This window comes from Desulfuromonas sp. KJ2020, from assembly GCF_024197615.1.
Classification (GTDB): Bacteria; Desulfobacterota; Desulfuromonadia; order Desulfuromonadales; family SZUA-540; genus SZUA-540.
Window position 1 is genome coordinate 399,763 of record NZ_JAKUKE010000003.1, and the last position, 57,671, is coordinate 457,433.

49 protein-coding genes (2 of these 49 only partly in view) are annotated in these 57,671 nt (G+C 54.9%); 36 read left to right on the forward strand and 13 right to left on the reverse strand.

Translation table 11 applies throughout. The annotated features are described in order from the left end of the window. Positions 1-1,036: the 5' portion of a translational GTPase TypA gene (typA, locus tag MJO47_RS10185; RefSeq protein WP_253961017.1), read on the reverse strand. It extends 776 nt beyond the left edge of the window; the window shows 1,036 of its 1,812 coding nt (coding positions 1-1,036); its start codon is at positions 1,034-1,036; its stop codon lies off the left edge, out of view. A gap of 228 nt (positions 1,037-1,264) precedes the next feature. On the opposite strand from typA, the gene MJO47_RS10190 reads away from it, so the two are divergent. The 30 genes from MJO47_RS10190 (at position 1,265) to MJO47_RS10335 (ending at position 36,901) form a co-directional block, all read left to right on the forward strand. Beyond that, the gene (locus tag MJO47_RS10190) at positions 1,265-2,578 is read left to right on the forward strand and encodes a M48 family metallopeptidase (RefSeq protein ID WP_253961018.1); all 1,314 of its coding nucleotides are present in this window, start codon (positions 1,265-1,267) and stop codon (positions 2,576-2,578) included. Between the two features lie 562 nt (positions 2,579-3,140). After that, positions 3,141-4,472, forward strand: a complete 1,332-nt coding sequence (gene miaB / locus MJO47_RS10195; protein WP_253961019.1) for a tRNA (N6-isopentenyl adenosine(37)-C2)-methylthiotransferase MiaB — start codon at positions 3,141-3,143, stop codon at positions 4,470-4,472. A 93-nt stretch (positions 4,473-4,565) separates the two neighbouring features. Beyond that, on the forward strand, positions 4,566-6,446 hold the full coding sequence (locus MJO47_RS10200) for a response regulator (RefSeq protein ID WP_253961020.1): 1,881 nt from the start codon (positions 4,566-4,568) through the stop codon (positions 6,444-6,446). Positions 6,447-6,453: 7 nt separating this feature from the next. Continuing rightward, positions 6,454-7,908, forward strand: a complete 1,455-nt coding sequence (locus tag MJO47_RS10205; protein ID WP_253961021.1) for a DUF4388 domain-containing protein — start codon at positions 6,454-6,456, stop codon at positions 7,906-7,908. Further along, the gene (locus MJO47_RS10210; RefSeq protein ID WP_253961022.1) at positions 7,905-8,579 is read left to right on the forward strand and encodes a histidinol phosphate phosphatase domain-containing protein; all 675 of its coding nucleotides are present in this window, start codon (positions 7,905-7,907) and stop codon (positions 8,577-8,579) included. The genes MJO47_RS10205 and MJO47_RS10210 overlap by 4 nt, the downstream gene beginning before the upstream one ends. Before the next feature lie 28 nt (positions 8,580-8,607). After that, complete coding sequence (locus tag MJO47_RS10215; RefSeq protein ID WP_253961023.1) at positions 8,608-9,678, forward strand: M42 family metallopeptidase; 1,071 nt, start codon at positions 8,608-8,610, stop codon at positions 9,676-9,678. A gap of 90 nt (positions 9,679-9,768) precedes the next feature. Beyond that, complete coding sequence (guaB, locus tag MJO47_RS10220; RefSeq protein WP_253961024.1) at positions 9,769-11,241, forward strand: IMP dehydrogenase; 1,473 nt, start codon at positions 9,769-9,771, stop codon at positions 11,239-11,241. Between the two features lie 12 nt (positions 11,242-11,253). After that, the gene (gene guaA / locus MJO47_RS10225) at positions 11,254-12,813 is read left to right on the forward strand and encodes a glutamine-hydrolyzing GMP synthase (protein ID WP_253961025.1); all 1,560 of its coding nucleotides are present in this window, start codon (positions 11,254-11,256) and stop codon (positions 12,811-12,813) included. Positions 12,814-12,839: 26 nt separating this feature from the next. Then, a complete protein-coding gene (locus MJO47_RS10230) occupies positions 12,840-13,499 on the forward strand; it encodes a response regulator transcription factor (RefSeq protein WP_253961026.1) in 660 nt (219 codons plus the stop codon). 47 nt (positions 13,500-13,546) lie between these two features. Then, entirely contained in the window at positions 13,547-13,963 is a 417-nt protein-coding gene (locus MJO47_RS10235) for a nucleotidyltransferase substrate binding protein (RefSeq protein WP_253961027.1), read from the forward strand. Next, positions 13,960-14,277 carry a nucleotidyltransferase family protein gene (locus tag MJO47_RS10240; RefSeq protein WP_253961028.1) on the forward strand — a complete coding sequence of 106 codons (318 nt, stop codon included), beginning with the start codon at positions 13,960-13,962 and terminating at the stop codon, positions 14,275-14,277. Before MJO47_RS10235 ends, MJO47_RS10240 begins: the two co-directional genes overlap by 4 nt. A gap of 364 nt (positions 14,278-14,641) precedes the next feature. Continuing rightward, the gene (locus tag MJO47_RS10245; protein ID WP_253961029.1) at positions 14,642-16,195 is read left to right on the forward strand and encodes a capsule assembly Wzi family protein; all 1,554 of its coding nucleotides are present in this window, start codon (positions 14,642-14,644) and stop codon (positions 16,193-16,195) included. A gap of 32 nt (positions 16,196-16,227) precedes the next feature. Beyond that, complete coding sequence (locus tag MJO47_RS10250) at positions 16,228-17,274, forward strand: polysaccharide biosynthesis/export family protein (protein WP_253961030.1); 1,047 nt, start codon at positions 16,228-16,230, stop codon at positions 17,272-17,274. A gap of 45 nt (positions 17,275-17,319) precedes the next feature. Continuing rightward, positions 17,320-19,665, forward strand: coding sequence for a polysaccharide biosynthesis tyrosine autokinase (locus tag MJO47_RS10255; RefSeq protein ID WP_253961031.1), 2,346 nt, complete (start codon positions 17,320-17,322; stop codon positions 19,663-19,665). A 239-nt stretch (positions 19,666-19,904) separates the two neighbouring features. Next, on the forward strand, positions 19,905-20,669 hold the full coding sequence (locus MJO47_RS10260) for a tyrosine-protein phosphatase (protein WP_253961032.1): 765 nt from the start codon (positions 19,905-19,907) through the stop codon (positions 20,667-20,669). Between the two features lie 34 nt (positions 20,670-20,703). Next, positions 20,704-20,886: a hypothetical protein gene (locus tag MJO47_RS10265; protein ID WP_253961033.1), complete on the forward strand. Its 183-nt coding sequence runs from the start codon at positions 20,704-20,706 to the stop codon at positions 20,884-20,886. A gap of 24 nt (positions 20,887-20,910) precedes the next feature. Continuing rightward, positions 20,911-22,227: a nucleotide sugar dehydrogenase gene (locus tag MJO47_RS10270; protein WP_253961034.1), complete on the forward strand. Its 1,317-nt coding sequence runs from the start codon at positions 20,911-20,913 to the stop codon at positions 22,225-22,227. Between the two features lie 114 nt (positions 22,228-22,341). Beyond that, a complete protein-coding gene (locus MJO47_RS10275; protein ID WP_371926665.1) occupies positions 22,342-23,370 on the forward strand; it encodes an SDR family oxidoreductase in 1,029 nt (342 codons plus the stop codon). Between the two features lie 121 nt (positions 23,371-23,491). Next, positions 23,492-24,658: a glycosyltransferase family 4 protein gene (locus MJO47_RS10280; RefSeq protein ID WP_253961036.1), complete on the forward strand. Its 1,167-nt coding sequence runs from the start codon at positions 23,492-23,494 to the stop codon at positions 24,656-24,658. Next, complete coding sequence (locus tag MJO47_RS10285) at positions 24,655-25,791, forward strand: glycosyltransferase family 4 protein (protein WP_253961037.1); 1,137 nt, start codon at positions 24,655-24,657, stop codon at positions 25,789-25,791. The genes MJO47_RS10280 and MJO47_RS10285 overlap by 4 nt, the downstream gene beginning before the upstream one ends. A gap of 44 nt (positions 25,792-25,835) precedes the next feature. Beyond that, the gene (locus MJO47_RS10290) at positions 25,836-26,858 is read left to right on the forward strand and encodes a glycosyltransferase family 4 protein (protein WP_253961038.1); all 1,023 of its coding nucleotides are present in this window, start codon (positions 25,836-25,838) and stop codon (positions 26,856-26,858) included. Beyond that, positions 26,836-27,930 (forward strand): glycosyltransferase, encoded by a 1,095-nt coding sequence (locus MJO47_RS10295; protein WP_253961039.1) that lies wholly within the window; start codon positions 26,836-26,838, stop codon positions 27,928-27,930. Before MJO47_RS10290 ends, MJO47_RS10295 begins: the two co-directional genes overlap by 23 nt. Beyond that, positions 27,927-29,186, forward strand: coding sequence for an O-antigen ligase (locus tag MJO47_RS10300; protein ID WP_253961040.1), 1,260 nt, complete (start codon positions 27,927-27,929; stop codon positions 29,184-29,186). Before MJO47_RS10295 ends, MJO47_RS10300 begins: the two co-directional genes overlap by 4 nt. After that, positions 29,186-30,334, forward strand: coding sequence for a glycosyltransferase (locus tag MJO47_RS10305; RefSeq protein ID WP_253961041.1), 1,149 nt, complete (start codon positions 29,186-29,188; stop codon positions 30,332-30,334). The genes MJO47_RS10300 and MJO47_RS10305 overlap by 1 nt, the downstream gene beginning before the upstream one ends. Positions 30,335-30,362: 28 nt before the next feature. Further along, positions 30,363-31,334 carry an SDR family oxidoreductase gene (locus tag MJO47_RS10310; RefSeq protein ID WP_253961042.1) on the forward strand — a complete coding sequence of 324 codons (972 nt, stop codon included), beginning with the start codon at positions 30,363-30,365 and terminating at the stop codon, positions 31,332-31,334. Between the two features lie 49 nt (positions 31,335-31,383). After that, the gene (locus MJO47_RS10315) at positions 31,384-31,950 is read left to right on the forward strand and encodes a sugar transferase (protein WP_253961043.1); all 567 of its coding nucleotides are present in this window, start codon (positions 31,384-31,386) and stop codon (positions 31,948-31,950) included. Between the two features lie 103 nt (positions 31,951-32,053). Next, positions 32,054-33,892 (forward strand): SDR family NAD(P)-dependent oxidoreductase, encoded by a 1,839-nt coding sequence (locus MJO47_RS10320; protein ID WP_253961044.1) that lies wholly within the window; start codon positions 32,054-32,056, stop codon positions 33,890-33,892. Positions 33,893-33,997: 105 nt separating this feature from the next. Then, positions 33,998-34,864 (forward strand): hypothetical protein, encoded by an 867-nt coding sequence (locus tag MJO47_RS10325; protein ID WP_253961045.1) that lies wholly within the window; start codon positions 33,998-34,000, stop codon positions 34,862-34,864. A 105-nt stretch (positions 34,865-34,969) separates the two neighbouring features. Then, positions 34,970-36,100: a hypothetical protein gene (locus MJO47_RS10330; RefSeq protein ID WP_253961046.1), complete on the forward strand. Its 1,131-nt coding sequence runs from the start codon at positions 34,970-34,972 to the stop codon at positions 36,098-36,100. Between the two features lie 144 nt (positions 36,101-36,244). Continuing rightward, positions 36,245-36,901: a bifunctional 2-polyprenyl-6-hydroxyphenol methylase/3-demethylubiquinol 3-O-methyltransferase UbiG gene (locus tag MJO47_RS10335; protein WP_253961047.1), complete on the forward strand. Its 657-nt coding sequence runs from the start codon at positions 36,245-36,247 to the stop codon at positions 36,899-36,901. A gap of 214 nt (positions 36,902-37,115) precedes the next feature. On the opposite strand, the gene MJO47_RS10340 is transcribed toward MJO47_RS10335, so the two are convergent. From MJO47_RS10340 to MJO47_RS10395, 12 genes are all read right to left on the reverse strand, one after another. Next, positions 37,116-41,738, reverse strand: coding sequence for a multicopper oxidase domain-containing protein (locus tag MJO47_RS10340; protein ID WP_253961048.1), 4,623 nt, complete (start codon positions 41,736-41,738; stop codon positions 37,116-37,118). Positions 41,739-41,789: 51 nt separating this feature from the next. Further along, complete coding sequence (locus MJO47_RS10345) at positions 41,790-42,071, reverse strand: hypothetical protein (protein WP_253961049.1); 282 nt, start codon at positions 42,069-42,071, stop codon at positions 41,790-41,792. Positions 42,072-42,177: 106 nt separating this feature from the next. Continuing rightward, a complete protein-coding gene (locus tag MJO47_RS10350) occupies positions 42,178-42,591 on the reverse strand; it encodes a hypothetical protein (protein ID WP_253961050.1) in 414 nt (137 codons plus the stop codon). Between the two features lie 20 nt (positions 42,592-42,611). Then, positions 42,612-44,303, reverse strand: coding sequence for an ABC transporter substrate-binding protein (locus tag MJO47_RS10355; RefSeq protein ID WP_253961051.1), 1,692 nt, complete (start codon positions 44,301-44,303; stop codon positions 42,612-42,614). Between the two features lie 39 nt (positions 44,304-44,342). Then, the gene (locus MJO47_RS10360) at positions 44,343-44,897 is read right to left on the reverse strand and encodes an SCO family protein (protein ID WP_253961052.1); all 555 of its coding nucleotides are present in this window, start codon (positions 44,895-44,897) and stop codon (positions 44,343-44,345) included. A 384-nt stretch (positions 44,898-45,281) separates the two neighbouring features. Continuing rightward, on the reverse strand, positions 45,282-45,953 hold the full coding sequence (locus MJO47_RS10365; RefSeq protein ID WP_253961053.1) for a response regulator transcription factor: 672 nt from the start codon (positions 45,951-45,953) through the stop codon (positions 45,282-45,284). Then, positions 45,950-46,897, reverse strand: a complete 948-nt coding sequence (locus MJO47_RS10370; RefSeq protein ID WP_253961054.1) for a sensor histidine kinase — start codon at positions 46,895-46,897, stop codon at positions 45,950-45,952. Before MJO47_RS10370 ends, MJO47_RS10365 begins: the two co-directional genes overlap by 4 nt. 181 nt (positions 46,898-47,078) lie before the next feature. After that, the gene (locus tag MJO47_RS10375; protein WP_253961055.1) at positions 47,079-48,101 is read right to left on the reverse strand and encodes a hypothetical protein; all 1,023 of its coding nucleotides are present in this window, start codon (positions 48,099-48,101) and stop codon (positions 47,079-47,081) included. Next, the gene (locus MJO47_RS10380) at positions 48,098-48,790 is read right to left on the reverse strand and encodes an ATP-binding cassette domain-containing protein (protein ID WP_253961056.1); all 693 of its coding nucleotides are present in this window, start codon (positions 48,788-48,790) and stop codon (positions 48,098-48,100) included. The genes MJO47_RS10375 and MJO47_RS10380 overlap by 4 nt, the downstream gene beginning before the upstream one ends. Before the next feature lie 5 nt (positions 48,791-48,795). After that, positions 48,796-49,953 (reverse strand): ABC transporter permease, encoded by a 1,158-nt coding sequence (locus MJO47_RS10385; protein ID WP_253961057.1) that lies wholly within the window; start codon positions 49,951-49,953, stop codon positions 48,796-48,798. Beyond that, on the reverse strand, positions 49,950-50,267 hold the full coding sequence (locus MJO47_RS10390) for a hypothetical protein (protein ID WP_253961058.1): 318 nt from the start codon (positions 50,265-50,267) through the stop codon (positions 49,950-49,952). The genes MJO47_RS10385 and MJO47_RS10390 overlap by 4 nt, the downstream gene beginning before the upstream one ends. Continuing rightward, complete coding sequence (locus MJO47_RS10395; RefSeq protein WP_253961059.1) at positions 50,264-50,737, reverse strand: nitrous oxide reductase accessory protein NosL; 474 nt, start codon at positions 50,735-50,737, stop codon at positions 50,264-50,266. The genes MJO47_RS10390 and MJO47_RS10395 overlap by 4 nt, the downstream gene beginning before the upstream one ends. Positions 50,738-50,930: 193 nt before the next feature. Here MJO47_RS10395 and galE point away from each other — a divergent pair, with 193 nt between their 5' ends. The 6 genes from galE to dnaE all read left to right on the forward strand — a co-directional run. After that, complete coding sequence (gene galE, locus MJO47_RS10400; protein WP_253961060.1) at positions 50,931-51,917, forward strand: UDP-glucose 4-epimerase GalE; 987 nt, start codon at positions 50,931-50,933, stop codon at positions 51,915-51,917. A 40-nt stretch (positions 51,918-51,957) separates the two neighbouring features. Continuing rightward, positions 51,958-52,332 carry a nucleotide pyrophosphohydrolase gene (locus MJO47_RS10405; RefSeq protein WP_253961061.1) on the forward strand — a complete coding sequence of 125 codons (375 nt, stop codon included), beginning with the start codon at positions 51,958-51,960 and terminating at the stop codon, positions 52,330-52,332. Between the two features lie 3 nt (positions 52,333-52,335). Next, a complete protein-coding gene (locus MJO47_RS10410; RefSeq protein ID WP_253961062.1) occupies positions 52,336-53,328 on the forward strand; it encodes a WYL domain-containing protein in 993 nt (330 codons plus the stop codon). A 98-nt stretch (positions 53,329-53,426) separates the two neighbouring features. Then, positions 53,427-53,816 carry a hypothetical protein gene (locus tag MJO47_RS10415; RefSeq protein WP_253961063.1) on the forward strand — a complete coding sequence of 130 codons (390 nt, stop codon included), beginning with the start codon at positions 53,427-53,429 and terminating at the stop codon, positions 53,814-53,816. An 88-nt stretch (positions 53,817-53,904) separates the two neighbouring features. Next, the gene (locus tag MJO47_RS10420) at positions 53,905-54,486 is read left to right on the forward strand and encodes a nucleoside triphosphate pyrophosphatase (RefSeq protein WP_253961064.1); all 582 of its coding nucleotides are present in this window, start codon (positions 53,905-53,907) and stop codon (positions 54,484-54,486) included. A gap of 51 nt (positions 54,487-54,537) precedes the next feature. Then, positions 54,538-57,671 carry the 5' portion of a DNA polymerase III subunit alpha gene (gene dnaE / locus MJO47_RS10425; protein ID WP_253961065.1) on the forward strand. 340 nt of this gene lie beyond the right edge of the window, so the window shows 3,134 of its 3,474 coding nt (coding positions 1-3,134); it begins with the start codon at positions 54,538-54,540; the stop codon falls past the right edge of the window.

The window sequence follows — 57,671 nt, forward strand, 5'->3', positions numbered from 1 at the left end:
GCAGAGAGACGTTCGTGCGCAGTTCGCGCATGAGGCGCTCGCGAATATTGCGGGAGGTGACGAATTTGCCTTCCAGACCCGCGAAGGGGGAATCGTTGACGATGAAATTCATCGACAGGGTCGGCTCGTCGATGGCCACATAGGGCAGGGCGATGGGGTTGGCGGCATCGGCGAACGTTTCGCCGATACCAACGTCGTCGAAACCGGCGATGGTGACGATGTCTCCGGCGAAAGCCTCTTCCAGTTCAATCTGCTTGAGCCCTTCGTAGCCCAGCAGTTTACTGACGCGGCCGCGGGTGATCTTGCCTTCGCGGTTGATGGCGGCGACGGTGCTGCCGGCCTTGATGCGGCCGTTGAAGATTTTGCCGGTGGCGATGCGCCCGATATAGTCGTTATAGTCGATATTGGTCACCAGCATCTGGAAGGGCGCGTCGGGGTTGACCTCCGGCGCCGAAACGCGCTCAGCGATCATCTGGAACAAGGGCTCCAGATCCTTGGACTCGTCTTCGAGTTCGCGCATGGCGTAGCCGTTTTTGGCGCTGGCGTAGACAATGGGGAAGTCGAGCTGCTTGTCGTCAGCGTTCAATTCGCAGAAGAGATCGAAGACCATATTGACCACCTCGACCGGGCGGGCGCCGGGGCGGTCGATCTTGTTGATGACCACGATGGGCTTGAGCCCGAGGTCGAGGGATTTTTTCAGGACAAAGCGGGTCTGGGGCATGGGGCCGTCGAAGGCATCAACCAGCAGCAGCACCGAGTCGACCATCTTGAGGACGCGTTCCACTTCGCCGCCGAAATCGGCATGGCCGGGGGTGTCGACGATATTGATTTTCAGGCCGCCGTGGTGGATGGACAGGTTTTTGGAGAGAATGGTGATTCCCCGTTCTTTTTCCAGGTCATTGCTGTCCATGACCCTTTCGGTAATGACCTGGTTCTCACGAAACACCCCGGATTGCTTGAGCATGGCATCCACCAGGGTTGTCTTGCCATGGTCAACGTGGGCGATAATAGCGATATTGCGAATTTTTTCCGGCATACGATTCTCTGTGACTCCTCTTTTGAGTTCTGCGACTCTCTTTGATTGCGGCTGACGGGAAAACCCTCCAATGATAGGAGATGTTCTCAGTTAAATCCAGAAAAAAATGTGGGGTTGCGGTGGCTGTTTCCGGAAAGAGATCCTTTTGATTGAAGGGTTGCATGACTGGACTATCCGCACTAATATCTAATTTTCCACGGATATCTTGCGACAAGGAGGTCTTCTGCCATGAAGCCGCTGATCCACGTTGTTTTTATTCTCACCTTTCTATTATCCCTTTTTCTGGGTGGCTGTGCCGTCAATCCCGTCACCGGCAAAAAAGAGCTGGCCCTTTTCCAGGTTTCCACTGAAGAGGAAATCGCCATCGGTCAAAAAAGCTATCCCCAGGTCATCCAGCAGATGAAGGGGGAGTATCCCGATCCGGCTCTGGGCCGCTATGTTCAGGAGGTCGGCGCCAAGCTGGGCCGCTATAGCGAGCGACCCGAACTGCCCTACCAGTTCAAGGTGGTGAACGATTCCTCTCCCAACGCTTTCGCTTTGCCCGGAGGGTATATCGCCATCTCCCGCGGCCTGCTGGTGGAATTGGAGAACGAGGCCCAGTTGGCCGCCGTGCTGGGGCATGAGATCGGGCATGTGACGGCCCGTCACTCCGTGTCGGGGATGCAGCGCGGCGCCTTGCTGGGCGTGGGGATGGCCGTGCTCTCCGGCGTGACAGGGCAGTCCGCCTACGGACCTGCGGCCCAGCAGGCGGGCCAGATCGCCGCCCAACTGCTGGACAGCTCCTACAGCCGAGAGCAGGAGCGCGAATCCGACCGCCTGGGCATCGATTACATGGTCAGGGCCGGCTATAACCCCCTGGGCAGCGTGCAGCTGCAGGAATTCTTCTATCGCCAAATTGAGGGGAGTGCCGAACCCATGTGGCTCAGCGGCCTCTTCCGCACCCACCCCTTTTCCAAGGAGCGCATGCTCGCCAACCAGGATTATGTGCGGTCCCAATATGCCTTTACCTTGCAGGCCAGTGATTTTTCCTTCCAGGAAGATCCCTTTCTGAAGGCCACGGCCGGCATTCGCGCCAAGAAAAAAGCCTACGAACTCTATGACGCCGCCCAGCAGCTCGAAGCCCAGAACAATATGACCGCTGCCATCGAGACCTATCTGCAGGCCCTGGACGCGGCGCCGGGAGAAGCTCTCATCTACACCGGCCTGGGGTTGGCCTCGCTGCGCCTGGGCGATCTGGCCCCGGCCCGGCGTTACCTGCAGGAAGCCATCCGGCTCGATGGCAACTACTATGAATCGCGTATGGGGCTGGGCTACGTCTATCTCCAGCGCAATGAAAATCAGGCCGCCGTTGCGGAGCTGGAAAAGGCCATGGAGCTGATGCCCGGTCTGCAGGGAGCCTATCTGCTGGCGGAGGCTTACGAGAAAACGGGACAGACCACCAAGGCTCTTGAGCTCTATCAGGCGGTCGCCAAGGCCGATCCTCAGGGCAAGCTCGGCCAGGCGGCGGCCGGACGGATACAGGCCCTGGGTGGGAGGCAGTGAGCTGGCAACCCCCGTTGTGCGAGGGCGAGCAGATTCTCTGGCGAGGCCGTCCGGCTCCTCGCTGTTATACCTTTCGGCACTGGCGCCTGAACTGGGTGGGTGTGCTGCCCCTTAGTCTCGGCCTGGCCGGATGGCCTTTTGGACCCGTTTGGTTGAGCCTGTTGCTGCTGATCGCGGGCCTGCTGCTGACTGTCGGGCTGCCGGTATTTAACCGGTGCCTTTGGGGGCGCGTCGACTACATCCTGACGGATCGCCGTCTGCACTGGCGGGGCGGCCTCCTCCGTGACCGCAGGACGTTCAGGGAGCTTGCCGACCTCGCCGACTTCAGGATGGATCGCCATGGACCCCAGCTCGCTAGCGTGAGACTGTACTTTCACGCTGACGCGCATCCTCGACGGCTTTTCTGCCTTGAACATCCCGAAACGCTCACGGCCTTGCTCACGCCCCTGCTTGAACGTGAAGCAGATAGGGGCTGAGTCCCTATGGCGTTTTAGCGTTTGACATTTGGCGGTTCGATTGATTACCATCCCGGACACCTATTTCCCGGAGGATTTTTGATCGCGTGACTATGGAAAAACGCTTTTATCTCGAAACGTTCGGCTGCCAGATGAACGTGGTGGACTCGGAGCGGATCGTCGCTCTGCTGGAAGGGATCGGCTACCGGCAGGTCGAAGCGCCCGAAAGTGCTGACCTGGTGCTGCTCAACACCTGTTCCATTCGTGACAAGGCTGAACGCAAGGTCTATGGGCATCTGGGACGCTTCAAGCCCATCAAGGCAGAAAACCCCGGTCTCATCGTCGGTGTCGGCGGCTGCGTCGCCCAGCAGGAGGGGCAGCGCCTGCTCGACAAGCTGCCCTATCTCGATCTGGTCTTCGGCACCCACAATGTGCACAAGCTGCCGGACATGGTGCGGGATGTGGAAGAGAATCGCGCCCGCTGCCTTGAAACGGAATTTCTCGACCGCGACACCCGGTTGCGTCTCTTCCCCGATCGTGCTCCGGGCGAGTCGGTCAGCCGTTTCGTCACCGTCATGCAGGGCTGCGACAACTTCTGCTCCTACTGTATCGTCCCCTACGTGCGGGGTCGCGAGGTCAGCCGTCCCAGTGCCGAGGTTCTTGACGAGGTCCGTTATCTGGCCGGGCAGGGCGTGCGCGAGGTGACCCTGATCGGCCAGAATGTCAATTCCTATGGGCGCAAGGAAGAGGGCGAAATTTCCTTCGCCCAGCTGCTGCACCGTGTCCAGGCGATCGAGGGGATCGAGCGCATCCGCTTCACCACCTCGCACCCCAAAGATCTATCCGACGAGCTGATCGACTGTTTCGGGGCTCTCGACAAGCTCTGCTGGCATCTGCATCTGCCGGTACAGAGCGGTTCCGATCACATCCTCCACAGCATGAACCGGGGCTATACCCGGGCGCAGTATCTGCGCATCGTCCGCCGCCTTAAGGAAGTCTGTCCCGAAATTCGCCTCACCTCCGATATCATTGTCGGCTTTCCCGGGGAGAGCGAAGCCGATTTCGCCGAGACTCTGTCGCTCATGGAGGAGGTGCGCTACGCCGACGTCTTTTCCTTCCTCTATTCCAGTCGGCCCGAAACCGCCGCCGCCAAGCTCAAAGACGAGCTGTCCCCGGAGATCAAGCAGCAGCGCTTCGGGCGCCTTATCGCGCTGCAGGAGTCGTCTTCCGCCTCGATCTGGGCGGCCGATCAGGGCCAAGTGCTCGAGGTGCTGGTCGAAGGGGAGAGCCGCCAGGGCGGCGGGCAGCTTTTCGGCCGCACGACCTGGAACCGTATCGTCAACTTCCATGGCAGCCGCGATCTGATCGGTCAGATCGTGCCTGTCCGTATCAAGCGCGTGTATAAAAATTCCCATCTTGGCGACCTGCAGATTTCCTGAAGATTCCGGACGGCTGGCCAGGTGCCAGGCCGTCCGCTCTTTTTGCAACCCTGAAAGACCATGGCTGAAAAGCCAGCAGTCCTCCGTGAGCATATGGCCAAAGGCAGACTTCTCGCTATAGACGACGAAAAATTCTTCCGCGAATTCTACCGCGATCTCCTCTGTGGCGAGGGATACGATGTCCGTGTGGCCGCCGGCGGCGAGGAGGCCTTGGACATCCTTCGTGCGGAGAACGGCTTCGACCTGGTCATCACCGATATGGAAATGCCGGGTATGAACGGCGTCGAGACAACGGAGGCCATCAAGCGCCTGTATCCTGAACAGGAAGTGATTGTGGTAACGGCCCAGCATGACGTGACCCTGGCCGTAGAAGCCATGAAGCGTGGCGTCGCCGATTATATTCTTAAGCCGGTCAATGCCGAGGAATTCCTCCTGGTCATCAACCGCGTTCTCTTCCGGCAGGCGCTTCACGTCGAGCGGACCAAGCTGTTCAGCGAAAACCTCGAATTTCTCTCCATACTCCTGGCTTATCGCAAATGTCTCGTTTTTTTGAAGGTGAATGATCCGGATCGTCTGGGCGATCTGATTCTCGACACCCTCATGGAGCTGCTTAAAGCGGAAGGAGCCGTCCTCTGGATGGCCGAGGATGGGGGTAGGCAATATCGCTTCCAGAGCTGTCGCGGACGCTCCGTTCCCCCGGCCGGGGATGAGGTCTTTCGCCCCAACGAAGTAGAGCGCCGACTTATTCACGGGGGCAAGGCGGTCACTATGGATCGTGGCGCCGCCCTCTGGCTTCCCCTGCTAGCCGGGGTGGAGCCTCTGGCCTTTATTCGGGTGGAGCGCCCTGGGCAAAGACCCGACTTCAGCCGTGAGGATCAGGCTGTTGCCGATGCCGTCGGCGAGTTCGCTGCCAGCGCCCTGCACGGCAGCCTGCAGCGTCGTCGCTTTGACCGGCAATGTTTTCGGGTGCGGCCGGGGGGCGGCTACACCATGGCCTTTTTTACGGACACCCTTGAGCGTGAATTGCGGCGCTGCGACCGCTACGGCCGAAACCTGTCGCTGATCAAGCTGGTCGTCGTCAATTACCGTGAGGTCGCCTGCCGGTTTCTCGATCGGGAACTCGGCGAGGTGGTAAATCGTATGGCTGACACCCTGCAGTCCGTTTTGCGCGACGCCGACATTCTGGCCATGGAATCGCCCGATCAGTATTTCATTCTACTGCCAGAAACGGACTACTGGGGGGCGCTGGTGGCCCAGAAACGCATTCGCAAGGCGCTGGCGGGGCAGCTCTGCGTGGTCGGACCGAAAAAGCAGGTCGATCTGGATGTGTTCATGCGCTCCGCCTCCTTTCCCGTCGATGGCGCCACCTTCGCTTCTCTCCGGGCCACGGTGGAAAAGAACATCGCCCAGCTGCCCGACAGTCTTTTTCTGCGGGCCGGGATGGAATCGCTCTCCTTCTGGGATATCGTCGACGGCTTGCTGACCAAAAAGGGCGGGTCTCCGTCTCTTTTCGGCGAAACAGAGGCGGCCTCATCCGTCGACGCCCTCGCCCAGAGCAATCCCTTTTATCTGGACAGCGGCAGGATGAATGCGCTGATGGAAGCCTTTTGCCGCGAGGTGGTCGAGTCGAACCGGGTGCGGGGCATCGTTTACCGCGGCTGTGCGGATTTTGACGCCGTTCGTCAAGCCCTTGGCCAGGTCGATGGCCTCGAACAGTCGGCGACGTCACTCTTTTTTCTGGGGGGCACGGATCGGGTCCACTGGGATTACCAGCGCATCCACCCCATTTATATCGACGACCCGCGCTTCTCGCAGGTCGATTTTCTGCTTTACCTCAACGAAGACCATGCCTATGCCCTCTTTACCCGCCAGGTCGAAGGCGAGTTGGCGGGTTTTCATAGCTGTGACTTCTTTTTTGTCGAAAACCTGATTGCCAAACTCCAGGAGCAGTACCGTCTGCAAGCCCTGATCTAGGATGACCATGGCCTCTCCGACCGCACAAATCCTGATTGCCTCCTCCGAAGACGACCTGGCCCCCCTGGTCCCGCTGCTGTCACAGCAGGGCTACCAGGTGAAATATGACGGGGACAGCGCCAGAGTCCTTGAACGGGCCCTGAAGGCACCGCCGGCGCTTATCCTGGTCGATACCCGCCTTCGGGGGCTTACGGCCAGTCGTTTTGGACAACTGTTGCGCGGTAACAGCCGTACCGAGGGGATCCCGGTTTTTTATGTCGGCGAAGAGGGCGAAAACGTCGAAGGCTTCCGGCGACACAAAGATCGTTTTGTGCCGCGTCCTTTCAATACCGAGCAACTGCTGGCCGATATTCACGCGTTCTTTCGTCGGGCCGGTCAGGTCCGCCAGGTCAGCCGCAAGAAAACTGATTTCGAAGGGAGCCTCAGTCGGTTGTCCCTGGTCGATCTGCTACAGGTCCTGAGTCTGAATCAGAAAGAGGGCGTCCTGACCCTGACCCGCCCGCAGGGCAAGGGGACCATCTATTTGCTGGACGGCTGTGTCATTCACGCGCATACCTGCCAGGTCAGCGGTGAGAAGGCGTTCCACCGCATGCTCACCTGGGACGAGGGTCTCTTTGCTTTTTCGCCCACCCACGTCGATGTGGAAGCCAGCATCCATTTGCCCATGGATCATCTGCTCATGGAAGGGCTTCGGCAGAACGATGAGCTGATGCAGCAAAGGAACGCCCTGCCAGCGCCCGACCTTCTGTTGCGTTTGAATGTACCCCGGCAACAGGTTCCCGAGGATCTGCGCCCCGTTACCCGGGAAATTCTCGACCTGCTTGCCTACTATCCGCGCTGCGGGGACCTCGTCGAACATTGTTCGCGGCCAGATTATGAGGTTCTGCAGGTTCTCAAAGACCTGCTTGACCGCGGCCTGGTTAAGGTTCGTGCCGCCACCGTCTCAAAGACGACCAGTCAGCCACTGCTCAGCAGTGAGGATATTCTGGCGGTCAGGAATCGCCTGGTGCCGATCGATGCCCTGCCAGAGAGGGCCAGTGGCAAGCTGATTCTGCTGGCCCGTTCGCAAAAAAGGGTAGTCACCTTTCTGCAGGCCTTGCAGGGGCTGGAGGAGTTCGAGGCGCGCCGGGAATTTCTTGACATGTCAGAAGGGTTGCCTCTGGGCGACGCCGGCCGGTTAAACCTCAACGAGGTCTTTTATCTCAGGCTTTTTGCGCTCCCTTCCTTAGCCAGCGCGGCTCCTTTGTGGCAATCCTTCTCCAGCCGTCTTTTCGGGGTCATTGTCCTTGATGGCAAAGAAGGTTTTGCTGAAGCGGAGCGCTTCTTCACCGAGCGGTTCGGAGTTCAGGTTCTCTCGTTCGATTCCGCCGCCCTGACCGACAACCGGCGTCAGGGCCTGCTACGCTGCCTCCAGCAGCTGGCGGCGCCCTTTCGACAATCTCTTGAAAAGGATAAACCGTGATCGATCTGCACACCCATTCCATCTACAGCGACGGCGAACTGATCCCGGCGGAATTGACCCGGCGGGCGGCTGTGGCCGGCTATCGCGCCCTGGCGATTACCGACCATGGCGATTTTTCCAACCTGGACCTCATTATCCCCCGTCTGGTCCGGGTCGCTGGCGATCTGGGCAAGGCCTGGGGCTTTACCGTGCTGGCCGGCATCGAATTGACCCATGTGCCGCCACCCATGATGCTGACCGCCGTGCAGGAGGCCCGTCGCCTCGGAGCCCAGATTGTCGTCTGCCATGGCGAAACCATCGTCGAGCCCGTTGCGCCCGGTACCAATCGCGCGGCTCTGGAAGCGGATGTCGACATTCTGGCGCATCCCGGGCTCATTACGGCCGAAGAGGCCACACTGGCGGCCCGCCGGGGTATTTGTCTGGAAATCACCACCCGCAAGGGGCACAGCCTGACCAATGGGCACGTCGCCCGCCTGGCCCTGGAGCAGGGCGCGCCTCTGGTAATCAATACCGACAGCCACGCGCCGGGCGATCTGACGCCTCTGGCCATGGCCCGCAAGATCGCCCTGGGGGCCGGGTTGAGCGAAGAGCAGTTTGAGCAGACCCGTCGCAACAGTGACCAGTTGGTGCGCAAGGCCCTGGGGGTGATGGCTGTCAGAAATGGTGAGTGAAACCTGAAACGGAAAAAGTGAGGTTTTTATGAACGAACAGGATTTTGATTTTTTCAAGCGATTTGTCGAAGCCCCCAGCCCGTCCGGGTTCGAACAACCGGCCCAGCGCGTGTTCCGCCAGGAACTGGCGGACGTGGCCGATACCGTCGAAACCGACGTTATGGGCAACGTCATGGCGCGTCTTAGGGCCGGCCGGGAGGATGCTCCACGCGTCATGCTGGCCGGCCACTGCGACGAAATCGGCCTGATGGTCAAGTATATCGACGACAACGGCTTTCTCTATTTCGGCCCCATCGGCGGCGTCGACGCGCATCTGGTACCCGGCCAGCGGGTGTGGGTGCATGCCGCCGCCGGCAGCATTCCTGGCGTCATCGGCAAAAAGCCCATCCACCTTATCGAGGCCAAAGAACGCGATACGGTGGCCAAGTTCAAGAATATGTTCATCGATATCGGCTGCAGCGACCGGCAGGAGGCCGAGGCTCTGGTCGCCGTCGGCGATCCGGCCACCTTTGCCGTGGGCCTGCAGCGGTTGCAGGGCGACCGCGTCACCTCCCGCGCCTTTGACGACAAGATGGGCGCCTTCATCGTCGCCCAGGTTCTCAAGGAAGTGCGCCGGCGCGGCCATTCGCCCGTGGACCTCTTCGGCGTTTCCACGGTGCAGGAGGAGATCGGCCTGCGCGGCGGCACCACCAGCGCCTATGGTGTCAACCCCGATGTGGGCATCGCCATCGAGGTGGGACATTCCACCGATTATCCCGATGTCGACAAGAAGGAGATCGGCGACTTCCGCGTCGGCAAGGGGCCGATCCTCGCCCGCGGCGCCAACATCAATCCCGTCCTCTTCGAGTTGCTGGTGCAGACGGCCCGGGAGGAGAATATCCCCTATCAGGTCATGGGCGCCCCCCGGGCCACCGGCACCGACGCCAATGTCATCCAGCTCTCCCGCGGCGGGGTGGCGGCGGCCCTGGTCAGCGTGCCGCTGCGCTACATGCACACCCCGGTGGAACTGTTGTCCCTGAGCGATCTGGAGAACACGGTGCGCCTGCTCGTCGGGCTGCTTGGTCGCCTTACCGACCGCCACATGTTTATCCCCGGTTGACGTAGGATTTTTCCTTGACTCGGACCGCCGAGATTGCATAGCATCATCGATTAAAAGTTTTTCCCAGCAACCGACAATAAGGAGATCGCGATGCAGGATCTGGATATACGTGAAGGCCTGACCTTCGACGACGTTTTGCTTGTCCCCGCCCATTCGGAAGTCTTGCCCAAAGAAGTCGATCTGACCACCAGCCTGACCCGGAAAATCAAGCTCAATATCCCGCTGCTGTCGGCGGCCATGGATACGGTGACCGAATCGCGCACCGCCATCTGCATGGCGCGCGAAGGGGGACTCGGCATCGTCCACAAAAATATGACGCCGGAAGAGCAGGCGCTGGAAATCGACCAGGTCAAGAAGTCGGAGAGCGGCATGATCGTCGATCCCATCACCATGCATCCCGATCAGAAGATCTACGAAGCCCTCGACCTCATGAAAAAGTACCGTATCTCCGGGGTCCCCATCACCAAGGACGGCCGTCTCGTCGGTATTCTCACCAACCGCGACCTGCGTTTCGAGACCAGACTCGACCAGCCTATCTCCAACGTCATGACCAAGGACAAGCTGGTCACCGTGCCACCCGGCACCACCCTGGAAGAAGCCAAGCAGCACCTGCATGAACACCGCATCGAGAAGCTGCTGGTGGTCGACGATAGCTACGCTCTCAAAGGCTTGATCACCATCAAGGATATCGAAAAGGTCCGCAAATACCCCATGGCCTGCAAGGACGAGTTCGGCCGCCTGCGCGTCGGCGCCGCCATCGGCGTCAGCGGCGACCGCGAGGAGCGCCTCGAAGCCCTCATCCGAGCCGGGGTCGACGTGGTCATCATCGACACGGCTCACGGTCATTCACAGGGGGTTCTTGAGGCCGTGGTCGACACCAAGCGCCTCTATCCCGACCTGCAGCTCATCGCCGGCAACATCGCTACCGCCGAGGCGGCCAAGGCCCTGATCAAGGCCGGCGCCGACGGCATCAAGGTGGGTATCGGCCCGGGCTCCATCTGCACCACCCGCGTGGTGGCCGGCGTCGGCGTTCCGCAGATCACGGCCATCAACGACGTGGCCAAGGTCGCGCACAAGGCCGGCATCCCCCTCATCGCCGACGGCGGCATCAAATATTCGGGCGAGTTGCCCAAGGCTATCGCCGCTGGTGCCGATATCATCATGATCGGCTCCCTCTTTGCCGGTACCGACGAATCACCGGGCGAAACCATCCTGTACCAGGGGCGCACCTATAAGGCTTACCGTGGCATGGGCAGCCTCGGCGCCATGAAGATGGGGAGCAAGGACCGCTATTTCCAGGCCGACGTGGAGAGCGAAGTCAAGCTCGTCCCCGAAGGGATCGAAGGCCGCGTGCCCTATCGCGGCAGCCTCTCGGCCAATATCCACCAGCTGCTCGGCGGCCTGCGGGCCGGCATGGGCTACACCGGCTGCCGCACCCTCAAGGAGCTGCAGCAGAACGCCCAGTTCGTGCGCATTACCAACGCCGGCCTGCGCGAGTCCCACGTCCACGACGTGGCCATCACCCACGAAGCCCCCAACTACCGCGTCGAGCGCCAGGGTTAGGCCGGAGTCCTCATGTCCGATATCCATAGCGAAAAAATTCTTATTCTCGATTTTGGCTCCCAGTACACGCAGCTTATCGCCCGTCGGGTGCGTGAAGCCCATGTCTACTGCGAACTGCATCCTTACGACATGGATCTGCAGGCCATCCGCGATTTCGCGCCCCAGGGGATCATTCTCTCCGGCGGTCCCAAATCCGTTTACGACCAGGGGGCGCCGGCCGTGGAAGAAGCCCTGTTCGAGCTGGGCGTCCCCGTTCTTGGCATCTGCTACGGTATGCAGCTGATGTCCCGTCATTTCGGCGGCGAGGTGGTGCCGGCGGGCAAGCGGGAATTCGGCCATGCCGATCTGCACAGCCAGGGCCAGCCCGGCCCACTCTTTGACGGCTTTTTCGTCGAAGGGAGCAGCCCCGTCTGGATGAGCCACGGTGACCACGTCTCGCGCCTCCCCGCGGGGTTCGAGGTCGTCGCCCACACCGATAACGCGCCGGTGTGCGCCATCCAGAACGTGGCCCGCCGGTTGTATGGCGTTCAGTTCCACCCCGAGGTCAACCACACCCCCCGCGGCGAAATTCTCATCGATACCTTCGTACGCAAAATCTGCGGCTGCAGCGGCAGTTGGACCCCCGGGCACATCATCGAAGACGCCATCAGTCGCATCCGCGAACAGGTCGGCAGCGACCGCGTCATCCTCGGTCTCTCCGGCGGCGTCGATTCCTCCGTGGCCGCCGCCCTCATCCATCGGGCCATAGGCGAGCAACTCACCTGCGTCTTTGTCGACAACGGCCTGCTGCGGCTGGGCGAGGGAGATCAGGTCATGGCCACATTCGCCGAGAACATGGGCGTCAAGGTCATCCGCGTCGATGCCGAGGACCGCTTCCTCGCTGGCCTGGCCGGGGTGAGCGACCCCGAGCGCAAGCGCAAGATCATCGGCGGCCTTTTTGTCGATATCTTTGAAGAAGAGGCCGGCAAGCTCAGCGATGCCAAATGGCTGGCCCAGGGAACCATCTACCCTGACGTCATCGAGTCGGCCGGGGCGAAAACGGGCAAGGCCCACAATATCAAGAGCCATCACAACGTCGGCGGCCTGCCCGACTATATGAAGCTGCAGCTGCTGGAGCCTCTGCGCGAGCTCTTCAAGGATGAAGTTCGCGCCATCGGCGAAGAGTTGGGGCTGCCCCGACAGATGGTCTGGCGTCATCCCTTCCCGGGACCCGGCCTGGGGGTGCGTATTCTCGGCGAAGTCAAAAAAGAGTACGCCGACATTCTGCGCCGCGCCGACGCCATCTACATCGAAGAGCTCTACAGCAGCGGGCACTACGACAAGATCAGCCAGGCCTTCGCCGTGTTTCTGCCCGTCAAGAGCGTCGGTGTCATGGGCGACGGCCGTACCTATGAGTACGTGGTGGCCCTGCGTGCCGTCGAAACCAAGGATTTCATGACCGCCGGCTGGTATCCCATGCCTTATGCCGATCTGGCTCGCATCAGCAACCGCATCATCAATGAGGTCAAGGGCATCAACCGCGTCGTTTATGATATTTCCAGCAAGCCCCCCGCGACCATCGAGTGGGAGTAGGCCTGCCACAGGCTTCGGATAGAGCCATGGACAGCAAGACACGAATTCTCTTTGTCGACGACCACGAAGTCTTCCACGAGTGCATGCGGGCCCTCTTCGCCGCCCATGAGGGGACGGAGATCGTCGCTACCGCCAACAACGGGCAAAGCGCCGTGCGTCTGGCCGGTGAGCTGCGTCCCGACATCGTGGTCATGGATATGTCCATTCCCGTGCTGCATGGCATCGAAGCCACCCGGCAGATTGTCGCCGAAAACCCCGAGTCCCTGGTCATCATCCTCTCCGGCCACGCCGAAAGTGACATGGTGCGCGAGGCCTTCCGCGCCGGCGCCAAGGGCTACGTTCTCAAGGAAGAGTCCTTCACCGAGCTCGTGCAGGCCATCGAGACTGTGCGCGGCGGCTATCTCTTTCTTAGCCCCCGCGTCTCCGAAATCGATCTTGAAGAACTCTCCGACAGGTTTGTCCCCAAGCCCCTGCCTTCCCTCGAGCTGCTGTCACCCCGAGAAAAGCAGGTTCTTGCGCTGCTCGCCGAAGGGAAGGGAGTCAAGGAAATTTCAGTCATCCTGGACATTAGCAGCAAAACCATCGAGACTCACCGTGCCAACCTGATGAAAAAGCTCGACCTGTATAGCCTGCCCGAGTTGACCAAATTTGCCTTACGCACAGGGCTGGCAAGCCTTTCGACTTAGAGGAAACCAGCGGTTATTTTTTAACATACCCGAAATGGGGGTAGATCATGAAATCTGAGGACATTCGCTGGCAGCAACGATTGGCTAACTACGCCACGGCTCTCGACCAGTTGACCAAAGCAGTTGAGCTCGCTGGGCAGCGTCCTCTGTCGGACCTTGAAAAACAGGGTCTAATCCAGGCCTTCGAATTCACGCATGAACTGGCCTGGAACGTCATGAAGGACTATTTCGTCTATCAGGGGAATCCCGCCATCACCGGTTCCCGTGACGCTATTCGCGAATCGTTTAATAAGGGGTTGGTTGCCGATGGCGAAGGATGGATGGAGATGATCAAGAGTCGAAATCAGAGTTCACACACCTATAATCAGAAGATCGCCGAGGAAATCTCCGACAAGATAAAGGTACGTTATCATCCCCTGTTCCAGTGTTTCCTGCGGCGGATGCAGGAAATTGCTTCATCATGATCGATACGGGGTTACCTGACCAGGCGATAAAAAGCCTCTGCCGGATATTCAAAGACCACCCGCAGATTCACCGTGTGATTCTTTATGGTTCGCGGGCGTTGGGAACCTATCGTCCCGGCTCCGATATCGACCTTTGTCTTGACGCCGACTCTTTGGGTTTGACGGAGTTATGCGCCATCGAGAACAGGATCGATGATCTTCTTCTTCCCTGGAAAGTCGATCTTTCACTGCTGCATACCATCGATAACTCCGCTTTGTTAGACCACATTCGCCGGGTCGGAATTCCATTTTGCGATCGGCTCGAATCGGCCTGATATGCCGTGCAAGGGTTAATTAACGGGGACGAAAGTTAAAGGATCTTCTTCATCCCGGTTATGCCAAGATTAAGGTTTATGGAGATGCTGCAACTTGCAGTTCAGGGATTTCCTGAGTTGCATACATCACCCCTGCCTGCTATACAACTCTCCGCCGGCTAATGATTAAAGGGTCCATGCTCGTGTCGCGCGCTGTGAGAGGGTGGCATTCTGTCTACCGGTTTGGCCAAGCCAGGGCGGTCGCAGGGAGGCAATGAATCGAGGTTAACAATATAAAAGTTGACTTCTGCGACACTTGTTTTGTATTTATGAGTAGTTTTCTTGTCTATGTGCCTGAAAAATAAAGGATAATTGGCGGGCTCTTATGATATCGTCTTTCCGTGCCATTCTGCTGTTCCTAGGGCTGCTTCTCCTGTTTCCCCCTGCCGTTTCGGCTGCGCCGGCTTCCAGTCTCATCCCCTTGAACAGTTGGATCTATCCGGCTTTAGACAAACTCGCCGGCCTGGGGCTGATCGAGTCGTCCCTGCAGGGAACGCGACCCTATACCCGTCATGAGGCGGCCCGCCAGGTGCAGGAGGCCTCCCTGGCGGCAGCGGAGAGGTCGACGCCAGCCGTGGTGCCCGAACTGCTGAGCCGTCTCGAAAATGAACTGTCCGAGGCCATGGCCGAAGTTCGCGGCGACGCAAATCCGTCGGGCACCTTCAAACCGCTGCGCCGTCTTGATCTGGCCTATCTCAACCGCCACGGTGATGAGAACAGCTATCCGCGCACCAACGCCCATCAATTTTCTCTCAACACCAACAATGACGGCATCGACTACGCCAAGGGCAGCAATGGGGAATTGCGACTGTCGGGCGATGCCCGGCTCGGTTCTTTCCTGCAGTTCGAATGGCAGCCCGTCGTCGTCGCTGGCGAGGACGAAGCCGATCTGCACTGGGTTAACACCCGGGTCGCCGCACAACTTGGCGTCGTGGAAATCTCCGTCGGGCGCCAGTCGCTATGGTGGGGGCAGGGCCGTCACGGCTCCCTTATCCTGACCAACAACGCGCAGTCCCTCGATATGCTGCGCCTCACCAATCCAGTACCCCTGCAGTTGCCCTGGATTCTGGAATACCTTGGCCCTTTTCGCTTCGATGTCTTCTGGAGCCGTCTGGAAAACGATCGTGTCGTGCCCGAGCCCTACTTCGCCGGCGCCCGCCTTAATTTCAAACCCCTGACCTGGCTGGAGCTCGGCGTCTTTCGTACCACTCTTTTCGGCGGTGAAGGTCGTCCTGCCATCGACCTGCCAGAATTCATTACCGTCCTCGGCGGCGACAACAAGTTTTCCGGTGAAGAGGATAACGGCAACTCCATCGCCGGCTTCGACTGGCGCCTTAAAATACCCTTTCTGGCCCAGGCTGAGCTCTATGGCGAATGGGGAGGCGAAGATCAGCACGACCGTTGGCCCACCAAAAATGCCCTGCTAGCGGGGCTGTATTTCCCGCGTCTCGATGCGGACGGGCGCCTGGCCCTGCGCCTCGAATACGCCGACCTCAACTATAAGGGCAACGGTCTCGGCAGTGGTCCCGTCTGGTATCAACACAGCATCTATCAATCAGGCTACACCTACGAAGATCAGATCCTGGGGCACCACGTCGGTGGGGACAGTCGCGACTACTTGGCTCAGCTCGACTGGTATGTCAGTCCCTCTTTGCAGCTGGCTTTTTCCTTCGATTATGAAGAGCGTGAGACCTCGCGCCTTAACGGGGCGGCCATTGAGAAACACCTGCAACCCGGTTTGGCCGCGCGCTGGCAGCACTGCGCCACCAGCGCCCTGACGGCTGATTTTTATTACGATCGGGTGGAAAACGCCGACTTTGTCGAGGGCGCCGATGATCACCGCCATCTTGTTCGACTTGGTCTGGAAATGACTTTTTAGTTGAGCCCTTTGATCTAAAAATTGAGGAATCCATGAAGATATTTGGTAAGTTCATCGGTTTTATTCTGGTGTCGCTGCTGGCCGGTTGCGCCTCCTTTACCGACCTGGAGCCTGGTACTGTGCTGGCCGTCAGCGGCTCCCCCGTGCTCGAACGGGAGGAGGTTGTCGTCGATACCCTGCCAACGGAGGTCACTACTGCCGTCGACTACCTGGTCGGCCCCGGCGACGTGCTGCTGGTCAATGTCAACGGCAAACCCGATCTGAGCAGCCCCGGTCTTGCCGGTGGCGGCAGCAGCAGAGTTGCTGGCAGCCGGGTCGACGGCTCCGGTTTCATTCGCCTGCCCCTGGTCGGTTCGGTAGCCGTCTCCGGTCTAAGCCTCGACCAGATCGAGGGCCGGCTTCGTCAGGCCTTTTCTGCCTACCTGCAAGAACCCTGGGTAGTTGTGGAGATTGCTGAATACAAGAGTCATCCCCTCTATCTGCTCGGTCAGTTCAAGAGCGCCGGCACCTACTACATGGATCGGCCTCTTACCCTGCTCAACGGCCTCGCCCTGGGCGGCGGCATGCTCGATACCGCCAACCTGCGCAGCGCCCGCCTTATCCGGGATGGTCTTACCGCGCCGGTCGATATCTACCAGTTGCTGCGTGAAGGCTCCCTTGAGCAGAACGTCTGGCTTAAAGCTGGCGATACCATCTATGTCCCTGACGACAAAAACCAGAACGTCTTCGTCTTCGGTGCCGTCAGCAAGCCCGGTCCCGTGCCCATGCCCAATGGTCGCCTCAGCCTGAGTCAGGCCCTGGCCAGCGCCGGTATCGGCGAAACCCGCGGCAATACCGAGTATGTGCGTATCATCCGCTCCCTCTCCGCTACCCGCGGCGAGCTCATGGTCGTCGATCAGAATCGGGTCATGCGCGGCGAGTCGCTCCCCTTTCCTCTGACCGAAGGAGATATTGTCTATGTGCCGCGTAGCGCCGTCGGCAACTGGAACCAGGCCATCCAGGAGATTCTGCCCTCCCTGCAGGCGGTCAGCGCCGTCCTGCAGCCCTTTGTCTCCATCAAGTTCCTGAGCGAAGACTGATACCTCTAATTGCCTTGTAATCAGCTGAAGGATTGAATCGAACCCATGCCGTCCACCGATAAACCGACCTTGCCGCAAATGGCCCTGTCCTGGCAGGAAGAAGAAGTTCACCTGTCCGACTACCTGCATATTCTGCTGCGTCGTAAAGTCGTTTTTCTCGCCGCTTTTTTCGCTGTCTTCACCCTTGTGGCCCTCTATACCTTCATCGCCACCCCGATCTATGAGGCCTCCGGTACCCTGCACGTGCGCGACGAAAAGGGCAAGGTCGACCTGCTGGGTGATCTGGGTCTCAGCCAGGGCAGCCCCATCGAGTCAGAAATCGAGATACTCAAGTCCCGCACCAACGTCGAAGAGGTCGTACGCCGTCTGCACCTCGACTGGCAGGTGGATAAAAAATCCAAGGGGGTCGATTTTCGCCTGCTGCAATTTCACAGCGAGGCCGAAGAACCGGTGTACCGCATCGAACTGGCCGGAGACGGCAGCTTTGTCGTTAAAGACGCCGATGGTAAGGTGGCCGGGCAGGGGCGTGCCGGTGAGAGGCTGCGGGGGGACGGTTTCGAGTTGCTGCTCACCGATCTGGTCGGGGAAAAGGGCGACAGCTTTCGCCTGACCCAGCGTGCTTTCAACCCAACGGTGCAGGGCGTGCGGGGAACAATCCGTGCCAGTGAACTTGGCCGAAAAACCAACATTATCCGCCTCGCCTACACCCATTCCGACCCCACCATGGCGCGGGATGTTGTCAATACCCTGACCCAGGTCTTTCTCGAGCGCTCTGTCACCCTTAAAACCCAGGAAGCCAGCAAGTCGCTGGAATTCATCGCCGGGCAGCTGCAGAGCGTGCGCCAGGACCTCGATGCGGCGGAGAAACAGCTGGAGCAATTCAAAAGCACCTCTGGCCTCGTCCAGCTCGATGTCGAGGCCCAAAGTCTGATCGAGCGCCTCGCCAAGGCCGAAGGACAGATGGCGGCCATCAGCGTGCGTAAAAAGCAGGTCGAGTTCGCCATTGAATCCCTCGCCGATGCTCTCGCCAAAGGGGAGAATTACGCGCCGGCCGTCATGGCCGATGATCCCGTCATCGCCGGCATGGCTCAGATATTGGCCGAATATGAAGTGCAGAAACAGGCCCTGTCCATCGAGTACACCGAAGCCCACCCTGCTATGCAGGCCGTACTCGGGCAGATTGCCGAAGTGCAGCGCAAGTTGTTGGCCACCTATCGCAGCAACCTGCAGGATCTCTCCCAGCAGTACGAAGCCCTGCGCGCCGAACTCAGCCGCTACGATGCGCAACTGAAGCTATTGCCCGAAGCCGAGCGCCAGTTGGCTCATCTGGCCCGTCAGGCCAAAGTCAACGCCGACATCTATACCTTTTTGCTGCAGAAGCACGAAGAAGCGCGCATCCTGCGAGCCTCCACCATGAGCAACATCGATGTCATCGATCCGGCCATCGCCCCCGACCGCCCCGTGAAGCCGCACAAGAAAAAGAACCTGCTGCTCGGCCTTATCGTCGGCCTCATGGTCGGCGTCGGTCTCGCCTTCTTTCTTGAGTACATGGACGACACGCTCAAGGACAGCGAGCAGATCAAGCGCCTGCTGGGTTTGCCTATTCTGGTGACCATTCCTTTTTTGGGGCGTCGGGACAAAGAGTCGCAGTCACGCAGTCATACCCTGGTCAGTCAGCTCGATCCCAAGGCACCAGCAGCCGAAGCCTTCCGCTCATTACGCACCGGCATCCATTTTTCCGCTATTCACAAGACCAAGCAGGTCCTCATGGTGAGCAGTTCCTTCCCGGGTGAAGGTAAAACGACCATCTCCGCCAATCTGGCCGTTACCCTGGCGCAGACCGGCGGCCGTGTGCTCATCATCGGTTGCGACCTGCGCAAGCCTGCTCTGCACGAGTTTTTTGAAGGGCATCGTACCCCCGGCCTCACCGAAGTGCTGGTGGGGGATGAGTCTTTCGAGAGCGCCGTCAATCTGGCCGGCGCGCCAGGCGTTGACTTTCTGAGCTCCGGCAGTACGCCGCCCAACCCCGCCGAACTTCTTGCCTCGGCGGCCATGACACAGCTGCTCACTGACCTGCGCCAGCGCTACGACCACATCATCCTTGACGCGCCACCCATGCTGGCCGTCACCGACGCCACCGTACTGAGCCCGCTGGCCGACCTGCTCCTGGTCACCTTCGAGGTTGGTCGCAGCAACCAGAAGACCGCCCTCATGCTCCGAGACCAGTTGAATCAGGTACAGGCCCCCATAGCCGGCCTGGTTCTCAATGACAAAACATCCAAGGGCGCCAGTTACTACGGCGGCTACTATGGGGGATATTACGGCAGCTACTACGGGGACAGCGACAACGAACAGCAAAAAAGCTGGTGGCAGCGGCTGCTGAAAAAATAGACGACCAAGGTCAAAGGCATTTTTACAGGGATGAAAGGGATAAAGGGATGATCCCCTTCATCCCTGTGAATACAAAGGCTTGCTTTTTAGACTCTTTTTGAGCTCCCGTCCATAGCGTGTTGCATTTCTGCGACTAGGGTATTTCCTGAGTTGCTAACCCCACCCACACCTGATACAACTCCCCCCGGGCTAATGAGAGAAAGGACCGGCGATGCACCTGCGTCGCCCGGCAGGCAGATATGATCGACTACCATTGCCACTTGCTTCCCGGCCTCGATGACGGCTGCCAGGACCTGGCCGAGGCCGTCGAACTGGCCCGACTGCTGGTCGGGGCTGGCTTTCGGCAGATTTATTGCACACCCCACTGTATACGTGGCGTCTACGACAATACGCCGTCAGTCGTACAGGCGGCGGTAGCCGTTCTGCAACAGGAACTTGATCGCCAGGGCATCGTCCTGCGGCTCCACGCTGGCATGGAATATTATCTTGACGAATACTTCCCGCGCCTGTTGTCCGATCTGCAGCCGTTAGGCGATACGGGGATGGTACTGGTCGAGTCGCCCTCTCAGGCCGAGGGTGATGCTCTCAAAGAGGCCATCTTTGCCATCGTGCGCAAGGGGTTGACGCCACTTTTCGCGCACCCCGAGCGCTACGGCTTCCTGGCGCTGCCCGCCAGCGGCAGTGGTCTGCTGCACAAGGTCAAGACCTACTTCTCTGGTGCCACCAGCGATGGCGAGGCGGGAGCCCACAGTCTGATCGGGGATCTGCAGCGGCAGGGGTGCCTGTTCCAGGGAAATATCGGCAGCTTTGCCGGCCATTACGGCAGCAGCGTCGCCCAGCGCGCTCGCCAGTTGCAGCAGCGGCAGTTTTATTACTGCTTCGGCAGCGATTCCCATCGCCCTGACTCAGCACAGCGAATCCTCGCCGCCGTCCCAGACGTCTTGGGCCTGAATCACGGCCTGGAAGAACGAAATAGCAACTTAGCCGCTGATACACACCGATGAACGCTGATGGGTTTAAAGATTGTGGAGTTGAAATATGATTCTTTCCGTTTGTGAAAACTGCGTCCATGGCTGCGTGCGTCATGGCCGTAGCCATTGTGGCCGCGAAGCGGTTTACAGCTCTCTGACCAATTGCATTCAGCGTCTGGCGCTCGAGGATTACCTGGCTCGAAACAGCCAGCCAGAAGAGACCTCACAGGCCGCGGCACAAGTTTTTTAGAGGACCGATAACAGGAGGAACAACGTGGTTAGTGTAGAGCAGATTCGCAGTAAAGAAGCCAAAATCGCCCTCGTTGGCTTGGGCTATGTCGGTCTGCCGCTGGCAGCGGCCTTCGGCAAAGTAGCCGAGGTTATCGGTTTTGATATCAGCGCCAAGAAAATCACCGAGCTCAAGCGCGGCCATGATGCCACGGGTGAACTCACTGCGGCCGAACTGGCGGCGACGCGCATCGACTATACGCTGGACCCCGCTCGGCTTAAAGAGGCGTCCTTCCTCATCGTCACCGTGCCGACGCCTATCGATGACCACAAAAAACCCGACCTGCGCCCCGTCGAGTCCGCCGCCCGCACTATCGGCCGCCACCTAACACCCGGCGCCATCATCGTCTTTGAATCGACCGTCTATCCCGGTGTCACCGAAGAAATCTGCTTGCCGATTCTCGAGGGCGAATCGGGTCTTAAGTGCGGGGTCGATTTCAAGGTGGGCTATTCGCCTGAACGCATCAATCCCGGCGACAAAGTGCACACCGTCGACAAAATCATCAAGGTGGTCTCCGGCCAGGATGACGAAACCCTCGACACCGTGGCAGGCGTCTACGAAATGGTGGTCGCTGCCGGCGTGCACCGGGCTTCCAGCATCAAGGTGGCGGAGGCGGCCAAAGTCATAGAAAATACCCAGCGCGACCTCAACATCGCCCTCATGAACGAATTAGCCATTATCTTCGGCAAGCTCGGTATCCCCACCATGGACGTGCTTGCTGCGGCTGGCACCAAGTGGAATTTTCTCAAGTTCACCCCCGGGTTGGTCGGCGGCCACTGTATTGGTGTTGACCCCTATTATCTCACCTATAAGGCCGAAGCCATCGGTTATCACCCCGAAGTCATTCTCGCCGGCCGCCGTATTAACGATGGCATGGGTAAATACGTGGCAGAGAATACTGTCAAGAAAATGATCAAGGCAGGGAAGGCTGTCAAGGGCGCGCGGGCGGTGGTGCTGGGGTTGACTTTTAAAGAGAATGTTCCCGATATCCGCAATTCCAAGGTGATCGATATTGTGCGGGAGTTGCAGGATTACGGAATCGAGGTTTTGGTGACCGACCCGCTGGCCGATAGCGATGAGGCTCGCCATGAATATGGATTGGAGCTGGTGGATCTTGAGACCATTGGAACGGTCGATGCGGTGGTGTGGGCGGTGGCCCACGATCAGTTCCTTACACAGTTTACGCCGGGTGCCCTCAAGCATCTGTGCGGCGCTGGTGGGTGTGGGGTCGTAGTCGATGTGAAGTCGGTGTTGTCACCGGAAGCGGTGGAAAGCGAGGGACTGCACTACTGGGGTCTTTGAGGATCAAGAGGCAGGATTAAATCTTTTTCAAGAGCTTAATGAGACGCGGATCCCACGGAATCTATAAAATCCGCCTTTTCCGCGTGCGATTAAGATTTAGATCGGAATTTAAAATTGTTGTCTGCTTACGAAAAGGCAAAAACTGATCTTCAACAGTCCCCAAAGGTTTGGCTTGTCACCGGCTGCGCCGGCTTCATCGGCTCCAACCTGCTCGAAACGCTGCTCAAACTCGACCAGCGCGTCGTCGGTCTGGACAACTTCTCCACCGGCAAAAAGGTCAACCTGGATGAAGTGCGTTCCCTAGTGACCAACGAGCAATGGGCACGGTTCCGCTTTATCGAAGGCGATATTCGTGATCTGTCAACCTGTCAGGATGCCTGTACCGGGGTCGATTATGTGCTGCACCAAGCGGCGCTCGGTTCGGTGCCGCGGTCCATCGACGATCCTCTCACCTCCCATGCCAGTAATGTGACAGGTCAACTTCATATGCTGGTGGCGGCACGGGATGCAGGGGTGAAGCGCGTAGTCTATGCGGCGAGCAGTTCAACCTACGGTGATCACCCAGGCTTGCCAAAGGTGGAAAATGTGATCGGCCGGCCGCTTTCACCCTATGCGGTCACCAAATTCGTCAACGAGCTCTATGCCGATGTCTTTGCCCGCTGTTATGGGCTGGAGTCGATCGGCCTGCGCTATTTCAACGTGTTCGGTCCCCGTCAGGATCCGGACGGTGCCTATGCAGCAGTCATCCCCAAATGGATTGCGGCCCTCCTTCGTGGCGACACGATTTATATTAACGGCACAGGGGAGACCAGTCGGGATTTCTGTTATGTGCAGAACGCAGTGCAGGCCAATCTGCTGGCAGCAACGACAACGAACCCGCAGTCGGTGAACCAGGTCTACAACGTGGCTGTTAATGCGCGCACCACCCTGCTGGAACTATTCGCTCTGCTGCGTGACGGATTGGCTGTGGCTAGGCCCGATTTGCAGAGTGTCCTGCCGGTACATCGGGACTTTAGAGTGGGGGACGTGTTGCACTCACAGGCGGATGTTGGCAAAGCCAAAGAATTGCTGGGGTACAGGCCGGCGCACACCATTTGTGACGGTTTGGCCGAGGCGTTAGGGTGGTATACGAAAGATCTTTGACCGTAGCTTAAATGACACTTTCTCAAAACCAGGATGTATTTGAAAAGTTACGCGCAGAAGACGAGCCATTTGTTTATAAACGTTATGGGCATACTAAAGTTTTTAAACAGAAAGATTGGTAATGCAACAAAAAAAACTAATCTACATTTTGAATAGTTACTCACCTAACGATTCGTCACATTTTCATCATGTGCTGGGTCTCCTTGACTCTCTAGCTAAGCGTGGCGTAGAGATCGCTTTGGTTATTGAAAAGGCTGATGCCATTCCAACCTTTTCCCATCCAAATATACGCGTTATTGCGCTTCAAAACAGGCAGGGTCTCCTGCGTTTTGCTGAATTGTTCCGGGTAATTATCCGCCTAATTCAACAAGGGTTCGATCGCACATATATCCGCATCGCTGCACCGGCTGCATTAGTTGCGACTTTGGCACACCGCATTTATGGCGGTGCCGTTTTCTTCTGGCAGAGCGGCACCACCATTGAATACGATGCAGCGCAACCGATATCCCTAAAAAAGATCAAATGGTATTTGAGCACTTACCTGCCAAACACTCTGGCTCGCCGCTTCGTTCATTATTTTGTCACCGGGCCTGAATTTATGGTTGATTACTATTCCCGTGTCGGCGGTGTAAATAAGGAAAAGATTCGTCTGCTTTATAATGACATTGATGTTGGCCGTTTTGCTCCACCGGCTGATCGCTCAAATCAAAAAGCAGCTTTTCTGGCTGCACACGGTTTTGAGCCGGGGACCTTGGTTTTGCTTCTGGTTCACCGCCTTTCGCCTGTCAGGCGCACCCAACTTTATTTCCCTTCCTGTTTAAAATCTTTACGTGATGGTGGGCTATTGGATCGTGTCGCCGTGATCATTGCCGGGACCGGGCCGGAGCTGCCTGCAATCCAGGCTGAAGTGCAAAGTTTGGATGTTGCCAACCGCTGCATTTTCCTTGGCAGCGTGCCAAACCGTGAGATTCAGCATCTTTATGCTGTGGCGGATATATTCCTCCACCCCACCTATAACGAAGGCTTTCCCCGTGTCGTTATTGAGGCAATGGCAGCAGGTCTGCCCATTGTCTCGACGGATGCCGGCGGGACTCGCGAATTGATGGGTAATCTTCAGTCCAGTCTTATTGTTTCCAGGGATGATCCAGAGGCGTTTGCTCGTTGCCTAGCCGGGATGATTGCGGACCCCTTGTTGCGACAGCGGACGTCCGATGAAAACCAAATGTATGTTGAGCGTTTTTCTACAGAGAACGTTGCAGCCATGTACGATGAGGTCCTTTTTGCATGACGCGCACTTGTTTGTTCCATATCAGTGCCAACCATTATGAGCCCTTTCCTGCGCAGCATCACACCCGACGTATTTGGCATGAGCTGGCTAAAGGTTTTGACGAGTATCATATTGTTGCGCGCGGGAAGAGGAACCGTTACGTGCATAGCGTTGATGGTTCGATTCACCTGCATTTGCTTCCGGCTTTTGGGGAGCGCATGTGGCCCTTCTTTTTCCTGAGTTGGTTCTTGCCCTGGTTTGTCTTCCGATATCGACCAACCCATATGCTCGCTCAATGCCCGGTCTTGGGTGGGTTGGCAGCTGCCTGCTGCGCGAAACTATTCAGAATCCCCCTCTTTGTGGAGCTACACGGTGCGCATTATTTTGCTCCCTCACGGCCAGGCTGGAAAGGTGTGTTAGAGCATGGTCTCTATCGCCACCTGTCCCGCATGACGTTTTTGGCTGCAACCAGAATTCGAAGTCTTTCTGAGGATATGAGTGATTATATTTTGCAAGTTTACGGCCCGGAAACGTACAAGAAGGTCGTTGTCATCCCCAATCGAGTTGACCTGGAGATATTTCATCATGTCAAAAGGTCTTATGAAGCTGGTCCTACCGTTCGGATTATAACCGTCGGTAATTTTTATAAAAATAAAAATCATGGCGCACTTATTGAGGATTTGTGTGCATCAAATATCCCTTTCCGTCTGACTATAGTTGGTGCCGGTCCACTGAGAGACGAATATTTGGCAATATCAGAACTCTTGCATGTTCGAGATCAAATCGAGATGGTTAGCCTTGATCATAAATCCTTAGCATCACTTCTACCGAAACAAGATATTTATGTTCACTACTCATTGTCTGAGGGTGTTTCAAGAGCCATACTAGAAGCAATGGCGGCAGGATTACCCGTGGTTGCAACCCGAGTTGGTTTTATAAAAGGGGTGTTGTGTGACAGGGCGAACGCCCTTGTGATTGACAAGCCCTACACTGTCGGCCTCGTAAATTCAATCAGAGTGCTGGCTACGTCAGAGAACCTTCGTAAAAGGCTGGGAGTTGCCGCACGAGAGACGATCGAAACTTATTTTGAGTGGAACCATGTTTTCGACCAATATCGGTCAGCGATCAAGGCCATGAGGCTGGAGGCGGAGTGAGGATTTTAAGGATCTATCCTTTTCTCCCGCCCTTACCAGGGGGAATGGAGAAGCACATTCTTCGCCTCACTGAGGAGCAGCGAAAACTCAATTGTGAAGTGACACTTGCCTTCAATCAAGGCGATGTCACTTTGCCTACTGATATTCACGTGTTGGGAAGAATTAATCTACGTAAAATTAAACCCTGTTCCTTGCGAGATTTACTGTTTTATTGTGGGTTGATCATTAAATTGGTTGGAGAAAAGAGAAGCTATGATGTTGTGCACGTGCATGGGGACTGGAGCGCCTTTCTTCTAGGCCGTTTGGTTGCATATTTTGTACATCCAAAAAAGCAGATTGCGAGCATGCACGGCACTGCTCGCCGCGGCATATGGGGAGGCCTGTATCGTTTTAGCTTTACTGGTTATAACATGGTCTATGCAACAGGTTCTCTTGATGCAGCCTATATAGACACTTTAACTACCAAGCCTGTTTATTGGCAACATAGTGGCATAGATTCAGATTTTCTTTCTGCAAAAAATCAGCCGAAACGCACTTTTGATGTCATAAGTGTCGGTAGTTTTGTCCCGGTTAAAAATTTTGAACTCGTAATACAGATCGCTGAAAAAATGCCGGAGTATACCTTCCTGATGGTTGGAGATGGCCCACAAAGAGCTGCAATTGAAGCCGATTGCCTACGGAGAGGCATCACGAATGTTACCTTTGCCGGGCAACTTGAGTCGGCAGACGTTGCCCGCGCTCTGTGCAGGTCACGCGTTTTTCTGCTTACCTCCTTCACCGAGGGAACCCCTACTGCACTTCTTGAAGCTATGGCTTGCGGTCTAGCAATCGTTACTTCACGCTCTAATAACTATGATTCTCTGCTTAAGTCTGGGCAAAATGGTTATGTCGTTGATGGATTTCAGCCGAACGATTATGTATTGAAAATACGTGAACTGCTTGATAGCGGTTTGTTGGATGAGATATCTGGCCACAATAGAGCGCAGGCCAAAAATTATAGTTGGCCAGCAGTGGCGAAGCAGATTACCGAATGGATGAAAGTTGATGCACACACAAACCAAAATTGACTCTTCGCGAGAAAAAATGACCATTTTGCAGTTGGTTACAGGGCTGGGGGTGGGTGGTGCTGAGCGGGTGGTCATGGAAATGGCTGGTCGCCTTTCTGCGCAAGGGATCCGCACTGTGGTTGTTTCGTTAAAAAATGATCGAAGCATTCTGGCGCAATATCCCCATGTTAATTTCCCTGTCTACTGTATGGAAATGTCTAAAAACCCATGGTCAGTTATCAAGGCGACCGCCGCATTTATAAAGATTATTCGTTGTGAACATATTTCGCTTATCCATGCCCACATGTTTCACGCACTCAGTCTCGCCTTAGTCAGCAAAATTGTAACTTTTTATCCTAAAGTGGTTTTTACCAGCCACAATAGTAAAGGATTTTCATTCCTGCGGCGTCTGGTGATTTGCATGAGCAAGTTTTTGCGCGCTGCTGACGTGATCTTTATTCCGGGGCAACATCCTGAAATGAATGCGACGAAAACGGTTGTGATTCCTAACGGCGTGTCAGTAGACCCAGACTGGGTGAACAGCAACGGGATGATGAAAGAGCGGAAAGTATTTCTTTTTGTTGGACGCCTTGAGCCGGCAAAAAATCCGATTGGGCTGATTCGTTCATTTGCAGCGATGAAGCAAAAAGAATGTGAACTCTGGATTGCGGGTGATGGTTTTTTACGACCTGATGTTGAACGGGAAATTGCGAAATTTCATCTTGAGGACCGGGTACGCCTGCTGGGCATTCGACGGGATGTGACAAAATTGCTTGAAGAGGCAGATTGTTTTGTTATGGCATCACTTTGGGAAGGCTTGCCTATGGCAATTCTTGAGGCTGGCGCGGTTGCATTGCCGGTTGTCGCCCCCCCCGTTGGGGCTATACCAGATTTGCTCGGCGATGAATGTGGTTATTTGGTAGATCCGTCAGAACTATGTCATGCGCTCGATGACATACTCGAAAATTATGCGGAAGCACGCAGGCGTGGGATCCGTCTTCGTAATAAGGTTATTGCAGGTTTTAGTCTTGACCATATGTGTCTTGCTCATGCCGATTTGTATAGAAGCTTGTTTAATAGTGGTATGAGATGAATCACGAATTTATTAAATTAATACTTCCCTCAATCATATTCATTTCTTGGGTTATATTTTCTTTTCGGTTTAAAAAGAAATATACAATGATTGGTGCGGCTCTTTTTTTAGCCAGTTATGTAGGACTTTCTTCAAATTTTAGTTTTGTTTATCGCGAACTGCATCAGCTTATACAGTTGATTTTAATTGCCCTTTTTGTTGGACCAGCAATCTTAAAAGGTCGACTTGGGTGGATTAATAAATTTCTGTTTGTGTTTCTTTTGTTTATTGGGACATCCTTTGTTTCAGCACCAATCGATGAAGATGCCAAGTCGCAAATTATCAATTTTATTGTTTGTGTGGGGGTCACCAGCTATTTATTTTCTGCACTTAGATCCAGTTCTGATGTAGAAAAAATCTTTCAATATATAGCAACGCTCGCTGTTATTTTGTCCATTGCGGGATGCCTTGAGTTTGTTGCTGATCCCGGCAGGCGAATCGAAACAACATTCAGTAATCCTAATTACTTTGGATTGTTCCTCGGAGTGGGGTTCTGTGCTGTTGCAGCATGTTTCAAAGGTTTTCAAAGGAATTTAGCTTTAATATTGATTCTGGTAATGCTAGTTGCCAGTGGATCGCGCAGCGCGATCGCCTTCCCGTTTTTTTATTTCCTCTGGCAGATTTACAAACAAAAACGTTTTGATAAACAAATCATTCTTCTCTTGGCCTTTTTGATTATGACGACATCAGTCGTTTACTCTGGTATGACTCGTTTTTCCGATATAGATCAAACCGCAGCGAGTGATGCCGAGCGCATTGTGTTTGCAAAAATTGCACTTCGAATGGCAAGTTCCCACCCATTCACTGGCATTGGCTGGGGCCGATTTATTAGTGAATTCGGGAATTATAGTTCTTTTTCTGAACAGGTGGTGACCACTAGCGGTGTAATAGATCTTTCTGGACAAACTAGACGCGTTACACATAACGATTTTTTAAGAGTGCTTGCCGAACTCGGATGGGTAGCTTTCGCCACGGCTATTGCATTGACATTATATGGGGTGAGATTATTGCTGACTAGTTTTCTACATATTTTTTCGTTTCTTCCGCCGATATGGGGAGGAATGGTCTTCTTTTCACTTGGGCATAATAACCTGAATAATGCATTGTTCTGGTTTGTTTTTCTTCTCCCCTTTTTTTTGGCTCATAAACTTAACATGATTAGAGGCTCCCAAAGACTACGCTCATATTCCCTTTCAGTTATGAAGGCTAATAACTAGTGCAGATAAAACAATTGAGTCCAGCCCCCAAAATTCTTTTTTTTATTACCGAAGACTGGTATTTCTGCAGTCACCGCTTGTCCCTTGCTATTGCTGCAAAAGATGCAGGTTATGATGTAGCGGTCCTTACGCGTGTTCAAAATCATGAGCCTATAATCACAAATGCAGGGTTACGCCTCATCCCCAGCACAATGGTGCGTCGTAGTCAGAATCCCTTCCATGAAGTCAGTTTTATCAAGCAACTTGCAGGTGTTTATCAAAAAGAAAAGCCAGATATACTCCACCATGTTGCTTTGAAGCCGGTTCTTTATGGATCCATTGCGGCCCGCCTTGCCGGTTGTAGGAATGTGGTGAATGCCATGGCGGGCATGGGCTTTGTGTTTACCTCTAACACAATTAAAGCCAGGATTTTACGTCCTCTTGTCTCTATCTCATATCGAATGCTTCTCAATCGGCCTAATCATCGGCTTATTCTTCAAAATCGTGATGATGTTGCGCTTTTCACTGATTCGCATTTGATCGAATCTGGGAAAATCGCACTAATTCGTGGAGCCGGTGTTGATACTACGGAATTTTCACCCGGTCCAGAAGTTGCTGGTCCACCGACTATTGTTATGGCGTCCAGGCTATTGTGGGATAAGGGTGTAGGTGAATTTGTTAAAGCGGCCAAGATTTTGCGGCGCGAGGGGCTTGAAGCAAGGTTTGTTCTAGTCGGTGATAGTGACCCTGAAAACCCCGCAGCAATTTCTTATTCGCAAATTGATGAGTGGATAGCTGAAGGCGACATTGAATGGTGGGGGTACCACAATGACATGCAGTCCGTTTTCTTAAAAGCCAATATTGTTTGTTTGCCATCATATCGCGAGGGGCTACCCAAGGTTCTATTGGAGGCCGCCTCTTGTGGAAAACCGATTGTCGCAACCGATGTGCCTGGGTGCCGCGAAATTGTTCGTCACTGCAAAAATGGCCTTTTGGTTCCGCCAAAAAAACCTGCTGCCTTGGCCGAAGCACTCAAAACTCTGATATTGGACTCCGATCTATGTCAGCGAATGGGCGCGACAGGTCGCAAAATTGTGGAGAAAGAATTTTCTCAGGAGATCGTTATTGAGAAGACCTTGGCACTTTATCGAGAAATGCTAGCCAGGTAGGTGCTGGAGAAAGCAATATGGGGAATTGATGGCTTTTGGAGGGAAGAAAACGATCTTGCTTACCGGTGCAACAGGGTTCGTTGGTTCTCGGGTTTGCGCCCGTTTGATGGCCGATGGATATGACCTACGCTGCGCCATTCGTGAAGAATCCCAAGATGGAAATTCTGTCGTTGTCGGCGATATCAGCTCTGAAACACCTTGGGGGGACGCCCTGATGGGCGTCTCCGCCGTCATCCATTTGGCCGCTTGTGTTAATGTCATGAATGCCAACGTCAATGACCAACTGACCGAATTCCGGCGAGTTAATGTTGCTGGGACTCTTAACCTTGCACGGCAAGCCGCCGTCGCCGGTGTTGAGCGCTTTATCTTTCTCAGCACCGTCAAAGTTATCGGCGAAGAAACTGCTGCTGGCCAACCTTTCACCGAAAAGGATGAAACCCGTCCTCAGGGACCTTACGGCATCACTAAGCTTGAGGCAGAAATGGGCATGCGCCGGTTGGCTGAAGAATCCGATATGGAAGTTGTTATCATCCGCCCGCCCCTTGTCTATGGCCCCTGCGCTAAGGGGAATTTTGGTAACATGCAACGTTGGGTACACAAGGGCATCCCGCTTCCCCTCGGAACCATTCACAACCAACGGAGTTTGATCGCTATCGACAACCTCGTCGATTTCATCATTACCTGCATCGCTCATCCCGCAGCTGGTAACGAGACTTTTCTTGTCGCCGACGGGGAAAATCTTTCCACCACCGAATTGCTACGTCGCGCCGGAAAGGCCATGAGTAAACCTGCGCGTCTGTTTCCGATGCCTGAGTGGTTACTCAAGTGCGGTGCCCGAATGCTAGGTAAGCAAGCCATGGCACAACGCCTATGCGGAAACCTTCAGGTGGATATCTCCAAGGCCCGGGAGGTGCTGGGCTGGTCTCCGCCGCTGAGTGTGGATGAGGGGTTGAGAAGGGCAGTTTGTGGAACACGGTCCGAGGCACATGAGAAAAGCTAAACTTGGCTCAGAAAAAGACTTTTTGATGTTTTAAGGACACAACTTATTTATGAAGTGGTTTCTTTTGCGTTTTTTTGACGTACTGTTTTCGACCCTTGGTTTGCTTGTTGGTTTGCCATTGCTTGCAGTCATCACTCTGATTGGATTTTTCGATACGGGCTCACCTGTTTTTCGCCAACAGCGTGTCGGCAGAAACAAAAAACCTTTCGTGCTCGTGAAATTTCGGACTATGAAAGTGGGGACTGCGTCGGTGCCAAGTCATTTAGCCAATGCTTCCGCCATTACTCCCCTCGGCAATTTTCTACGGCGGTCCAAGCTTGATGAGTTGCCCCAGTTATGGAATGTGCTCAAAGGCGAGATGAGTTTGGTCGGTCCGCGGCCTTGTCTGTTCAACCAGGCAGAGTTGATTGAAGCACGCAACAATCGCGGTGTCTTTGACGCACGTCCTGGTATTACAGGGCTGGCACAGGTAAGTGGCATCGACATGTCAACGCCGCAACTTCTTGCCGAGACTGATGCACGTATGATTCGCGAGCTGACTGTTCGCCGGTATTTTCTCTTTATTATCCAGACTGTTTTTGGAAAAGGTTCTGGTGACAGGGTGCGGGGCGGCTGATGGTTTTTTCAGTACAAACCGGGCACATACTTAAAACACAATTACTTAGATTGATGTATCCATGATGGATAGCTGGAAAAAATTGGGACATAAATACCGGATTGTGTTTATTTTTGTCCTGAAAGCGGTGACCATTGTTGGATCTTTGTCGCTTGCTTTTCTGTTGCGTTTCGATTTGGATTGGCAGCGGGTCAACTGGTCGCTGTATCTGAAGTTGGTACCCGCCCTGCTGGTTATCAAGCTTGGCATTTTCTGGTGGCAAAAGGTTTCACACGGTTGGTGGCGTTATGTCTCCATTGCCGATGTGGTCGATTTGGCCCGCGCCAACCTGATCGCCTCTGTCGTTTTTATTCTGTACGTCGTTTTTTTTCACAGGCTTGAGGGCATTCCGCGTTCCGTTCTTATTCTTGACGGGTTTATCTGTTTCAGCGCCATGGCGGGTTTGCGCTTTTTGACCCGCGCTGCCCGTGAAGACTATTTGCCGCTGTTGAAAAGAAAAACAGGGCAGCGTAAGCGCATCTTGATTATAGGGGCCGGCTCAGCCGGGCAAACCATCGCTAAGGAGATGCGGCAGAACCCGGATCTGAATTATTTGGTGCGTGGCTTTGTGGATGATGATCCCGACAAGCAGGGCCGGAGTTTCATCGGATTTAAGGTGTGGGGCACTCTGGCCCAGTTAGAAGCGATAGTCCAACGCACTGGGGCCGAAGAGGTGATTATTGCCATTCCTTCAGCCACGGGTAAACAGATGCAGGTCATCGTCAAGCACTGCGAGGCGTTAGGCCTTCGATTCAGGACCTTGCCGGGGATGGGGTCGTTGATCGACGGTACCGTCTCGATCAGCCAGGTTCGCGATGTCTCCCTAGACGATCTCCTCGGGCGGGAACCGGTTCGGCTGGATGTCGATCGCATTCGGGCTTTCCTAGAGGGTAAGCGGGTATTGGTCACGGGGGCGGCTGGTAGTATCGGTAGCGAGATCTGTCGCCAAGTCAGCCGTTTCAATCCCCAGCGCCTTGTGCTTTATGATCATGCCGAAAGTCCGCTGTTCGCCATCCACAACGAGCTGGCGGAGCTCTATCCCGGCTTGCGTCACACGGCTATTATCGGTGATGTGCGGGACCGGGCGCGGGTCGAAGGGATTTTTGATGAGGTGCAGCCGCAGGTGGTTTTCCATGCCGCAGCCTACAAGCACGTGCCGATGATGGAGCATAACCCCGCCGAAGCCGCCAATAACAATGTGCGGGGCAGCCGCATTGTGGCCGAGACCGCCGATGCCTGTGGCGTGGAGTGTTTTGTGATGATTTCCACCGATAAGGCGGTAAACCCGACCAATGTCATGGGGGCGACTAAGCGGGCGGCGGAGCTGTTTGTACAGGCTTTGTCGCGCACCAGCAAGACGCGTTTTGTTACGGTGCGGTTTGGTAATGTTCTAGGGAGTGCTGGCAGCGTGGTGCCGACTTTTAAAAAGCAGATCGCCGCCGGTGGACCTGTGACGGTGACCCATCCGGATATTACCCGCTTTTTCATGACCATCCCGGAAGCCACCCAATTGGTGCTACAGGCCGGTAGTATGGGGCAGGGGGGGGAGATTTACCTTCTGGACATGGGAGAGCCGGTTAAAATTGTTTCGCTGGCGGAGGAACTCATTCGGTTGTCGGGATTTATTCCCTATGAAGATATCGACATTGTCTTTAGCGGTCTGCGCCCCGGTGAAAAGCTTCACGAAGAGCTGCTGATCGCTGGTGAAGGGGTCAAGCCCACTACCCATGAAAAGATCATGGTGGCCGAATCCAAGGTTCATGATCGCGCCCATTTAGAGCACCAATTAGAAGAGCTTTACCAATTGCAGAGGCAAATCGACTTGCATGGCATTGTGGCTAAACTCGCTGAAATAGTTCCGGAATTCCAGCCGGAAAAAGTCGGTGTTCCGCGTCGAAATTAATATATGGGTTAAGATAATATAAGATTAAAATTAAAAAAAATAAAAATTTATTGGATAAGAAAGTCAACGCACTCCAAAATAAAAATAACAAAGGAACAATCTTAAATGCAGGACATTGACAATCCAATATTCAAAAGCGATCATAATATATATATTTGGGGAAAATTGCCCAAATGTGATGACCTAGATGTATGTGTTGTATCAATTAATAGACCTGATTTGCTAGAAGTTACTTTAGAGTCTTTTTCAAGAAATCTCTTATCACAATGGCCAAATAAAAGATTAATTATTAATGTGGATCCAGTTCCGACTTCTCCAGATTCAGAAAAGTTTTTATCAATTTGCAAAAAGTATTTCAATAATGGGATAATTCGATTTTCTAAAAAAGGAAATTTTTCAAACGCAGTTAAATGGTCATGGTCCAATTCATGTACGAATTATATATTTAATCTTGAGGATGATTGGATTTGCCTTGCTAATATAAAAAAAAATGATGTAGAAAATACCCTTAAAGTAAATAATTTAATTCAAATTAAATTGCCAAAAAGACATCAATTCAAAGTCTTAAATAGTGGATTTAGTTTAAATCCTTGTTTTATAAATGGGGATTGGGCAAGAAAAACTTCTGCCTTGCTTGATTCAAACTATGACCCTGAAAAACAAATCAGGCATCTAATCCCTGATGTAATCCTCTCAGCACAAAATGCTTACAAGTTTCATCAATTTGTCTCCAAATCAAAATTACCAGTTATTTATGATACGGGCACATATTGGAAAAAGATAAAGGGCATCCAAAAAACAATGGATGTTGATCACCAGGTCTCTTGGAATTCACGAAAAGGTTTCAAATATTTAAACGAATGTAATTATATATTAATTTTATCAAAGTTTAAATATTTCAGTCTTGTTTTGCGAATATCACTTGGTGTCGTACAACTTTTTTTAGATAAGTACAGAAGTCTAAAATCTTGAATAATTAACTTATATTTTATTTTTAAATATTATTTCTTCTGAATGTCAATTAAGCTAAAAATATTTACAAACTCATCGATAAACTTAGCGACTGCTGGCATAAACATGCTATGTACAGTCCTAATTGTACGTTTTTTCGGTTCCGAAATTTATGCTGGTCTAATAGTTGATCTTTCGTATATTTCAATATTGACAATATTGTTAGAAATCGTCCCGACTAACTATATTTTATTTAAGGTCCAGGATGACCCCACAAGATACCAAGGACTCGCTTTTTTAGCAGTTATTTCATTTTTAATATTAATGATAGCAACATATGTTGCTTATAAATTCCTCGGAATATTTTATACAAATAATTTATGGATAATCCTTTATGTTAGTTCAATCGCTATAAAAAAATACATTGATATTAAACTTCAATCATCTGGTCACCTGTCGGAATATTTTTTGATTGAATTCAGGGGCGCAGTATTACGATTAACCCTATTGTATTTATTGTTCTTGCTTTCTACTCCACCGCCAGTGGCAGTGTGGGCATCCTTAACCATTTCCACAATATTAACCCAATCTATTTGGTTTGCAAAAAATGGAACTGAGCGCAAAGCATTTAAAAACAGTATCAATAGATCTTCTTGGAAACAGTTGACAGGGGATATGCACTCATACCTGCCCTATTATTTAGGGATCACCCTTAAAAGGGGTGGTAACAACCTAACGCCTATTCTTGCAAATGTTTTCTTCAAAGACAAAGAGGTGTTAGGGGCTTTTTTCCTGGCCTATCGAGGACTACAGTTTACAATAGGCCAACTCCGAACTATAGAGGGTTTGCTTAACCATAGGAATACACTTAATAAGATAAAAAGTATTTCAACCAAAAATAAAACTGTCGTTGCTACGGTCTGCCAATTTACCTGTATAGTAATATCTATAGGCATTTTAATGCTATCTGGCATTAAGATTTACAGTTTTTATGCTGTTTTAATTCTAAGTTTTTCAGTCTGGATTAGTATGTTTGCAATGATTGAAAGAGCTAATGCATACTCGACATACAATATAAAATCTGTAAATTTCTCTATAGCTGGATATATTATTGTTTATATTTCGATGGTTTCATTGTCATCTTCATTTGGTATAAAAGGGCAAATAGCATATAGTATTTTGTTAGTTGTTTCAGACCTAGCATATTTGGGGACAATTCTTATTTTTAAAAATAATGTTAAATATGATAATAAATAAATTTAAATGACAAAAACTAAATATGATATTAATTGTAAATAGACAAAATAATATTTATGGCATATTAAAACGCATTACAGAATTTAAATAATGTCGTTATTATTCAGTCAATCAGAGGATAACAATTAAAAATTAAGGCCTTATATGATTAGAGTTGTTGAGAGCTTAGATTATAGTCAAAAAGAATGGAATCAATTTTTTAGTGAAAAAGGAGAATCGTGGCGAGATAAAGATTACAGGTTTCTCGCGCAAGTTTTTGAACTTTCTAACTTTTTCGGCACTCTTCTTGATGTTGGTTGTGGCCTCGGGGACGGTGAAATATTTTTGAAGGAAAACTGCAACAATATTTCAGAAATTTATGCTTGCGATTTCTCTTCCCAGGCGATTGAAACATGTAGAAATAATAAAAAAATTTCGAATACCCATTTTTTTGTCCATGATCTGATGACTCAAAAATTTTCCCAAACTTTCGATTGCGTTATTTGCCTTCAAACTTTAGAGCATTTACCAAATCCAAATAAAGCTTTTAAAACCATATATGAAGCTGCAGAAAAACTTCTTATTGTGTCAACTCCTTACAAAAATCGTCGTCCAGACAAGAATCATCTTTGGTCTTTTGATGAGAATGATTTTAATGAATATAATGGTCAGTGGATTATTGCACAAGAAGGATTGAATATTTTTTGGCTATTTGATAAATCGGGCACGGGTGCCACATTTAAGCAAAATAAAAATATAAATTCTAATTTCAAAAAGCTGGTTTTGGATTTTAAGTATTTTTTGAAAAAAACTATGCGATAAATTAAACTAACTGCAATAAAAAGACATTTTTTCAAGGAATTTCCAGAGATTGTGTTCCACTAATGAATTTTCACGACAGTGGTGACCCGAACACAAAAAAGCGATTTGCAGGTACTTTATTGTCATCATAAATGCTCATGACTGTTCGCGAGCCAAAAAAATGAGGCCCAGGCATAATCTGCCTGGGCCTCATTTGCTAATTGGCAATTATTCCTTAGTTTGCTGTGATTGAGAAATCCGCATCCGAGGCATCTAACCCAAGGTAAGCTGACCCATTAAATGCCGAGATACGGACTCTTGCAGTCGTCGTGCTAATGTTGGGTACTGTCCAGTCGTAGCTTGTGACTGCACCAACGGCCGTGACGTAGGTCCAGGTGGTTCCACTATCGGTCGAGTAGTACACGTTGTAAGAGGTGGCTCCAGTTTTGGCTGCCCAAGTTATCTGACTGACAGCTCCACCGGTTAGAGTTTCGCCACCGTTCGGACTGATAACCGTACCCGGTAGTGTTCCCGGCGTGATTGAGAAATCCGCATCCGAGGCATCTAACCCAAGGTAAGCTGACCCATTGAATGCCGAGACACGGACTCTTGCGGTCGTAGTGCTAATGTTTGGTACTGTCCAGTCGTAGCTTGTGACTGCACCAACGGCCGCGATGTAATTCCAAGTGGTTCCACTATCGGTCGAGTAGTACACGTTGTATGCAGTAGCCCCTGTTTTGGCAGTCCAGCTAATCGGACTGACGGAGGCACCAGTTAGGGTTTCGCCACCGTTCGGACTGATAACCGTACCCGGTAGTGTTCCCGGCGTGATTGAGAAATCCGCATCCGAGGCATCTAACCCAAGGTAAGCTGACCCATTAAATGCCGAGATACGAACTCTTGCGGTCGTAGTGCTAATGTTTGGTACTGTCCAGTCGTAGCTTGTGACTGCACCAACGGCCGCAATGTAATTCCAGGTGGTTCCACTATCGGTCGAGTAGTACACGTTGTATGCAGTAGCCCCTGTTTTGGCAGTCCAGCTAATCTGACTGACGGAGGCACCAGTTAGGGTTTCGCCACCGTTCGGACTAATAACCGTACCCGGTAGTGTTCCCGGCGTGATTGAGAAATCCGCATCCGAGGCATCTAACCCAAGGTAAGCTGACCCATTAAATGCCGAGATACGAACTCTTGCGGTCGTAGTGCTAATGTTGGGTACTGTCCAGTCGTAGCTAGTGACTGCACCAACGGCCGCAATGTAATTCCAGGTGGTTCCACTATCGGTCGAGTAGTACACGTTGTATGCAGTAGCCCCTGTTTTGGCAGTCCAGCTAATCGGACTGACGGAGGCACCGGTTAGTGTTTCACCACCGTTCGGACTTGCCAGTGCAAATTGGGTTGAGGCAATGGTGCCAAGTCCTTCAGCATTGTAGGCATAAACCCTGTAAATGTGAGCTGAAGTACCGGTTTCGTCGGTGAAGGTGGTGGCATTTGCCATGGCAGTGCCTGCTTGCTCCCACGATACCCCACCGTCAGACGATCTTTCGATCTTAAAGCCAATTTCATTCTTCGGATTTCCGAAGTTTGTTCGGGTCACAAAATCAACAGGTGTGGGATCCTCCCATGTCAGATCGACTTGGGCACCATTGACCGTTGCCACCACGTTAGTCGGTGCATCCGGCAGACTTTCCGTAAACAGGAAGCTCATCGGCCGCATCATGTCATTCTCTTCATGACTGAGGATATGGCAGTGCCAGACGTATTCCCAGTCGAAGTTCAGGATGCGGTTGAGGTTAAGTTCAGACCAGGCCTCGCCGGTGTTGGGATCGATCGTGGAGAGGTGGGTCGGATCGCCGATAGCCGTAGCCGGGTTCAGAGGACGGATGCTCTCGGGAATACCGAAGGGGACCGCCGGGGTGACTGGTTTTATGGCAACGATGGTGTCTTCGAGAGGGCTGATGCGAACGGTATCTTTCCAGCCGATCTCGGTGGGGTCGGGCAGACGGAGGAAGCCGTCCCAGCCGACACGGTTAAGAACCTGTACGTCGAACAGGTGGAAGTGAACAGGGTGGGTGTCGACGCCGTTGTGGGTGATCTTCCAGACCTGGATGCCGTCTTCGGCCAGGATCTCGGTCGAGGGGTCGCTGAAGGTCTGCACGATGAAGTTGACCTTGCCCGCGCCTGGCTCGTCAACGGTGAGGCCCAGGCCTGCTCTCATGCGCCCGAACTCGTCGAAGGTTTCACCCTGCTCGTCCTGAATGGCCTTCGCTTCAAGGGGGACATTCTGCACGAGGGTTTTGGTGGTCGGGTCCATGAAGCTGATCTCGGTATCGTTGATCTGGGCGATACCCCAGTTGGGCCACTTGGTGGGGAAGGTGTGGTTGTAGATGTCGTTGATGGCGCTGAAGTCGGTGCCATCGAACACGAAGGCTTCATACATGGCCGGATCGCCCGTGGGGTTCAGGTTGCCCTGGCCCACAATGAGGGGGTCATGGGAATCCCTGAAGACGCCGGGGTCGCCATTGGTGGGATCAAAGGCTTCTTCCAGGTTGGCCATGTTGAAGGTTTGGGCGCCGGTAGAGCCGACTTTGATCTGCATGATGGTACGGGTGTTAGGGCCGAAACCGATGGGGGTGGTGTCGGCGCCCCCCATGTCGCGGTTGTCCGGCGCGTCGGTGTAGTAGTCGTAATGCGGGTCGAGGGCGGGCCAGGGAGCCGGAGCGTCATTGTAGACGATCAGGGTCTGCCCGGCATATTGGGAGAAGTCGACGATGACATCCGCTCTTTCGGCCGGTCCGAGCAGGAGTGAGCCGCCATTGACGTTGCCGGCGTTAAAGGTGGTGACGTCGTTGTTCCAGGTAACGGGCTGGTTCGGAAGAACCACCGGCTGGGGCAGGAAGCCCCCCTCGTTGCCGATCATGACCCACTCAGGGCCTACCCAGCTCCAGTCGGGGATGCCGCCGGGGCGGCCATCTTCAGGCCAGGTAGCGGGTTTGGGCAGGGTGATGCCGCTGTTCGGTCCGCCGGGAGGCGGTGTCGTGCCCGTCTCGCCGGGAACCGCGGGGATCATGCGCACTTCGGTGTTGGGGGCCAGTGCCTGCGCGAAGCCGCCGTAGCCATCCGCCAGGAAGTTGGCAAGGTTCGGAGGATTGGACGGTGTGTTGACCGGTGTCGGCGGATTGGGGTCGGCGATGTAGATCTGCAGGTTGAAGAAGCGGTCATGGGAGGCGTTCAGGATGCGCAGACGATAAGGCTTGGGCTCCACATCCAACACGGGGTAGGCGGTGCCGTTGACCGTGGGGGTGTCCATGAAGGCCTCGGCGCCCCAGGACGGGTTGGGGGAGCTGGGCATTTTGGGCGGTTGGCAGAAACCACCGAGGCTGCCGGGGGTGGCGTCATTGTTTGGATCGCAGCCGCAATAGTCGGGGTTGTAGTTGTCGGCCGTTGTATCGTCACAGTCCGCCGCGTAGTAGGGGTTGGGGATGGGCTGGAAGAAGTTGCCCGTAGCCGGCCAGAAATAGGGGCCGTAGGCCCAGCGTCCCATGGGGGCGATGCCGCTGAGGTCGTAGGGATTCTGGGCGGGCATGTAGACGTGCGGCCACCAGAGATCGCCGGTGACGGGAGTCATCGGCTGGCCGTCGGCGACGGGATTGGTTCCCCATTTCCAGGTCGGGTCGGTCTCGGCGATGGTAGCGGCGTCGACGTAGGTCTTGTCCTGGATGATCAGGGGAATCTCACCGCCGTAGACCACGGTGGTGTTGTCGGACTTGAGTCCGGGGAGGATGTCGTTGTCGATGAGGGCCTGCTCGGCGTCATCGCGGATGACGTAGCCGGCTGCGCCACCGACGTAAACGCCCAGGCGGGTGATGCCCCAGGCGTGGTCATGGTAGAACATCAGGCGCGAGCTCTGCTGGTTGGTCCAGTAGTAGGTCTGGGCGCCGGGTTCGGGCGCAGGCATGTCGGGGACGTTGGAGACGCTGACGCCGATGGGGTAATCGGTTGTTTCGTCGCCAGGGGTGATCCACTGGTGCGGCGTGCCGTCACTGATCCAGGGGCTGCGGCCGCCGTGAAGATGCAGCAGGGCGCGGTTTTGCGTAAAGTCGCCGGTCGTCAGGGCGATAGGCTCTTTGGTGACCGGGTCATAGTCGATTTCAAAGGGGCCGGCCCCCATGATGGAGGTATCAACCGGAACGAAAAGATCACCAGGGGCTCCCGTCGGCAAGTTATTGATAAACTTAACGCGGACCGGGCGATCCTTTTGGGTAACGATGATGGGGCCGAGATAGTGGACGCCAGCATTGACCACCGACCAGTCCGTGTTATTCGCGGTTGTGCAGGGGTTGGCAAGGCCCAGCACCGGATCGGTGCAGCCACCGGAGGTGTCGGTACCGGCGTTGACCTGGTGATACCCCCTCATGGTGGTGGCGTTTTCGCCGGCAGGGAGATCCGAGTGCATCTGCTCACGGAATTGCGTAATTTCAATCTCGTAATAGTCCGAGCCGGGGTAGGTCACGATGTCGGGGACCGCTACGGGAATACACTGACCAAGGTTGTTGGTCTGATCGCAGCCCATGGGGGCCATTTTGTCGATAAACTTGCGCAAGGGGGGGCTGTAGGCCCAGTTGGGATTGGTCAGGTAGTCGGGGATGCTCCCCGGACCGATGACGTAGGCCTGATCAGGGGTTGCTGTATAGTCCCCCAGATAACTCGGATCCATGTACTTGATCTGTTCGGCATCGGCCGACAGAACCGCCGGATTACTCGGGCTGAGATACGCCAGAGCCCCTGTCGCGCCCAGAAGAACGGCGAGGCCGGAGATGCAGAGTGCGGTTAGAAATCTTGATGTTCGTTTTCCCATAACGGTCTCCCTTTAAAGAGGATTGATCGAAACACACCGATAGCAATTCATTTATTGTTGCGGAGCCTTCTCGACGGGCGTGCCGCCAGCATCCATAGTTTCGATGTTCTGCTGACGCAGCTTGAGCAGCTCATCACGCCGTTTTTTGGCCTCTTCCCGTTTCTTCATAAGGTCGAGTTGGGCCTGGGGCACGTTGGTGGTGACCCCTTCAGTCTGGGTTTCCGTTTGGGCTGGGGGTTGCGTGGCGCCGTACTGGTTCTCTGCTGCCAGGACCGGTGCCGCAAGCAGCGTCGACAGGAAGATCGCTGTGGTCACTAGGTATCGTTTTTTCATCTTCGTTTCCTCCTTTTAATCGTTGGCCTGCTGTTTTTTTTGGGTCCTTCGGTAAGAATCGAAGATGCCGTGGATGACCGAACCCCATTCTCATTTGATATAAAAATCACTTGGACATGTAGATGTTGTTGATCTTGACCAGAAACTCGTCCCCTTCACAGGTGCAGGTACCGTAGACGCCCATCTTGTCCAGAGGAATGACGACCTCGGTGTCCTGGGCCACCGGCAGCATACGCCAGCCCCCCGGCGAGGTAATGTTGAGGTAGTCGACGGAGAGGGCGTTGCAGCGGATTCCGCAGAGAAAGTGGCCGAGATCCTCATCTTCTGTTGTGTCCGCGGGCTCATACCGATAGCCTTTGGTGACAAACACGAGCTCCTCGCCAGCCTCTGTCTTTATAGTCTTGGCTGACTCGGTTCCACTCCCTTTGGTCGCTGCCGAGGCGCCGTGATCCTGACTCCAGGCAGGGCCTGAAAACATCAGGAAAAAAGCGGCCAGTATCATCAAAATGTGTGATTTCATCACAACCTGTTCCTTTCGGGTCATTGGATCAGCCATTCACTGCGACGCTCGAGGCGAGGGTTATCCCCTTCGCCGAGCTGCACGATGAAACATCCCTTGGAGGCGTATCGCTGGCCGGGGCCAAAAGTGATACGGTCGAAAAGGGGGAGGTAGGTATCCTTCATCATGCCGATGGTGTCGAAGAGAAAGTCACGATAATATTCGCTGCGCATTTCCATGAGGGCTTTGCCGAGCATGTCATTGGCAATGTAGGACTTTTTGAGTGCTTCGACATCATAGGCGGAAAGAGGCTTGCCCATGAGGACCTTGTTCAGCGAGGTGTTGAAGCGGCTCTCTTCCTGGGGCATGCGGTAAGGATAGGTCATGAAGAGCTGGCTTCGCAGCGGGTCTTCGATGGCGTAGAGGTCATCGCCGAACCAGGTGGCCGAGGCGTAGATGAATTTGGGGCGATCTTTGGCTGCGGCAAGTTTCTCCAAGGCACCGATGGCGGAGGGGCCGTCCCAGACGAGCAGCACCTCAGGGCTTTTTTCCTTCACGATTTCCCCGAGCGTTTCGTCGCTGAGGGTTTGTCCCTCTTCGATGATGTACTCAGCAGCGGTGGGGTGGCCTGCCTCTTCCCAGGCTTGTCTGAACCCTTCCGCCAGGGTGCGTCCCCGGCGGTTGTCCCGGTAGACCTGGACAATTTTAGTGTCGGACGTGAGCAGGTCCATCAGGGTGTTGAGGTAGCGGGCGGCCGCTTCGGCTTCCTGACGAATACCGCGGGAGAAGTAAAGGGTGTACCAGTCGGTATTGGAAATAACCGGATAATCAACGACAGGGAAGAGGTTGGGAATCCTGTTCTCCTCACAGAAGCGGTGCACCGGTTCCCAATCCCCTTCGGAGATCCCTCCGAGCAGGGCAAACACCGGCTCGGCCGCATAGTAGGCGTCCAGCTGGGAGCGCCAGGTCTCGGGTGGCCCTGAAAGAATCCACTTCGAGAGGGTGAACTTTTTGGACATGAGATCGGGGCCGAGCATGTTGTAGGCCATGCGCGCCATGCGGGGGTTGTTCTTGGAGGCCAGTGACAGGGCATTCTTGCGATCGACACCAAACTGTATCGGCAACAGCATCGATTCTACCGCCAGGGGATCGGTGCCCTCGACGATGACCGTGGCAAAGTGGATTTCGTCTTTGGTCACCCCGGGGGAAGGCTCGTCGGACAGCGCCTTGAGATATTCGATCATGATATCCATGTCATCGCCGGCAATTTCATAACGGGGCATGACATGGAGGACAGAGCGGCCGTTGGGGTCGATGCCGGCGGCGATGAGGGTGGCCAGGGTCTCATCGGTATAGGCCGGGCGGACCGGCAGGTACTTGGCGTAGTTTGAATAGGAGGGAACGTGTTCGAATCCCTTGATATAGGGCTCGCGGGGTTCGTACAGGATGCGGCCATTGGTCGGCGGGGTGATGACTTCACCTTCAATGGAGCCAAGACCGCTGCGAAGATGGCAGCTTACACAGGTAAAGGTTGTTCCGTCCACGGGAACGTCTCCCGTGACGAAGGCTTTCATCGGTTCACCCGAGGGCAGCAGGCCCTCGAGGTACATTATCTCCCCAAGCTTGAGCCTTTCCGCCGTGGTTTGCACCTGTTTCTCTTCTGCCCCCAGGGAGATGCCGGCCCCGGCAAGCAGCAGGGCAGGGACGCAAAGAAGGGCGGCCCATAATGTCATCGGCTTAAACCACTTCGTATTCATGGAATTTGACGTCATTTATATCCCCACCTTTTGGAATTCATTCATAAAGTCCCGACTTCCCATGAGACCGTAAAGCCTGATCCATTTGCCGTCGGCCGGCGAGCGGATGAAGGTCAGGGGCTTGTGATCCATTTTGTCCCGGAAATAGGCATCGAAAGAATTCATCACCCGGTCGATATCTTTGCGGCTCCCTGTCAAGAAATCCCAGCCGGGCTTTGCCTGGTAACGTTCCAGGTATTCTTTCAATATCTGCGGTGTGTCGTTTTCGGGATCGATCGTTATAGAAATGAGTCGAACCTTGTCGAGGTCATCTCCGAGTTTTCTCTGCAGGTTTGCGAAACCCGCCGAAAGGACCGGGCAGATCGTCGTGCAGGTACCGTAAATGAAGTCGACGATAATCGTCTTGTCTGACGACTCGATGATCGGCTTGATCCTGACCCTTTCACCGTCCTGGTTCACCAGGGTCACGTCGGGTACCCTGTAGTTTTCAATGGACCGTTCATATTTCTGTCCCGCAGCGAATGCCGAACCGGAAAAAAGGAGCAGTAGAACAACAACCCAATTTCCCATGGAAACAATCCTCTTTCTTCTCATCGGCCGGTAACCTCCTGGTTTGATGGTTTCAAAATCCACTTGTGATGTCCTCTGGTAGGGAATGTCCCCATATCTTTAGTAGAGACCTTTCTCCCGCCATCTGACCAAGATACTAGATTTTTTGAGGAATACCAGCAGACCGCCTTTCTGTGAGAAAAATAATTAACTACAGTTAAGTTACCGAGAAAGTCATCAATCATGCTTTAAAAATACCGTGCATAGGCGTGGTGTCAACAAGCGAGAGCCAATTTATAAAATGGTGTTTCAGATATATTTTAACAGTAAACTAGTATTCCCGCCAAAGTCCATGGGGAAATTTACCCATTTTTGTGGTAGGGAATTGCGGGGTGCCGCAAGGGATCAGGCTTTCCAGAAATCCGGGTCGATCAGACCGATGCGAACGGCGTATTTGACCATGTCGATGGGATTTCTAAGTTCGAGCTTTTTCATGATGTTCAGACGATGCTTCTCGATCGTCTTGGGACTGACACACAGAATCTCGCCGATCTCGGAGGTCGTTTTTCCTTCGACCATGAGTCGGAAAACCTGCTGTTCGCGTTCCGAGAGCAGATTGTAACGAGAATGTTCGTCATTTTTTTCCTTTCGATTGGTCAGGTAGCATTCGATGACGCCGTTTTGCAATTTGCCGCTCAGAAAGAATTCTTTCCGGTGCACTGTTCTGACCGCCTCGATCAGCTCGGAGATCGGGGAGCCCTTTAGGACATACCCCCTGGCTCCCGCATGGAGCACCTTATGTACATAGGCCTCTTTGTTGTGCATGGAGTAGATGAGAATCTCGGCATCCGGAAGCACTTCCTTGATAAGTCCGACGGTCTCGAAACCGTTCAAGACGGGCATGGAGATATCGAGGATAATGACATCGGCTTCGAGTCCGCGAAGTCTTTCCAGGGCCCTTTCGCCATTCTCGGCGCTGCCGACGACCTGAAGGTCTCCTTGGGATTCGAGCAGTTGAGGCAGCCCCTCTCTGACGATGGGGTGGTCATCCACAATGAAAATTCTGATTTTGTTCATACTGTCTCTCCTTCGTGCGGAACCGGTAACTCGACGCGAATTACTGTTCCCCTGTTCCGACTCGAGTTGACAGACCATTGACCTCCGATGGAAGAGACGCGTTCCCGCATACCAAGAAGTCCCAGTCCATGCTTGCCATCCTCTCCCTGATGGTCATGAGGGGCCGGGTTGAAACCTATGCCGTTGTCCTTGACGGACAGAATGACCTTGGGGTGGCTGTAGGTCAGCAGGATTTTGACCTGGTCGGCGTGAGCATGTTTCATGATATTGGTCAGGCTTTCCTGGCAAACACGGTAGAGCACCAACTCTACGGAGGAAGGAAGCCTTTTCTGCAGGCCTATGGCCTCGAAATCGATACGAACATCAGGGGCGTTCAGGGCGACTTCCGAGACGTACCACTGAAGTGTGGGAACGATGCCCAGATCATCGAGCATATCGGGTCTCAGCCCTGAAGAAAAATTGCGGATCTGATCTCCGAATTGCTGAAGAAGTTCTTGTATTCCAGCCAATTTGATCTGTTTTTCCTCGATCTGGTGGGGAGGAAGCAACAGCAGCGACTCAATCCCGAACTGCAGTTCGGTTAAATGTTGGCTGCACTCGTCGTGAAGGTCGAGGGCCAGTTTTTTCCTCTCTTCCTCTGCCGCCGTAATCAGTTTTCGTGAAAGTCTGGTGATGGACTCTTCTGCCTTTTTCCGTTCCTGGACCTCTCTCCACAGTGGCCCGAACCAGAAAATATATATGCAGGGCAACAGGATGATCGACAGGACGACCGAGTCGGCGAGTGCGTGCTGCCACAAGGTCAGGTTGGGCATGTAATCATGAATGTAGGTGATGAAAAAGTTGGCGGTGAATATGGCGGCAGCCAGCAGGAAAAAGAGTATGACCGGCGCTCGACTGCAACGCTTCTTACCGAAAGGAGTAATTTTGCTAAAAGCCCCTCGCATGAAGTCCGGAGATTTTGAGAGCCAGGAAAGATGTTGTTTTTCGCCGTTCATCGAAAAAACCTCACTCTCTCAGGGAAAAAAACTCTTCCTTTGTGTTAATTTATAACCTATTTGGTTATAAATTCAAGTCCGGGCAGAATAAATTTCTGAAAACGTCCCATTTGCGCCGCGGGAATCTGGATCAGAAGAAACCGGGGTATCCTGCCAGTTTGAATGAGCCGAACAGGATGGGCCAGGAGACCATAAGGACGAAAATCAGCAGCAGGGCAAGGGAAACCAGAATCCATTTCCTCTCGATGGAACCAAGGACGGCTCCCAGCCCTGTGCGGTGCATCACGGGTCGCAGGATTCCCGGCATGATACCAAAGAGAGTTCCCGCGAACAGGGTCAGGTAAAGGGGATAACCGATGAACCCGTAATTTTTCTGGACGATGTCAAAGGGGCAGTGGTGAGTGGGAAGTTCGTAAATATAGAGAGAGATAAAAGAAACGATGGACATGAGGGCGACGACAAAGAACACGGCGGCGAGCAGGGAAAACAGGCGACAGAAGACCGCGGTGGCTCGCTCTTTGAGGCAGGGCAGGGCACAGAGCAGGAGCAGCAGCGCCAGCCCGTAAAAGACGCTCATCATCGGCACGACCGGAAGGCCGGCGAGTTCGGCGGCTACACCGGTGCCGTCGGCGCTGAACAGCGAGCCGCAACAGGATGTGATGACTTCGGGTTCAAGGCCGAGGAAGTAATGGATTTTCAGGTACAGCTCTCCCCCCACCAGCGGCGTGAGCAGCAGCAGGCCGGTAAATTTGATGCGGGTCAGTGGCAGGTTTTCGGTCTTGCCATCCAGGTAATTTACGGCAACCCAGAGGGCGGCTGCGAAAAAAATGACGATTTTGAGGATGAGGGCGTACCAGCCAACGGGGTTGGCATTCAGAACGCCGGTGGCACACATGGCGCCGACAAAAAGGCCGTGTATTTCATCGAGGGTATAGACAAAAAGAATCAGGGAAAATATTTCAAACCCGAGGGCGTAGTTGACGATGGTTGAGACAAGGTAGGTCTTTCTCTCCAGGTTCAGCTGTCCTTCGGAGCTGCTGTCGAAATCCCAGCGCCGGATGATCTTTACCGCGAGGCCGCTGGCATAGAGCAGCATGAAAAGCACCAGGGCCGTGCCCAGGATCAACGCCAGAATGCCCGGATGCAGAATCACTGGCCGCCATCCTCAAGAATGCGGCCATCGCGCATGGCGATGGTCCGGCTGATCAGGGGATGGCCGAACACATAGGGATCGTGAGTGGCGATGATGATCGTCTTGCCGGTGCGGTTGATATCCTCCAGGATACCAAGCAGCTCGGCAGACAGTTTGCTGTCGAGATGAGCGGTCGGTTCGTCGGCAATGAGAATTTCAGGATCATTGATGAGGGCCCGGGCAATGGCGACCCTCTGTTGTTCTCCCCCCGAAAGCTTGTTGACCTTCAGATGCGCTTTCTTTTCAATGCCGAGACGGGCGAGCAGGGCGCGCCCACGCTCCTGCATGGGGGGAAAAGGGATTTCCTGGGGATAGAGGGGGAGCAGGATGTTTTCAAGGACACTGATGTCGCGAATCAGATTGAACTGCTGGAAGATAAACCCGTAGGTTTGCCGGCGGATTCGGGTGAGATAGCGTTCAGGGAGTTTGGCGACGTCCTTGCCCGCGACCAGGATGCGGCCGGAGGTCGGCCGCCCCATGCAGCCGATCAGACTGAGCAGGGTTGTTTTGCCGGAGCCGCTGGGACCCTTGAGAGCCACCACCTCCCCTCTGGCAATGGTGAGAGAAACGCCGTCAATCGCCCGAAATTCATCGGCCTGGCGCGGGTTGTAAATCTTGCAGGCATTTTCCGTATGAATCAGATAGTCCACGGGACTTAGCCTCTCATCGCGGTTTCAGGGTCGGTGATGGAGGCTTTCCACGAAGGAACCACCGTACTGACCACATAGGGGGTGACGGTCAGAAAACCGATGACCAGTATCTGGTAGAAATCAACGAAGGGAATGAGCCGAAAGGGGGGAAAGAGAACGGACCAACCCTTTATGACCGGCGCCAGCACGGAGGCCCCCAGCAGAAAGACGTGCACGTAGGCTCCTATGAGCCCCAGCAGGAGACTGGTGAGGGAAACGGCAATCCCTTCCCAGAACTTCAGCGCGAGAATATCCGAGGTCTCCCAGCCGATCGCCTTCAGGATGCCGATTTCACGTTTTTCCTCGGCGCTGATGCCTGTGGCTTTGTCCCAGGCAAGGATGCAGAAAGCGACCAGGGCTGCCGCGAATACCGACAGCATCATGCCGCTTCGCCAGTTGAAAACCCCTGCGTAGGTCTGAAGAATTTCCCGCCGGGAGATTGGGCGGGTGTCAGGGAGGATACGTCGAATCTTTTCGGCGATGGTGGTCACCTCGCGCGGGTTACGCACGGATACCGATATGTCTGTAGCCAGATCGTCGGCATAGCCGAAAAAGCTTGTCAGGTCATGGCGGGTCAGCACGACCAGGTCGTTGGTCAGCAGCTCCGAACCGGTTCGGAAAACTCCTGTCACCTCGTAGGAAATGCCTGTGTTCCGGTGGTCGACAAGGATCAGGTCATCGCCGATCTCCACCTTGCGGATAGCAGCCACCCCCGCGCCAATGGCGCATTCGCCCGGGCCGCCGGGGAGGTGTCCTTCGAGCATCTCCAGAGCCGGCATGCCGGAGTCAACGGCTACCAGGGTGTAGTTGGCCTCGATGAGTCCATCGTAATAATATCCCCAGAACCTCGGAGTGACCTCCGCAACCCCCGGGATGGCACGGATTTTCTCGCCATAGCTGGCAGGGATCATGTCATGCCTGCCCCCTGCGAGTTTCTGAACTACCAGCTCAGGGGCATTCTCAAGCAGGCGGCTGGCCTCGGTCTTCAGGGAATGGGTCAGGAAGAGAACGGATGCCAGGACGGCTATCGTGAAGGCATAGACGAGGGTGATGGAGAGGTTCTTGTATTTTCGGCGCCACAGGGAGGAGAGGGCGTACTCCAGGATCTTCAGGTGTCGTCTCACGAGTCGTTTGTCCGGGGCTCGGGGTTAGCGTCGATCAGGACAGGCGCCATGATGGAGCCGGCGGGGAAATGCTCGAGAGCTCCCGGGAAGTCCTGAAAAGGGGTGAACCGGTCAGCCTGCGAGGGGTGCCGGGTATAGCGCGCCTCCGTCCAGATGGACAGGTCGGTGAGCTGCAGAGCAGTGACCAGGGCCTTCATCCCGGGGATCTCCCGTTTCTGCCTGTGGTGAATCTGGGTCTGTCCGTAGAAAAACAACAGACCTAAAACGGTGATCTGGAGCAGGGTCAAGCCTATGAAAAACCGAACTTTGATCATGGTGACGAGGTGACGTCCGTGAGCTCACGCCCGTTGAATTGCATGATTTTCTTGCCGCCATGGTCCCGCAGAAAGGTCTCGGCGTTCTCCCGGCCTTTAACCGGCACCAGCTCGTAGCCCATGGGGCCGGTAACGTCGCTGCCGGTGACGAGGAACACATCATGGAGATTTTCCATCTTTGTAGAATAGTATTCGGTGACGAACAAGGCCGCGATGTCGTCGATCGTCGTCCCAGGCCGATATTTGGCGAGGTCAAAGAAATAGACGAACATGTCCTTGGGCCCGTCGAAATAGGCTTTGGATCCATCTTTGAATTCGATTGCCGCGACCCAGTCGGGGTAAGGTGCGACGAACATGCCACATACGGGGCAACGGTCTTTGTCGTCTGGAGGCGAGGGCTGCTCTGCAAGGGCTGCGGAGGAGGTGAGAAACAAGAGCAAAAGGGCCGAGATCGCGATTCGAACGGACATAAAATCACTCCTTGCAGGGCGCAATGGTCACTACTGGATTTCTATAAATAATGACGGTAATTTAACCATACAACGGTTATTTCTGCAACCAGGCCCAGGATCTTGAGGGTACAGGCCATTAAGGCTTGATAGCCTGCGGTAAGGCCTCTATACTCTGAAACTACCGTCAGGCTTTGAAAAGGGGAGGACTTGAATGGCCAAAATTTTTGTCACCGGCGGCGCCGGTTATATCGGCAGTCATGTGGTCAAGGCCCTGGGAGAGGCGGGCTATGAGGTGCGCACCTATGACAATCTGTCGACGGGCAATCGCTGGGCGATCCTGCACGGCGACCTGGTTGAGGGGGATATCGCCGACCGGGAGGCTTTGAAAAAAGCCCTGCAGGACTTTCGTCCCGATGCCGTCATGCACTTTGCCGCTTTTATCGAGGTGGCCGAGAGTGTGCGAAATCCCCTGAAATACTACCGCAACAACACCGTCAACGCCCTCGGCCTGCTGGAAACCCTGCGGGAGCTGCACATCCCCCGCTTTATTTTCTCCTCCACCGCCGCCGTCTACGGCACGCCGGAAACCGTGCCCGTCAACGAAGAGGCGCAGCTGGCACCCATCAATCCCTATGGGGCTTCGAAGATGATGACGGAGCGCTTTCTGGCTGATCTGGCCGCCGCCGGCGGTGATTTCGCCTATGTGGCCCTGCGCTATTTCAACGTGGCTGGCGCCGACCCGCACAGCCGCATCGGCCAGTGCTACAAGAACCCCACCCACCTCATCACCCGCGCCCTGAAGACGGCGCTGGGGGAGTTCGACAAGCTGCAGGTGTTCGGGACCGATTATCCCACCCCCGACGGTACCTGCATCCGCGACTATATCCACGTCGATGATCTGGCCGCGGCTCACCTGGTCGCCCTGCGCCACCTCCTCGACGGGGGCGGCAGCGACATCTTCAATTGCGGCTATGGTCGCGGCTATTCGGTGCGTGAGGTGGTGGAGACGGCCAAGCGCATCACTGGCGTCGATTTCCCAGTGGAAGAAGCGCCCCGCCGCGAAGGGGATCCGGCCTCCCTGATCGCCGACAGCAGCAAAATTTCCGCCAACCTCGGCTGGCAGCCCCGTTTCGCCGATCTCGATTACATTGTCCAGACAGCCTGGGACTGGGAGCTGGCGCTGCGGAAGAGGGCGTAGTCGAAGACCTCTGCACGAAAGCCCATCCAAGGAGATATGCATGAGCGACAACCAGACCACCCTGCAGGATCTGAAGGAGAAGATGGCGGACTTTGTGCGGGAACGGGATTGGGAGCAGTTTCACACCCCGAAGAACCTGAGCATGTCCATCGCCATCGAGGCGGGCGAACTGATGGAGCATTTTCAGTGGCTGACGGTGGAGCAGTCGAAAAATCTGTCCCCGGCGGCGCTCCAGGATATTGGCGAAGAACTCGCCGATATCGTCATCTACGCGCTCTCGCTGGCCAATAACCTGGGGCTGGACATGGCCGACACGGTGCTGGCTAAAATGGAGAAGAATATCCGCAAGTACCCCAGCGACCAGGTGCGGGGGAAGGCCCACAAGTACACCTATTATGTGACCAATGAAGAGTGAGGCGTGACCAAGCCGGCCAAGAAATACAGTCAGGCTGCCCGTCTGCATGATGTCATCCGTCTGCTCGAAGCCCGGTACGGCGCCACGGTGGAGGAACTGGTCGAGGAGTGTCAGGTCAATCGGCGCACCATCTACCGTGACCTGCAGGCGATTGCCGACGCCGGTTATCCCCTGGTGCGGGAGCGCGAGGCCGACGGACGCACCCTTTATCGTTTTATCACCGGCTTCAAGAATATCCCGCCTATCACCTTTTCTCTGCCAGAGCTGATGACCCTCTATTTTTGCCGAGGGCAGCTGTCTTTTCTGCGGGGAACGCCTTTTTCCGATGACCTCGACGCCATTTTCAGTCGCATCCGCTCCAGCCTGCCGCCGCGCAGCGTCGCCCATCTCGAGCGTCTGGCCGAGGCGGCCGCGCCCCGCTTTCAGGGAATACGGGACTACAGCAGCAAGAAGGAAATTCTGCGCCGTCTGCGCGAGGCTCTGCTCTATCAGTACCGCTGTACCCTCATCTACGCGCCGCCCCACCGCTCCGGACAGGAATATCTGTTCGATCCCTACACGCTGCTCTTCTACAAGGATTCCCTCTATGTGGGCGGCTACGCCCATAACCGCCAGGGACTGCGCCTCTTTCTGGTCGACAGGATTCAGGAGCTTCACTGCAGCGATACGCGTTTCGAGATTCCGGAGGACTTCCGCCTGGCGGATCTCACCGGCAACGCCTTCGGTCTGATCAACGACCAACCGCTGGCTCTTAAGGTCCGTTTCGGTCCGGCGGTGGCGCATCTGATCCGCGAGCGCAGCTGGCACCCGGCCCAGCAGTTGGACGAGCAAGAGGACGGCTCCGTGCTCCTCTCCTTTGAAGCCGCGGGTGAGCAGGAAATCCTCTCCTGGCTCTATTCCTATCTGCCGCACGTTGAGGTGCTGGCGCCGCCGACTCTACGCAAAACTTTTGCGGCAGGGCTGCGGCAGGCGCTGAAGGCGATGGCGAAAAAGTAGGGAGCAACAACACTTTGCTTTTTGGGTAGTCGAACTGGTGTGACACATTCTGTCGCTTGGCTCGGTATGATGGAATCATAACCGAGAAGGAGGACAGGATGATCTACATTGCGACGGAAGAGATGGAAGGCCGGGGCGTCTATTTTGATACCCATTCGGTAGAGCGCAGCGGGCGTGGCGTACGCGTATGCGGTACGGTGGGGGACGGCTCCTATGAAGGAGAGGTGCTTATTGAGGTTGGCGGCGAGGCTGAGGTGACTTTTGTCGACCAGTGGCTGGGGAGCCGGGAGGCCGCTTCCTTTCTGTCGCGATGCGGTGCCGACAGACTGCGGGCCGCCCTGGTGGAGGCTGCCCTTGATCTGCCCCTGGTGCGGGGGATGCGATCTGATGAAGGCGGCCGCCAGCCGCTGCCCCATATGCATTTGCCCCTCTTTTCGGCAGCGGGCCTGATCGCGGAGGACGTGTCTGGCTGGTGCCGGCAGGGTTGATTGGATTGGCGCGAATGGCCGGTTCACCCATTGCAATTCTGTGGTAGCTGGAGTAAAAAGGGAGGAATTTTTACCCTGAGGAATCTCCATGCGATCCATCGTTCTGGCTTCCACCAGTTCCTACCGCCGCCAACTGCTCCGCCAACTGGAAATCCCCTTTGTGGCCGATGCGCCCCTCTACAAGGAGGAGATGCACAAAGGCATCGCGCCGGAGCTGCTGGTCAAACACCTGTCCTACCACAAGGCGTTCAGCCTGCGCGAGCGCTACCCGGAAGCGCTGATTATCGGTTCGGATCAGATCTTTGTCGATCCGCGCAATCAGGTGCTTGGAAAACCGGGCAGCCAGACCAAGGCGGTGGAACAGTTGCGCGCCATGAGCGGCCGCAGCCACACCTTTTATACCGGGGTGACGGTATTCGACGCCCGCAATGGCCAGGCTCTTTCCGATTTTGCCACCTGCACGGTGACCCTCAAACCCCTCACCGAGGAACAGATCAGCCGCTATGTGCAGCGGGAAAACCCCGTGGACTGTGCCGGCTCCTTCAAGATTGAAGGATTGGGAATTGCCCTCATGCAGAAGGTGGAAGGGGAAGACTACACCAGCCTCATCGGTCTGCCGCTCATCAAGCTGGTCGACTTGCTCGGCCAGTTTGGCGTTGAGGTGATCTGAGGACCCCTCACCGTTCACCCCACGTTTCCTTTTTTTTGCACCAGAGGGATTATGGAACACGCGAACTTCGTTCATCTCCATTTACATAGCCAGTACAGTCTGCTTGACGGCGCCATCAAGATCGGCGATCTCATCGCCCGGGCCCGCGAATACAAGATGCCCGCCCTGGCGGTGACCGATCATGGCAACATGTTCGGGGCGCTGGAGTTTTACAGCAAGGCGTCCGCCGCCGGCATCAAACCGATTGTCGGCTGCGAGATGTATGTCGCCCCGGGGTCCCGTTTCGACAAGAGCAACGCCCGTGGTTCGTCGGAGGCTTCCTATCATCTGGTGTTGCTCTGCCAGAATCTCACCGGCTACCGCAATCTCTGCCACCTGGTCTCCGCCGCCTACCGCGAAGGTTTCTATTACAAACCACGTATCGACTGGGAACTGCTGAAAGAACGCAACGAGGGGTTGATCGCCCTGACCGCCTGCCTGGGGGGAGAAATCCCCACGCTGATCGGTATGAACCGCATGGAGGAAGCCGCCAAGAGGGCGCGGGCCATGGCGGATATCTTCGACGACAACCGGTTTTTTCTCGAACTGCAGGAAAACTTCCTGCCCGAGCAGGAGCCGGTCAACAAGGGGCTTATCCAGCTCTCTCAGGAACTCGAACTCCCCCTGGTGGCCACCAACGACTGCCACTATCTGACGCGTGAAGACGCCTACGCCCATGAGGTCCTGCTGTGCATCCAGACCGGCAAGACCATGGACGACCCCAACCGCATGCGTTTTTCCAACAACGAGTTTTATGTCAAGACGCCGGAGGAGATGACCCAGCTCTTCCGCCACGTGCCGGAGGCCATCAGCAACACGGTGGCTATCGCCGAGCGCTGCAATCTGGAACTCGACTTCAGCACCTACCACTTTCCTCAATATGAGAAACCCCAGGACAAAAGCCTGGACGAGGTGCTGGCCGAGGACTCCCGCAAGGGCCTTGACGAGCGTATTGCCGATATCCGCAAGATTCGTCCCGACTTCTCGGCGGAGGAGGAGCAAATCTATCGCGTGCGCCTGGAGCGGGAACTCGACTGCATCAAGCAGATGGGCTTCCCCGGCTATTTTCTCATCGTCGCCGACTTCATCAACTGGGCCAAGGATAACTCCATCCCCGTCGGACCCGGTCGTGGCAGCGCCGCCGGCAGCCTGGTGGCCTTCGCCATCCGTATCACTGACATTGACCCAATGCCCTATAACCTGCTGTTCGAGCGATTCCTCAATCCCGAACGGATCTCCATGCCGGATATCGACGTCGACTTCTGCATCTACGGCCGTGAAGACGTCATCAACTACGTGCGCCAAAAATATGGCGAAGAGAACGTGGCCCAGATCATCACCTTCGGCACCATGATGGCCAAGGGGGTGATTCGCGACGTCGGCCGCGCTCTGAACATGCCCTACGGCGACGTCGACCGCATCGCCAAGCTCATCCCCGGCGTGCTGAATATCACCCTGAAGGAGGCCCTGCAACAGGAGCCCAAGCTCAAGGAGCTGGTGGAAAAAGATCCCAAGATCAAGGAGCTTTTCACCATCGCCCTGGCTCTGGAAGGGTTGACGCGGCACGCCTCGACCCACGCCGCCGGCGTCGTGGTCACGCCCAAGCCGCTGCCCGAGTACCTGCCCCTGTACACCGATCCCAAATCGGGCGGGCAGGTGACCCAGTTCCCCATGAGCTACGTGGAGAAGATCGGTCTGGTCAAGTTCGACTTCCTCGGCCTCAAGACCCTCACCGTCATCGACAACGCCGTGCGGCTCATCCGCGAGGGCAAGGACCCCCAGTTCGACCTGCGCATCATCGGGGACGACGATCCCGACACCTACCGGCTGCTCTCCGCCGGGGAGACGACGGGGGTCTTCCAGCTCGAATCCTCGGGGATGAAGGAGCTGCTGGTCAAGCTCAAGCCCAACTGCTTTGAGGACGTCATCGCCATCTGCGCCCTCTATCGCCCCGGTCCGCTGGGCTCGGGGATGGTGGACGACTTCATCCAGCGCAAGCATGGACGCAAGGCCATCACCTACGACTTTCCCCAGTTGGAGGCGATCCTCAAGGATACCTACGGGGTTATCGTCTACCAGGAGCAGGTCATGCTCATCGCCCAGACCCTGGCCAACTACAGCCTCGGGGGCGCCGACCTGCTGCGGCGGGCCATGGGCAAAAAAAAGCCGGAGGAGATGGCCAAGCAGAAAGACCTCTTTCTCAAGGGCGCCAAGGAGAACAAACTCGATCCGAAGAAGGCGGAAGGGGTCTTCGACCTCATGGAAAAGTTCGCCGCCTATGGCTTCAACAAGTCGCACTCGGCGGCCTACGCCCTGGTGGCCTATCACACCGCCTATCTCAAGGCCCATTACCCCGTGGAGTTCATGGCGGCGCTGCTGACCGAGGACATGGAGAACACGGACAAGGTCATCAAGAACATCTCCGAGGTGCGCTCCATGGGCATCGAGGTGTTGCCGCCCGATATCAACGCCTCGGACCGCTCCTTCACCGTCCACGGTCGGTCCATTCGTTTCGGCCTCGGCGCCGTCAAGGGGGTCGGTACCTCGGCCCTGGAGTCCATCATCGAGGTGCGCCGCGAGGAGCCCTATACCTCCCTGCATGATTTCTGCGAGCGGGTCGATCTGCGCAAAGTCAACAAAAAGGTGGTCGAGGCCCTTATTCGCTGCGGTGCCTTCGACTCCCTGGGGGGCAAACGCGCCCAGTACATGACCGTGTTGGAAGAGGCCATGGACATCGGCCAGAAGGTGCAGCGAGAAAAGGCCATGGGCCAGGAATCCCTCTTTGGTGTCAACGAGATCGTCTCCCACAACGGCAACGGTTATGGCGAGCTGCCAGCCATGGACGAGTGGCCGGAGAAGGTGCTGCTGGGCTTCGAGAAAGAATCTCTGGGCTTCTACATCACCGGGCATCCTTTGGCCCGCCATGAAGACACGATCCGCCGTTTTGCCACCTGCGACACCTCCGGGTTGCAGGAGCGTCCCGACAAGTCGGAGGTCAGGGTCTGCGGCATCGTCGCCGGCCTGAAGGAGCTGACCACCAAGAAAGGGGACCGCATGGCCTTCGTGACCCTGGAGGATCTCGGCGGTTTCGTGGAAATGGTGGTCTTCCCCGAAACCTACGCGGCCTCCATGGACCTGCTGAAATC

Bases quoted from the DNA above. Each gene is read 5' to 3' on its own strand.
- MJO47_RS10190 (WP_253961018.1), top strand. From the start codon at position 1,265: ATGAAGCCGCTGATCCACGTTGTTTTTATTCTCACCTTTCTATTATCC.
- MJO47_RS10200 (WP_253961020.1), top strand. From the start codon at position 4,566: ATGGCCAAAGGCAGACTTCTCGCTATAGACGACGAAAAATTCTTCCGC.
- MJO47_RS10205 (WP_253961021.1), top strand. From the start codon at position 6,454: ATGGCCTCTCCGACCGCACAAATCCTGATTGCCTCCTCCGAAGACGAC.
- MJO47_RS10215 (WP_253961023.1), top strand. From the start codon at position 8,608: ATGAACGAACAGGATTTTGATTTTTTCAAGCGATTTGTCGAAGCCCCC.
- guaB (WP_253961024.1), top strand. From the start codon at position 9,769: ATGCAGGATCTGGATATACGTGAAGGCCTGACCTTCGACGACGTTTTG.
- guaA (WP_253961025.1), top strand. From the start codon at position 11,254: ATGTCCGATATCCATAGCGAAAAAATTCTTATTCTCGATTTTGGCTCC.
- MJO47_RS10230 (WP_253961026.1), top strand. From the start codon at position 12,840: ATGGACAGCAAGACACGAATTCTCTTTGTCGACGACCACGAAGTCTTC.
- MJO47_RS10235 (WP_253961027.1), top strand. From the start codon at position 13,547: ATGAAATCTGAGGACATTCGCTGGCAGCAACGATTGGCTAACTACGCC.
- MJO47_RS10240 (WP_253961028.1), top strand. From the start codon at position 13,960: ATGATCGATACGGGGTTACCTGACCAGGCGATAAAAAGCCTCTGCCGG.
- MJO47_RS10245 (WP_253961029.1), top strand. From the start codon at position 14,642: ATGATATCGTCTTTCCGTGCCATTCTGCTGTTCCTAGGGCTGCTTCTC.
- MJO47_RS10250 (WP_253961030.1), top strand. From the start codon at position 16,228: ATGAAGATATTTGGTAAGTTCATCGGTTTTATTCTGGTGTCGCTGCTG.
- MJO47_RS10255 (WP_253961031.1), top strand. From the start codon at position 17,320: ATGCCGTCCACCGATAAACCGACCTTGCCGCAAATGGCCCTGTCCTGG.
- MJO47_RS10260 (WP_253961032.1), top strand. From the start codon at position 19,905: ATGATCGACTACCATTGCCACTTGCTTCCCGGCCTCGATGACGGCTGC.
- MJO47_RS10265 (WP_253961033.1), top strand. From the start codon at position 20,704: ATGATTCTTTCCGTTTGTGAAAACTGCGTCCATGGCTGCGTGCGTCAT.
- MJO47_RS10280 (WP_253961036.1), top strand. From the start codon at position 23,492: ATGCAACAAAAAAAACTAATCTACATTTTGAATAGTTACTCACCTAAC.
- MJO47_RS10285 (WP_253961037.1), top strand. From the start codon at position 24,655: ATGACGCGCACTTGTTTGTTCCATATCAGTGCCAACCATTATGAGCCC.
- MJO47_RS10290 (WP_253961038.1), top strand. From the start codon at position 25,836: ATGGAGAAGCACATTCTTCGCCTCACTGAGGAGCAGCGAAAACTCAAT.
- MJO47_RS10295 (WP_253961039.1), top strand. From the start codon at position 26,836: ATGCACACACAAACCAAAATTGACTCTTCGCGAGAAAAAATGACCATT.
- MJO47_RS10300 (WP_253961040.1), top strand. From the start codon at position 27,927: ATGAATCACGAATTTATTAAATTAATACTTCCCTCAATCATATTCATT.
- MJO47_RS10310 (WP_253961042.1), top strand. From the start codon at position 30,363: ATGGCTTTTGGAGGGAAGAAAACGATCTTGCTTACCGGTGCAACAGGG.
- MJO47_RS10315 (WP_253961043.1), top strand. From the start codon at position 31,384: ATGAAGTGGTTTCTTTTGCGTTTTTTTGACGTACTGTTTTCGACCCTT.
- MJO47_RS10325 (WP_253961045.1), top strand. From the start codon at position 33,998: ATGCAGGACATTGACAATCCAATATTCAAAAGCGATCATAATATATAT.
- MJO47_RS10330 (WP_253961046.1), top strand. From the start codon at position 34,970: ATGCTATGTACAGTCCTAATTGTACGTTTTTTCGGTTCCGAAATTTAT.
- MJO47_RS10335 (WP_253961047.1), top strand. From the start codon at position 36,245: ATGATTAGAGTTGTTGAGAGCTTAGATTATAGTCAAAAAGAATGGAAT.
- MJO47_RS10340 (WP_253961048.1), bottom strand. From the start codon at position 41,738: ATGGGAAAACGAACATCAAGATTTCTAACCGCACTCTGCATCTCCGGC.
- MJO47_RS10345 (WP_253961049.1), bottom strand. From the start codon at position 42,071: ATGAAAAAACGATACCTAGTGACCACAGCGATCTTCCTGTCGACGCTG.
- MJO47_RS10350 (WP_253961050.1), bottom strand. From the start codon at position 42,591: ATGAAATCACACATTTTGATGATACTGGCCGCTTTTTTCCTGATGTTT.
- MJO47_RS10355 (WP_253961051.1), bottom strand. From the start codon at position 44,303: ATGACATTATGGGCCGCCCTTCTTTGCGTCCCTGCCCTGCTGCTTGCC.
- MJO47_RS10360 (WP_253961052.1), bottom strand. From the start codon at position 44,897: ATGGGAAATTGGGTTGTTGTTCTACTGCTCCTTTTTTCCGGTTCGGCA.
- MJO47_RS10365 (WP_253961053.1), bottom strand. From the start codon at position 45,953: ATGAACAAAATCAGAATTTTCATTGTGGATGACCACCCCATCGTCAGA.
- MJO47_RS10370 (WP_253961054.1), bottom strand. From the start codon at position 46,897: ATGCGAGGGGCTTTTAGCAAAATTACTCCTTTCGGTAAGAAGCGTTGC.
- MJO47_RS10390 (WP_253961058.1), bottom strand. From the start codon at position 50,267: ATGATCAAAGTTCGGTTTTTCATAGGCTTGACCCTGCTCCAGATCACC.
- MJO47_RS10395 (WP_253961059.1), bottom strand. From the start codon at position 50,737: ATGTCCGTTCGAATCGCGATCTCGGCCCTTTTGCTCTTGTTTCTCACC.
- galE (WP_253961060.1), top strand. From the start codon at position 50,931: ATGGCCAAAATTTTTGTCACCGGCGGCGCCGGTTATATCGGCAGTCAT.
- MJO47_RS10405 (WP_253961061.1), top strand. From the start codon at position 51,958: ATGAGCGACAACCAGACCACCCTGCAGGATCTGAAGGAGAAGATGGCG.
- MJO47_RS10415 (WP_253961063.1), top strand. From the start codon at position 53,427: ATGATCTACATTGCGACGGAAGAGATGGAAGGCCGGGGCGTCTATTTT.
- MJO47_RS10420 (WP_253961064.1), top strand. From the start codon at position 53,905: ATGCGATCCATCGTTCTGGCTTCCACCAGTTCCTACCGCCGCCAACTG.